The organism is Azospirillum oryzae (assembly GCF_900177515.1).
Classification (GTDB): Bacteria; Pseudomonadota; Alphaproteobacteria; order Azospirillales; family Azospirillaceae; genus Azospirillum; species Azospirillum oryzae_A.
The window spans coordinates 337,018-394,201 of record NZ_FXAK01000007.1 but is presented as its reverse complement, the minus strand read 5'-3'; the positions used below and the strand labels follow the sequence as shown (position 1 = coordinate 394,201).

Below are 57,184 nucleotides of genomic sequence, written 5' to 3'. Positions count from 1 at the left end.
ACAAGATCTTCGGCGGCGCCTTCGGCCTCGGCATCGACAAGAAGATCAAGGACGGCTACCGCTTTCTCGCCGAGCATTACAATGACGGCGACCATGTCTTCATCCTGGGCTTCTCGCGCGGCGCCTACACCGCCCGCAGCCTCGTCGGCCTGATCCGCAATGCCGGGCTGCTGCCGGCCGACAAGCTGGACCAGACCGACAACGCCTATGCACTCTACCGCAAGCGGGACGACGGCCCCGACGTGGGCGAGGCGAAGCAGTTCCGCGAGGCGCATGGATCGGCGCTGATCCCGATCCATTTCCTCGGCGTCTGGGACACGGTGGGCGCGCTCGGCGTGCCGCTCGGCATCTGCCAGCATCTGGACGAGGAGCTTTACGGTTTCCACGACACCGAACTCAGCAGCCTCGTCCGCAACGCCTTCCAGGCGCTGGCGATCGACGAGCACCGCAAGACCTTCGCCGCGAACCTCTGGGATCCGAAGGCCAAGCCGGCGCAGCGGATGGAACAGCGCTGGTTCGCCGGCTGCCATTCGAACGTCGGCGGCGGCTATCAGGACGACAAGCTGTCGGACATCACGCTGAAATGGATGATGGAGCACGCCGAGTCCTGCGGCTTGGCCATCGACCCCATCTGGGTGCCGGAGGTGACGGCGGACAACGCGCTGGGCACCATCGTCGATTCCTACGCCCGTTTCCTGGACGGCCTCGGCAAACTGGCGGAGCCGCGCCATTACCGCCCGGTCTGCGTCCTGCCCTACAGCGAGGAGAACCTGCACGCATCGGTGCCGCAGCGCGCCGCCGGCGATGCCGGCTATGCGCCGCCCAACATCGGCTACCGCAAGGCGCTGGTGCAGTTCGGGACCTTGCGGGAAGAGGAACCGGCCCCGGCCGGCTGACCAGGGGCCCAACGAAAAACGGGGCGGAGCCGTCCGCCGGCGCCCGCCCCGTTGTCCGTTACCCTGAACCGATCCTTACTTGGTGCCGAACATGCGGTCGCCGGCGTCGCCCAGGCCGGGGACGATGTAGGCGTCCTCGTTCAGGTGGCTGTCCAGCGCCGCGGTAAAGACCTTCACATCCGGGTGCGACTCGTGGAAGCGGCGCACGCCTTCGGGCGCAGCGACCAGCGCCATGAAGCGGATGTTGTCGTCGTCGACGCCATGGCGGTTCAGCACGTCGCAGGCATGGGCGGCGGAGTTGCCGGTCGCCAGCATCGGGTCGACGACGATGAACAGGCGGCCTTCGGCCGGCGGCAGCTTCACCAGATATTCGTGCGGCTGCTTGGTGTCATGGTCGCGGTAGAGGCCGATATGACCCTCGCGCGCCGACGGCACCAGTTCCAGCAGCCCGGCCGACATGCCGAGCCCGGCGCGCAGCACCGGCACCACCGCCAGCTTCTTGCCCAGGATCACCGGCGCGTCCATCGGCTGCAGCGGCGTCTCGATCCGCTCGGTGGTCAGCGGGATGTCGCGCGTCAGCTCATAGCCCATCAGCAGCGAGATCTCGCGCAGCAGGGTACGGAACCCGCCGGTCGACCGCTCCTTGTTCCGCATATGGGTCAGCTTGTGCTGGATCAGCGGATGGTCGAGGACGAACAGGTTGGGAAATTCAGGCAGGGTGCGCATGGAATCCGGATCGCGGCTGACGGTAAGGTTATCGCGATCCTAGCGCGTCAGGGGGGCCGGGGCCAAGGGGGCTGACCGGAGGGGCGCCGAACCGGACCACCATTGACCGAATCGCCGACTTTGCCTTTCAGCCTTGCCGCCGCATGAATTCGGCGAAAAGCGGCACGCTGAAATCCAGATAGCCATGGTCGGAACTGAAGACCATGCCTTTTGAAATGATGCTTGCCCGGGCCGGTCCCAAGGATTTTTGGGAACGTCCCATCGACTTGGCGATGTCCGCCATCGCGTAGGGACCATCGCCGAGTTGCGCCATCGCCTTGACGAACTGAACCTCAGCCTTCGTCAGGCGATCGATCCGAACCTTGAAGAAGCCCTCGTCCAGCCGCGCGAGTGTCTCCACATAGGAACGCTCGACATCGGCGGCGGTGATCTCCGGTCCCTCCGAATTGTCCCATACGACCGAGGCCAATTCCTGGATGAAGAAGGGATAGCCCTTCGTGCGCTCATAGATGGCCCGCAGTGCTTCCGGCGTGATCGAGGCGTCCTCATCGAGAACCGGTTTTTCGACGGCTTGACCAGCGGAGACCGGATCAAGCGCACCCACGGACGGGTATTGAAACAGCCGTTCCGCGTACGACTTGGCCTCTCCCGCCAAACGGGCGATTTGCGGAAGACCGGCACCGACCATCAGAACGGGCAGGCCATCCTGCGACGTGCGATGCAACGCGACGATAAGCGCCGACAGATCGGCGTCGGACAGGTATTGGACCTCGTCGATCAAAAGCAGCCAGCCACGCCCCGCGGCTTGGGCAGCCTTCCCGATCAAGGTGAACAGGTCCGGCAGATCGTACTGAAGGTCGCCTGTCTCGGCCAGCCCAGGCTCAGGCTCCACTCCCACCTCGATACCGGCCATCTCGATCTTGAAGATCGACGCGAAGTTCCGCAGGCCTTTGAGACCGCGTGTTGCCAGGTGCTTTGCCGCTTCCACGCCCGACAGCGATCTCATGACTTTCCGCATTTCCGGGAAAATCAGGCGGGCGAGGCTTTCCCCTTCCGGAGACTCGGCCCGGGAGACAAGCAATCCCTCCCGCTCGGCAATCCGGCCGATCTCGTTGAGCAGCACGGTCTTTCCAACGCCGCGTAGCCCCAGCAGCATGATCGGGCGCGCATTTCGTCCATTCAAGGCCCGGCCGCAGGAGATCCTCGCCATATCGAGGATGGCGGATCGGCCGGCCAGTTCCGGAGGGCGGCTGCCCGCACCCGGTGCGAATGGATTGCGATAGGGATCCACTGGGCCTCGGCAAAGCATGCGATAGCCAGCGGTTTATAGCGAAGTCTAGCGCTAGAAGCTAGACTTTCCTAGTCATCCCTAGATGTGTCCAGAGCGTCAAAGCTGAAGCCCCGGTGACCGGCGAACCGGACCTGCGGAAATGGGGCGAGCTACCCCCGCACCGCCTTCGCCGCCGACGGCTTCGGCTCCGGGCGGTCGATGCCGTAGCGGATCACGCGGTTGCGGCCGGAATTCTTGGCCTGATAGAGCGCGCGGTCGGCGCAGACCACCAGATCGTCGACGGTCAGGTCGGACACCGCCTCCACCAGCCCGAAGGACGCGGTGACCGGAATCACCCGGCCATCGGGCAGCACCACCGGCGAGCGCATCAAATCCACGCGCAGCCGTTCGATCACCTCATAACCCTCGTCCAGCCGGGTCTCCTTCAGGCAGACCAGGAACTCCTCGCCGCCCATGCGGAAGGCCTCGTCGAAGCTGCGGACGCCGCGGCTGATGACGGCGGCGGTGGCGGCCAGCACCCGGTCGCCGATGTCGTGGCCGTAGCTGTCGTTGATGCCCTTGAACTTGTCGATGTCGCACAACGCCACGCAGAAGGGCTGGCCGGTGCGGCGGTAGCGGTTGTGCTCGCGCTCCAGCGCCTCGCCCATGCCGCGCCGCGTGCGCAGGCCGGTCAGCGGGTCCAAGCCGGACGCGGCGGCGGCGAAGGCGCGCTCCATCCGGCGCAGATGCAGCATGAACTCCTCGAAGCGGCCGACCACCCCCTCGAACTCGGCTTCGGTCGGCAGCTCGCCGCCGGACGCCTTCAGCAGGATCAGCCGGGCCTGCCGGTGCATCTGCTCGTGCAGGGTCGCCAGCTTCTGCACCGCCGGCTGCTGCAGCAGGTCGTCGCGGCTGGCGGCTTGGCACCAGGCTTGGAAGGAGGCCGGGGCCGACGACCGCTCCCCGCCGCGCCCCTCGCGGTAGAACACAGCGCGCTGCCACTGGCCGATCCAGCGCAGATGCTCGTCGAGCACGGCGCCGAGCGCCTCGGTTGTGGACGGAGTGGTCGAATCGCTCATGGGCGCATCCTACCCGACGGCGCAAGGTCCCGCCATGCGACGAAGATAAGCCGAAGCATTCGTCTAAAACAGGGCGCTTTCGCCGGAAACCAGCCTAAAGAGAACCGACCGCCGCCAGGAAGGCGCGGACCAGCGCCGGGTCCTTGTGGCCGGGGCGGTCCTCCACGCCGGACGACACGTCGACCTCGGTAGCGCCGGTGACCCGCACCGCCTCGGCGACATTGTCCACCGTCAGCCCGCCCGACAGCATCCAGGGGCGCGGCCAACGGCGGCCGGCCAGGATCGTCCAGTCGAAGGCGATGCCGTTGCCGCCGGGCAGCGCCGACACCTTGGCCGGCGGCTTGGCGTCGAACAGCAGCCGGTCGGCGACCTCCGCCGCCTCCATCGCCGCGGTCAGGTCTTCCGGCCCGCCGATCTTCACCGCCTTCATCACCGGCAGGGCATAGCGGGCCTTGATCTCGGCGATGCGGCGCGGCGTCTCGGCGCCATGCAGTTGGATCAGGTCGAGCGGGACCTGCCCGGTGACATGCTCCAGGAACTCGTCGTCGGGATCGACGAACAGCCCGACGGAGCGCACGCCGGTCGGCAGCAGCCGCGCCAGTTCCGCCGCCATCGGCGGGGCGATGGCGCGCGGGCTGCGCGGGTAGAAGACGAAACCGACATAGCGTGCCCCGCCGGCGACGGCGGCGCGCAGGCTTTCGGGCTCGCTCAGCCCGCAGATCTTGGCGGCGACGGTCATGCGGTCCCTCCGGAACTGGCCTCGATCTCGGCGACGATGCGGCGGGCGGCGGCGGCCGGGTCGGCATCGGCGGTGATCGGACGGCCGATGACCAGATGGTCGGCGCCGGCGGCCAGCGCCTCGGCCGGGGTCATGATGCGCTTCTGGTCGTTGGTGGCGGCCCAGGCCGGGCGGATGCCGGGCACCATCAGGATGAAGTCGGGACCGCAGGCCGCGCGCACCAGCGCCACCTCGGCCGGGGAGCAGACGACGCCGTCCACCCCCGACGCCTTGGCCAGCTTGGCCAGCCGCACCACCTGCTCCGCCACCGGCACCGACTGCCCGACGGCGCCGAGGTCGCCCTCGTCCAGGCTGGTCAGAACGGTGACGGCCAGGATCTTCGGCCGGTCGGCCCCGGCGGTGGCGGCCGTTTCCGCCGCCGCGCGCATCATCGCCGGCCCGCCAGCGCTGTGGATGGTCATGAAGGCCGGCTTCAGCGGCAGCGCCGCGCGCACGCCGCCCGCCACCGTGTTGGGAATGTCGTGCAGCTTGAGGTCGAGGAACAGCGGCGGCCCATCCTCCCCCACCACCGCCCGCACGCCGGCCGGCCCCTGGGCGATGAAGAACTCCAGCCCCAGCTTGATGCCGCCGACGGCCCCGGCCACCTGCCCGGCGATGCGGCGGGCGGCGTCGATCTCGGTGGTGTCGACGGAGCAATAGATGCGCGAGGCTGGCGCGGTCATGGGAAGGCGGTCTCCAGAACCCGAATGCGAATGGTCCGGCACCCTAGCAAGGGATGGGGGCATGCGCCAGCCCCGGCGGCACCTGTATTGCCATTGAGCATACAGAACCGTATATTCACTGAGCATACAAACCCGGAGTCCGCAAGATGAAAGAGCACCCCCTCGGCCGCACGGGCTCGGAACATCCAGACGACCGCTCAACCGTCATCAACTTCCGCGCGCCCAAGCGGCAGCGGGACCTTGTCGACCGCGCCGCACAGGTCGCCGGCAAGACGCGGACGGAGTTCATCCTGGAAGCCTCCTGCCGCGCCGCGGAGGAGGTGCTGCTCAACCAGCGGCTCTTCACTCTGGGCGATGACCGTTATCAGGCTTTCGTCGACCTGCTGGATGCCCCGGTCCAGCCCAACCCGAAGCTCCAGGCGCTGATGAAAAGACCGGCGCGATGGAAGTGACGGATCCGGCGGCGCCGTCCGCGCCGGTGCCGCTGTCGGGACATCACGACACTGCCCGGTTCGATTGCGGTGTCGAGCAACTCACCGCCTGGCTGCGCAGGCGGGCCATGGCCAACCAGCTTTCCGGCGCCTCGCGCACTTATGTGGTGTGCCAGGGGAACGAGGTCGTCGGCTATTACGCGCTCGCCACCGGATCGGTCGAGCGGCGGTCCGCCCCATCCGCCGTCGCCCGCCAGATGCCGGAGCAGATCCCGGTGATCCTGCTGGCGCGGCTCGCCCTCGACGCATCGCTGCATGGGCAGGGCTTCGGTGCCGACCTGTTGCGGGATGCCGTCGGGCGCTGCCTCCAGATCGCCGACATCGCCGGCGTGCGGGCCATGCTGGTCCACGCCATCGACGACAGGGCTGCGAGCTTCTACCGGCGGCACGGCTTCAGGCCCTGCCCGGTCAGCGACCTGACGATGATCGCCACCATCAAGGAGCTGCGGGCGAGCCTGTAGCCCCGCTCGTCAGGCGTGTTCCGCCGGCCGGTTGTCCAGGGTCCACCGCTCCAGTGCCGCGAACAGCGCGGCGGCGGTGGCGCAGGCGGCGGCGAGCGCGGCCGGGTCGGCAAGTTCCTCCTCCAGCCGGATCATCAGCGCCTTCCAGGCCCCGGCCATGTCCAGACCGTCCGACGCCAGGAAACGGGCGCCGCGCCGGGCATCGTATCCCAGCGCGCGGGTGATCCCCGGCAGCATCGCCCGCCCGCCATGGGCGGAGCCGTCCAGCACATAGCGGGCCGCCAGCCGCGCCGGTGCATTGTCCAGCGGCGGCAGGTCGGTCATCTCCGGCAGACCGTCCGGATCGGTGCCGAGCACCCGCAGATCCGCGCGCAGCAACGCCAGCCGCGCCACGCCCCGCTCGTCCCCCAGCGCCCGCTCCACCGGCGCGTTGAAGCCGTAGAGCACGGCCAGAGCGCGGGCATACTGGCCGGCGGTGATGTCCGGCCGGACCAGCGGCTGCAGCACCGCGGCCTTGTCCAGCCGGTCGTGACTCTCCCGCGTCGCGTCGCGCAGCGCCTGCCTTGCCGGTCCCATGATCGTGCTCTCCGGTTCCGGTCAGGTCGAGGCCAGCACGCCGGACAGCGGCGCGGGTCCACCGGTGGCCGCCCCATTGGCCCCCTGGCTGGCTTCCTGCTGCCGCGTCCACAGGGCGGCATAGGCGCCGCGGGCGGCCAGCAGCTCGGCATGGTGGCCGCGCTCGATCACCCGGCCGGCCTCCAGCACCAGGATCTCGTCGGCGTCGATGACGGTGGACAGCCGGTGCGCGATCACCAACGTGGTCCGGCCTCGGCTGACCTCGCGCAGGTTGGCCTGGATTTCCCGCTCGGTGTGGGTGTCGAGCGCGCTGGTCGCCTCGTCGAACAGCAGGATCGCCGGGTCCTTCAGGATGGTGCGGGCGATGGCGACGCGCTGCTTCTCGCCGCCGGACAGCTTCAACCCGCGCTCGCCCACCGTGGTCTGGTAGCCGTCGGGCAGCGCCATGATGAAGTCGTGGATGTGGGCCAGCCGCGCCGCCCGCTCCACCTCCGCCGGGCTGGCGCCGGGACGGCCATAGGCGATGTTGTAGAAGACGGTGTCGTTGAACAGCACGGTGTCCTGCGGGACGATGCCGATGGAGGCCCGCAGCGAGGACTGGGTGACGTCGCGGATGTCCTGCCCGTCGATCATCACCCGGCCGCCATTGACGTCGTAGAAGCGGAACAGCAGCCGGCTGATGGTCGACTTGCCGGCGCCCGACGGGCCGACGATGGCGACCGTCTTGCCGGCTGGCACGGTGAAGCTGACATCCTTCAGGATCGGCCGGCGCGGGTCATAGCCGAACTCCACCCCCTCGAAGCGCAGTTCCGCCCCGTCGACCGCCAGCGGCTTCGCGTCGGGGCCGTCGGCCACCTCGCGGTCGACCGCCAGCAGGGTCACCATCGATTCGATGTCGATCAGCGACTGCTTGATCTCGCGATAGACGACGCCGAAGAAGTTCAGCGGCTGGTAGAGCTGCAGCAGGTAGGTGTTCACCAGGACGAAGTCGCCCAGCGACATGCTGCCGTTGACGATGCCGTTGGCGGCCATCCCCATCACCACCGCCAGCCCCAGCGAGATGATCGCCGACTGGCCGACATTCAGCAGCGACAGGCTCTGCTGGCTGCGCACCGCCGCCTTCTCGTAGCTCTGCAGGGCGCCGTCGTAGCGGCGGGCCTCATGCTCCTCATTGCCGAAATACTTGACCGTCTCGTAGTTCAGCAGGCTGTCGATCGCCTTGGTGTTGGCCTTGCTGTCGGTGTCGTTCATCAGGCGGCGGAACTTGATGCGCCATTCCGACACGAAGAAGGTATAGAGGATGTAGCCCATCACCGTGACGAAGGTCGCCAGCGCGAACCAGACGCTGAACAGCTTCCACAGGATGGCGCAGACCAGCGCGATCTCCACCAGCGTCGGCACGATGGAGAACAGGGTGTAGCGCAGCAGCGATTCGATGGCGCGGGTGCCGCGCTCCAGCGATCGGGTCAGGCCGCCGGTCTGGCGTTCCAGATGGAAGCGCAGCGACAGCGCGTGCAGGTGCCGGAACACCGACAGCGCCACCTTGCGGATGGTCCGCTGCGCCACCGTGGCGAAGACGGCGTCGCGCAGCTCGGCGAAGATCAGCGAGGTCACGCGGGCAAGGCCGTATGCGACGATCAGTCCCAGGGGGATGGCCATCACCGCGCCCGGCCCGGCCGTACCGCCGGCGGAGGCGGGCGTCAGCGCGTCCACCGCATGCTTGTAGAAGATCGGCACATAGACGTTGGCGACCTTGGCGCCGATCAGCAGCAGCATCGCCAGCACCACCCGAACCCGCGTCTCCACGGAATCGCGGGGCCAGATATAGGGCGCCAGCGAGCGCATCGCGGCGCGCAGGTCGCCGGACGGGCGGGTGAAGGCATTGCCGTCGGAGGTGGGCGGAAGGCTGCGGCGCATCGGAGTCTTCAAGTGGCCTTTACGGGATTTCTGCCGATCTGGGAAAACCGGCCGGCAGGGACCGTTTCCCGAAAAGCTGTTCAGGCGACCTAACCTAGGGACCGCCACGGCATCGTCAAAGCCCCGCGTCACGGCTTTGCCACGATTTTGGCGCGGCCCAGGGACGCTTTCGCTGCATTTCCTAGTGCCATGGCAACGGACTGGAAACCATCTTCCTCTACCCTGCCGGGCGTATCGCGTTCGATCCGCACCGCAGACCAAGGCATTTGACCATGCAGAACGCCAGCTTCGCCGGCCGATTCAAGGTGGGCACCCGCATCCAGGTGGGATTCCTTCTGATCCTCGCCCTCCTCGCCCTGGTGGCAGCACTCGGCGTGCGGTCGCTGTCGACGGTGGAGAGCGGCTTCACCCGCTACGCGTCGATCTCCGACAGTTCGCTACGGATTTCGGACGTGGACGGCTCGGTCTCCGACATGCGCCGCAACGTGGTCAACTACTCCTTCTCCGGCAACAACACCCTGATCGCGCCGACCCAGGCGCAGCAGAAGAAGCTGGGCGAGATACTGCGCGCCATCCGTGAGGCGACGCAGGATCCCGGCCGCCGCGCCAACCTCGACCGCATGATCCAGCAGTTCGACGGCTATGCCGCCAATTTCGACAAGCTGGTGAAGCTGCGCGAACAGCGCGACCGGCTGGTGGCGGAAGAGCTGATGCCGCTGGGCACCAAGGCACGGGAGGGGCTGAGCCAAGTGATGGCCGGCGGGATCGCCACCGGCGATTTCGAATCCGCCGCCCATGCCGGCCAAGCCCAGGAATCGCTGATCCTCGCCCGGCTCAGCGCCCAGCGCTTCCTGACGGAACCTTCGGCGAAGGCGTCTGACGAGGTCCGCGCCCGGATGGACGGCTTCATCAAGGCGGCCACCGCACTGGCCGCCCGCCTGACCGACCCGGCGCAGAAGCGCGCGGCGGAGGATGCGGCGCAGATCGCCGGACGCTATCTGGAAAGCTTCAACCGTGTCGTCACCGCCGTGAACGACGCCCAGACGCTGGCCTTCGACATCATGGCCAAGGAGGCGGAGGAGTTCGCCGATCTGGTCGCCAAGACCATCGCCTCCCAGGCGGAGGTGCGCGACACGGTGCTGACCGGCGCGCGGACCGACATGGAGAACACCACCACGCTGCTGATCGGCATGGCGGTGGGCGCCTTCGTTCTCGGCATCCTGATCGCCCTGATCACCGCGCGCTCGATCGTCCGCCCCGTGGTGCAGATGACCGGAACGATGACGGAGCTGGCCGCCGGCAACCTCACGGTCGACGTGCCCGCCCTGGAGAACCGCGACGAGATCGGCCGCATGGCCAAGGCGGTCCTGGTGTTCAAGGAGAACGCCGTCGAGAAGAAGCGGATGGACGAGGCCGAGCGCGAGCGGCTGGAGGCCGAACGCCGCGCCGCCGAGGCCCAGCGCGCCCGCGAGCAGGCCATCGGCGAGGAGATCGCCGGGCTGATCGACGCCGTGTCGAAGGGCGATCTTGAGCGCCGCATTGATCTGGCCGGCAAGGACGGTTTCTACAAGACCATGTCGGAGGGCATCAACCGCCTGACCGACACGGTGGAGGCGGTCATCGCCGACCTGGGCGAGGTGCTGAGCGCGCTGGCCCAGGGCGATCTGAACCGCCGCGTTACCCGCGACTACCAGGGTGCCTTCGAGCAGGTGAAGACCGACGTCAACGCCACCTCCACCCGGTTGGCCGAGATCGTCGGCCAGATCACCCAGGCCGCCGAGACCATCGCCGCCGCCGCCGCCGAGGTGTCGCTGGGCTCCTCCGACCTCGCCGACCGCACCGAGCAGCAGGCCTCCTCGCTGGAGGAGACCGCGGCCAGCATGGAGGAGCTGGGCGCCACCGTCCGCTCCAACGCCGAGAACGCCCAGCGCGCCAACGTGATGGCCGCCCAGGCCCGTGGTTCCGCCGAATCCGGCGGCGGCGTCGCCGGCTCCGCCATCGAGGCGATGCGCAAGATCGAGGAATCCAGCCGCAAGATCACCGACATCATCGGGGTGATCGACGAGATCGCCTTCCAGACCAACCTCCTGGCGCTGAACGCGGCGGTGGAGGCGGCGCGGGCCGGCGACGCCGGGCGCGGCTTCGCCGTGGTGGCGCAGGAGGTGCGGCAACTCGCCCAGCGCTCCGCCCAGGCCTCGAAGGAGATCAAGGGCCTGATCCTGGACAGCGACGCCCAGGTCAAGGACGGCGTCGATCTGGTCAGCAAGGCCGGCGACGCGCTACAGGGCATCGTGTCCGGCGTGCAGCAGGTGGCGACCCTGATCGCCGAGATGGCGTCGGCCTCGGCCGAGCAGGCGACGGCGCTGGACGAGATCAACTCGACCGTCGCCAACATGGACGAGATGACGCAGAAGAACGCCGCCCTGGTGGAGGAGACCACCGCCGCCGCCCAGGCGATGAGCGGTCAGGCCGGCGACCTGAAGTCGCTGGTCGGCTTCTTCAAGTTCGAACAGGCGGCCGGCTTCGGTTACGCCGCGGCGCCGCGCGCCCCGGTTGCCGTCCATGCCGCTCCGGCGGTCGCCACCACCCGCCGCGCCGCCGCGGCCCCCACCCGCACCGCCGCCAAGCCTGCGGCGAAGCCCGCCGCCCGCGGCAACGGCACGGCCCATGCGGTCGCGACGACCAAGCCGTCCGCCCGCACCGACTCCCCCGCGCGCGGCACCGCCGCGGTCCCGGTCCTGAAGCACAGCACCAGCGACGACGACGACTGGAAGGAGTTCTGAGCGGAGGCCGAGGGCACCCATCGAACCAACGCAAGAAAGGCGTCGGGCCATCGGCCCGGCGCCTTTTTCATTCCGGCGGCGTTCCGCCTATTGCATGAACCAGCCATGGCTGACGACCAGGGACTGGCCGGTCAGCGCGTTCGATCCGAAAGACGCGAAGAACAGGGCGGCCTGGGCGACGTCCTCGACCGTGGTGAACTCGCCGTCGACGGTCTCCTTCAGCATCACCTTCTTCACCACGTCCTCTTCCGAAATGCCAAGCTCCCTGGCCTGCTCGGGGATCTGCTTCTCGACCAGCGGGGTACGGACGAAGCCGGGGCAGATCACGTTGGCGCGCACGCCATGCGCCGCCCCTTCCTTGGCGACCACCTTGGCGAGGCCGATCAGCCCGTGCTTGGCGGTGACATAGGGCGCCTTCAGCGGCGACGCCTCCTTGGAGTGGACCGACCCCATATAGATGATGCTGCCGCTTTTCTGCTCGTACATGGTGCGCAGGGCGGCGCGCGTGGTCAGGAAGGCGCCGTCCAGATGGATGGACAGAAGCTGCTTCCACTTGGCGAACTCGAACTGCTCGACCGGCGCCACGGTCTGGATGCCGGCGTTGCTGACCAGGATGTCGATGCGGCCGAAGGCGGCGACCGCGCGGGCCATGCCGGCATCGACCTGGGCCTCGTCGGTCACGTCCATGGCGACGCCCAGCGCCCGCTTGCCGGTGGGATCGAGGCTGGCCGCCGCCGCATCGGCGCCGGCCTGGTTGAGGTCGGCGATGACGACCAGCGCGCCCTCGCCGGCGAAGGTCCGGGCGATTTCCAGCCCGATTCCGCTCGCCGCCCCGGTGATGACGGCGACTTTGTCCTGCAAACGCATGGGTCCGCTCCTTCGTTCAAGCTGCATTGCTTGGCGTTCAAGCTGCATCGGTTGGGATCTCGGTTGGGGCCGGACGCCGTAGGTCGTGCGTGACGGGACCGTCCAGCCGCGACGGCATCGCCAGCCATTCCGGGTGGGCGAGCGTGGCGAGCGTGTCGGCAAGGCCGCTCTCCCAATGCTCGCGCATGCCGGCGTTGGAGAATTCGTAGTCCTTGCTGTCGCGCTCGTAGCTTTTGCGGCGGTAGATCAGGTGGATGATGTTGATCGCCGCCCCGCAGGCGGCGCGCCGCAGCGCCCTGGCCTCCGGCGTGTCGCGAAGCTCCTCGGGCAGCCGGTCGAGCAGCGTGACCAGCTGGTTGCGCAGGGTCTGTTCGTAGGTGACCTTGTCGGTGTTGAAGCGGGTGCGGCTGGAATAGGTGATGTCCTTCTGCCGCTCCAGCACCTCCGACATGCCGCGCGGCACCTGACCGCTGGCGCTCCACAGATCGACCTGGAAGACCAGCGTGTCGCGGCGCGGCTGGTCCTCCAGCACATGGTCGAGCGGCGTGTTGGAGACCAGCCCGCCGTCCCAATAGAACTCGCCGTCGATCTCCACGGGGGCGAAGCCGGGCGGCAGGGCGCCGCTGGCCATCACATGCTCCGGGCCGATCCGGTGGGTCTCGGTGTCGAAATAGATGGAGTTGCCGGTCCGCACATTGACGGCGCCCAGCGACAACCGGACATCGCCCCGGTTGATCCTGTCGAAGTCGATCAGGTCCTCCAGCGTGCTTTTCAGCGGCGCGGTGTCATAGACGCTGGTCGGCCCGGCGAAGGGGCCGGCCGCCGCCCATTCCACCGCCGGCCGCGGCCGGAAGAAGCCGGGTTGTCCCGACAAAGCCGTCCGCCAGGCGCTCCATTGGTTGAGGATGGAAATCGACGGGCCGTCGGGATCCAGCCGCCGCCACAGCGCCTCCGCATGTTCCCAGGGCGAGGGCGGGGCGACGCGGGCCCAGAACTCCGCCAGCGCGGCGCAGCGCCGCTCCGGCGGGTTGCCGGCGATCAGCGCCGCATTGACGGCGCCGATCGACACGCCGGCCACCCAGGTCGGATGGATGTCGTGCTTGAACAGCCCCTCGACGACGCCCGCCTGATAGGCCCCCAGCGCTCCGCCGCCTTGCAGGACGAGAGCCACCCGGTCGTAGGGGGCGGTGAGATCGGCAAAGGATCCGTCGCGCATCGGTGTCTTCCCTGACCAGTCAATCGCTCGCAGACGTCGTTCTTCGGTCGGCAGGCCTGATATGGGGCTGGAAATGAATGCGGCCATGCAGAAACACTCCCCACAATCAGAGGAATACTCATGGCAGCTATACCGATTTCTTTTAATCCATCCCAATCCTCGTAGAAACCTACATCAAGGTATTACACCACCATTAATTACTTGTAATACTCAGCGTCGGCGAAGTCCTCTTCGCAGGATGGCGAAATCCACGGCTGTTGTGCCAAATGCCCGAATTAACCTTTCGGTGGGGATTGCGTGCTGCAATCGCCCTCGGTTTCGTTCCAGCCCCTTGGTTTTCTGGAGGACAGCATGTCCCGCCGCCCCGCTTCCCGCCGCCGTCTCCCGCTCGCCGCCCTGTTGCTGCTGGGCGCTTCGCTGAGCGGCTGCGGCGCCGTCACCGGCGTGGCCAGCGGTGCGGCCAGCATCGCCGGCACCGCCGTGGATGTCGTCGGCACCGTGGCGGAAACCTCCGTCGATGTGGTGACCGCTCCGCTGCGGTAAGGGCTTCGCCTAGCCCACCACCATCGCCGCCAGCGTTTCCAGCCGGTCGGCCTCGTGCGCCGGCTTGTCCCAGCGGATGCGGTGGATGCGGGGGAAGCGCATGGCCAGCCCGCTCTTGTGCCGGGTCGACGGGTGCACGCTGTCGAAGGCGACCTCCAGCACCAGCCCGGCCTCCACCTCGCGCACCGGGCCGTAGCGGCGGGTGGTGTGGTTGCGCACCCAGCGGTCCAGCTCGACCAGCTCGGCATCGGTGAACCCCGAATAGGCCTTGCCGACCGGAACCAGCTCTTCCCCCCGCCAGACGCCGAAGGTGTAGTCGGAATAATAGCTCGACCGTTTGCCGTGGCCGCGCTGGGCGTACATCATCACGGTGTCGAGCGTCAGCGCCCCGCGCTTCCACTTGAACCATGGCCCCTTCGGCCGCCCGGCCAGATAGGCGCTGTCGCGCCGTTTCAGCATCAGCCCCTCGATGCCGTTCTCGCGCGCGCCCTCGCGCAGGGCCACCAGTTCGTCCCAGGCGGTGAAGGGCACCATCGGCGACAGATCCATCCGCCGCGGCTGCACCGCCTCATACCAGCGCTCCAGCCGGGCGCGCCGCTCGACGAAGGACAGGCCGCGCAGGTCCTCCTCGCCGTCGAACAGGATGTCGTAGAGCCGCACCCAGGCCGGCCCGTCGCGCAGCATCTGCGCCGTCACCGTCTTGCGGTTCAGCCGCTGCTGCAGGTCGTTGAAGGGCGCCACCACCCCGTCGCGCGCCACCAGCAGCTCGCCGTCCAGCACGGCGTCGAAGCTCATATGGTCGACGATGTCCGGAAAGGCGCCCGACACGTCGTCGCCGGTGCGGCTGTAGAGCCGCCGCTCCCCGCCGCGCGCCACCATCTGCACGCGGATGCCGTCCCATTTCCATTCGGCGGCATAGGCGGCGGGATCGAGCGCGGCGCGGTCCTCCTCCTCCAGCGGATGGGACAGCATCATCGGACGGAACCCGGCGCCGGCCCCGGCTTCCGGCCGCTCGGCCCGCCCCTCCAGCCAGGCGAACAACTCCGCATAGGGGGCGGTCAGCCCGTGCCAGACCTCCTCCACGTCATCGACGCTCACCTCCGGCCGGGCGATCCTGCCCCACTCCGCCAGCGCCGTCTTGGCCAGCCGGGCCGAGACGCCGATGCGCAACGCCCCGGTGATGAGCTTCAGCAACGCGAACCGCCCCGACGAGTCGAGCGTGTCGAGCCAGCCCTCCACCAGCCCGATCACTTGCCCGCGCTTGGCGGCCCGCAGCCCCTCCACCACCTCGTCCAGGCTGGGCGGCAAGCTGTTCGCGCGTTCGGGCCGCTCCGGCCAGATCAGCGCCACCGTCTCCGCCAGATCGCCGACATAGTCGTAGGACAGCGCCAGCAGCTCCGGATCGACCCGCGTCGCCGCCAGTTCGCGGATCGCCGCCGGCTTGGCCTCGCGGAAGCTCAGCGCCCCGGTCAGCGCCGCCAGCGCCCAGCCGCGCTCGGGGTCGGGCGCGGTGGCGAAATGCTCGACCAGCAGGCGGATCTTGCCGTTGCGAGACGGCATGAAGACCAGCGCGTCGATCAGCGCGGCAAAGCGGTTCACGGCGCCTCCCCTTTCCCGGCCTTCTCCGGAATCCCTTCCGAATCCTCGTCCTCGAAGCCGATCAGCGCCAGCGCGCGGGCGCGGATGCCGCGGCTGGTCGCGTAATGGACCAGCGCCTCCTCCCGGCCATGGGTGACCCAGACCTCCGGCGCGCCGACATCCTCCAGCGTCTGGCACAGCTCGTCCCAGTCGGCATGGTCGGAGATGACCAGCGGCAGTTCCACCCCGCGCTGGCGGGCGCGCTGGCGCACCCGCATCCATCCCGACGCCACCGCCACCACCGGATCGGCCAGCCGCCGCGCCCAGCGGTCGGCCACTGCCGCCGGCGGGGCCAGCACCAGCGCCCCCTTCAGATCCTCCTTCGCCGCCACCGTCGCCGGCCGCAACTCCCCCAACTCCACCCCCAGACTGCTGTAGAGCCGGCACAAGGGTTCCAGCGCGCCGTGCAGCCAGATCGGCCGGTCATAGCCCGCCGCCCGCAGCAGGGTGATCAGCCGCTGGCATTTGCCCAGCGCATAGACGCCGACCACATGGCTGCGCTCCGGGAACAGCGCCATCGAATGCAGCAGCTTTCCCACTTCCCCCAGGTCTGGCGGATGGCGGAACACCGGCAGGCCGAAGGTCGCCTCGGTCACGAAAACGTCGCAGGGCACCGGCTCGAAGGCTGCGCAGGTGCGGTCGAGCCGGCGCTTATAGTCGCCCGACACCACCACGCGCGACCCGGCATGCTCCATCACCACCTGGGCGCTGCCCAGCACATGGCCGGCCGGCACCAGCCGCACCCTGACGTCGCCGATGGTCAGCCCCTCGCCATACTCCAGCGCTTGCAGGCTTCCCCCCACCCCCTCGCCCATCCGCTGGCGCATGATGGCGAGCGTGCCGGGCGTCGCCAGCACATGGCGGTTGCCGGGCCTTGCATGGTCGGAATGGCCGTGGGTGACGACCGCGCGCTCCACCGGGCGCACCGGGTCGATGAAGAAGCCCCCCGGCTCGACATACAGTCCTTCGGGAAGGACCTTGATCCATTTGTCGGGGTGCGGGCGGCCCGGATTGGACCCAGCCTGATTGGATTGGTGTGCAGCGGACATGCGTCCTAATATAGGGCGTTCCAAGCGGAGACCCAGCGCATGCACCCGATCCTGCTGCCCACCCCCGAGATCGCCGACGCGCTTGCCGGGAGCCGCCCGGTGGTGGCGCTGGAATCGACCGTGATCTCCCACGGCATGCCCTATCCGCAGAATCTGGAGACCGCCCGCGCGCTGGAGGCGGAGGTGCGGGCCGCCGGCGCCATCCCCGCCACCATCGCGGTGATGGACGGCCGCATCCGCGTCGGGCTGGACGACGAGGCATTGGAGCGGCTGGCGACCGCCGGCCACAAGGCGCGCAAGCTGAGCCGCCGCGACCTGCCGATCGCGCTCGCCGGCGGCGGCATCGGCGCCACCACGGTGGCGGCGACGATGATCGGGGCGCGGCTGGCCGGCATCTCCGTCTTCGCCACCGGCGGCATCGGCGGCGTCCATCGCGGGGCGGAGACCAGCTTCGACATCTCCGCCGACCTCGACGAGCTGGCCCGCACCTCCGTCTGCGTCGTCTGCGCCGGCGCCAAGTCGATTCTCGACCTTCCCAAGACCCTGGAGGTGCTGGAAACCCGCGGCGTCCCGGTGCTGGGCTTCCGCACGGACGAATTTCCCGCCTTCTACAGCCGCCGCAGCGGCCTTCCCGTCGACCAACGCTGTGACAACGTGATCGAGGTGGCGGACATCCTGCGGGCGAAATGGCAGCTTGGCCTGGAAGGCGGCGTGCTGCTCGCCAACCCGATCCCGCCCGCCGACGAACTGGACGCCGAGGCGATGGAAAGCGCGGTGACCCAGGCGCTGGCCGATGCGAACGCCAATGGAATCAAGGGCAAGGACATCACCCCGCACCTGCTGGCGGCGCTGGAGCGCATCACCGGCGGGCGCAGCCTGACCGCCAACATCGCGCTGATCCGCAACAATGCGCGGGTCGCGGCAGGGGTCGCCGCCGCCCTCGCCACCCCCTAGAACCGAACGGATAGGCCTACTCCTGCGGGGGTAAGGCTTTAGCCCCGGTACCGGCTTAAGACCCCGTTAACCGCCTGCGCGCAAATCTGTCGTCATCGAACGAGCGGAGGCTTCAATGCGCGCACCCAGCAGCACCTCGACCCTGGTTTCCCGGATGATCGCGATGGCCGGCCAAGGCGACGAGGCGCCGGGCGTCGCAGAGATGAAGGAGCCGGCGCACGTCAAGCGCATCGTCTGGGCCTCCCAGGCGGCCAAGCTGCGCGTGTCGCTGTCGGCCCGCTCCATCCACGAGATCGAAGCCGCCGTCACCGCCGACCTGGACAGCATGGAACTGCCGGAAGTGTTCTTCACCTCCGTCGAAGTCGGCGGCCATGTGGTCACCTGCGACCTCGACGCCTCCGGCACCGCCTCCATCTTCGGGCTGATCGAAGCCCGCGAATACGACGATCTGGTGGAAGAGGCCGGCGACGACGCGCTGTTCGGCGTCGATTGGGACGGCGTCTACATCACCCCGGCCCGCACGCGGCACTGAGCGCGACTCCTCCGGTCCCGTCAGCCCAGCCTCCGAGAACGCCCCGCAGCCCGCCTGCGGGGCGTTTTGCGTATGCGGCCTTTCCCCAACTCACGACACCGGCGGCGACGACCGGGTCGCCGCGGCGGACGGCATGCCGACCACCACATCGTCGCGGGCGACCGGCAGTCCGGCCCGCCGTTCCTCCCAGGCCGCCAGGAAGGCGTCGATGCGGTCGGCGGGCAGCGGACGGCTGACGAAATAGCCCTGGACCAGGTCGCAGCCCATCAGCGACAACGCCTCCCATTGGGCAAGCTCCTCCACCCCTTCGGCCACCACGCTGCGGTTCAGGTCGTGGGCGATGCGCGAGATGGACGACACCATGCTGCGCGCGTCGGGGCGGCGGTGGACGTCGTTGATGAAGGCCTTGTCCAGCTTCAGCGTGTTGATCGGCAGCGTCCGCAGATAGGTCAGCGACGAATAGCCGGTGCCGAAATCGTCCAGCGCAATGTGGATGCCGGCCTGCCGCAGCGCGTTCAGCTTGCCGATGGCGGCGTCGAGCGAGCCGATCATCTGCGACTCGGTGATCTCCAGCTCCAGCCGGTGCGGCGGCAATCCGGTGCGGGCCAGGATCTCCAGCACCCGCGGCACGAAATCATGCTGGGCCAGCTGGACCGCCGACATGTTGACGCTCATCGTCACGTCGCCGGCCCCGCGGCAGCCCAGCCCCACCGCCTCGACGCAGGCGGTCTCCAGCACCCACAGCCCGAGCGGGACGATCAGGCCCGAATCCTCGCACACCGGAATGAAGCGGTCAGGCGACACCGGCCCCAACTCCGAGTCGGTCCAGCGGACCAGCGCCTCGAAGCCGCGGACGCGGCCGTCGGCCGTGGCGACCTGGGGCTGGTATTGCAGGCTGAAGGACTGGCGGTCGAAGGCCAGCCGGGCGCGGCTGAGCAGCTGCATGCGCTCCACCACGTTCAGGTTCATGTCGGCGGTGAAGCTGCAGATGCTTCCGCGCCCATTGTCCTTGGCCCGGTACATGGCGGTGTCGGCATTCTGCAGCAGATCGTCGAAACAGCGGCCGTCCCAGGGATAGCGGGCGATGCCGATGCTGCAGGAGACGTAAAAATGCTGCCCTTCGACCAGGAAGGGCGCGGCCAGCGCCTGCTCCACCCGCCGCGCCACCTCCGCCGCGGCGCAGGCGTCGCCGCCTTGGACGACCACCACGAACTCGTCGCCGCCCAGCCGCGCGACGAACAGCCCCTCGCCCGCCCCCGTGCTGATGCGCCGGCCCATCATCGCCAGCAGCTCGTCGCCGGCCTTGTGGCCGAACCCGTCGTTGATGAACTTGAAATTGTCCATGTCGAGGAACAGCAGCGCCAGCGACCCGCCTTGGCCGCGCAGCCTGTTCCCGGCGATCAGCCGGTCGACATGCCGTTCCAGCATCAGCCGGTTGGGCAGCCCGGTCAGCGAATCATAGTGGGCCAGATGGTCCAGCCGCGCCTGCTGCTGTTTCTGGGCGGTGATGTCGGTGTAGGAGCCGCACATGATCGTCGGATGCCCCTGCTCGTCGAACAGGGCCTTGCCGGTGGCGTACAGCCACAGGTAACTGCCGTCGCGGTGGCGGACGCGGTATTCCACCCGGTATTCCGGCCTTTTGCCCGACAGGTGGGCGCACAGCTCCTCCTCCGCATGCGCACGGTCGTCGGGGTGGACGCGGTCGAACCAGGCCGCCAGCGAATCGATGCTGAGGGCATCCACACCCAGCAGCTCCTCGACCCGGCCGGACAGCACCCGGCGGTCCTTGACGATGTCCCAGGTCCAGATGATGTCGCGCGACGCCTCGGCGATCAGCCGCATCCACCGTTCGCGCTCACGCAGCGCCTCCTTGCTGGCGGTCAGCTCCTCCACCTTGGCCTGCAACTGGCGGCGCGAGTCGCTGAGCGCATCGTTGCTCACCCGCAGCGCCGACTCGGCCATCCGGCGTTCGCGCAGCGCGAAGGACAGCACCAGCACCATGCCGAACAGCAGCAGCAGCACGCCGCCGACCGTCACCACAAGCCAGCGATAGGTCTCCAGGAAGGAGAAGGGCTTGTTGATCAGCCGGTCGATCGGTCCGACCCGCGTGACGTCGATGCCATACCGCTCCGCCTGCCGGTAATCCACCGCGCGGGAAACGGAGCGGTTCGCCTCCGCCGGCAGGTCGGCCACCCCGTTGCCGCTCAACAATCTGGCGGCCAGCCTTCCCACCGCACGGCCATGCTGCTGAGCGCTCAGCAGGTTGCCGCCGACGATGCCATGGCCGAGCAGGAAGTCCTGCAGGCCATAGATCGGCGCGCTGCTCCTTTCACTCATCAGTTCCAGGAACTGCTCGGGCGGCAGACCCATTCCGTCGGCATCGGAGGCATAGGTCCCGAGCAGCACGGCGCTGTCGGGCGGAAGGGTCGCCAACGTCTCCTCCAGCCGGGCGAGGGGCAGGTCGGGCAGCACCTGCGGCATCAGCCCGGCGGGAAGACGGCCGGCCGCCGCCAGCGCCTCGACCTCGACATCCAGGGCAAGTCCCGATTCGGTCTGGTCGCGCAGCAGGTACAGGCGGCGCAGCTTCGGGTTGGCCGCAACGGCCATGCGCACGGTTCCTTCGATATCCTTGCCCTCGTCCACCCCGGCCACATTGGACTCGCCCGCCGTCAGCCGGCGTGCCGTGGCCGCGATCACGCCGCCATGAACCAGCGGCACCGGCCCATACAGTTCCCGCCGCAGGTCGAGCGCGAATTCCAATGCCGCGTCGTCGGTGGTGATCAGGGCATCGACGGTGCCCTGGGGATGGCGGAAGGCGATCAATGCCCGCAGATGCTCCAGACCGCTCCGGTCCGGAAAGCGCTTCCAGTCCAGGTAGTAGGGAATCGCGGTCGCGGTCGGCGCCTCCTCCTCCAGCACCTTGGCGATGCCGTCGGCCTGACCACGGGTCCACTCGTATCCCTGGTGGTAGGAGTGCAGGACCAGCACCGTCCGGTTCGGCGCCGCCGCCGCCCCTCCGGCGGCGGACGGCGCCACCGCCGCCAGCAGAAGCCCCAGCAGCAGGACACAGCCGCGCATCCACCCGATGGGACGTATCGCAGGCCAGCTGGTCATTGGGCACCCGTCGGTCGCCGATCCGGCCGGACGCTTCGAACACCGCAAGATGATCGAAGTGTTCCGACCCTTCCATCTTGAAGGATAAGCAGGCGGCACACCTCAGCGCCACAGACTTCTGATAGGGGATTTTCCGGATATCATGGTTAATTTCCATAGAAGATTGGAAATTACCAAAGAAACACGCGCACGGGTCGTGCTTGAGTATTTGCAAGCGTGACTCTTCTTTTGCACTGCAAACAGAAGAGACGAACCCCATGCCTTGGCCATAACCTCCACCGGCTCCGGCGGATCGTTGCGGAACGGACGACACAATCCGTCTGTTGTCCCGGCTGCACCCCGCCCTTTCACCGATCCGGAGCCCCGCTCGTGTCCGCTGCCTCTGCCCGGCCCAATGCCCAGCCCAGTGCAAAGCCCCTGCCCTACACGCCGTCGGTCGAAAGCCCCGGTCCCGATGAAGCGCAAGTCTTCGAAGACCTCGCGGAGACGCTGCTGTCGATCAGCGCCAAGACCTTCGAAGACAGCGGCCACGCCAACCGCAGCGTCCATGCCAAGAGCCACGGGCTGCTGCTCGGCCGGCTGGACGTGCTGGACGATCTGCCGGCGGAACTGGCCCAGGGCCTGTTCGCGCGGGCGGAGAGCTATCCGGCGATCCTGCGGCTGTCGACCACGCCGGGCGACGTCCTGCCCGACAGCGTGTCGACCCCGCGCGGTCTGGCGGTGAAGGTGCTGGGCGTGTCCGGCGACCGGATACCGGGATCGGAGGACGAGGCCACGCAGGATTTCGTCATGGCCAACGCCCCCGTCTTCTCGGCCCCCGACGCCAGGCAGTTCCTGAAGACGCTGAAGCTGCTGGCCGCCACCACCGACCGGGCGGAAACGGCGAAGAAGGCGCTGTCGGCCGGCCTGCGTGCCGCCGAACGTCTGGTGGAGGCCTTCGGCGGCGAGAGCGCGACGCTGAAGACGCTGGGCGGCCACCCGGAAACCCACATCCTGGGCGAAACCTTCTACAGCCAGGCGGCCCTGCGCTTCGGCGACCATATCGCCAAGCTGCAGATCGTTCCGGTGTCTCCGGACCTGACCGCGCTGGCCGGCGCGCCGCTGACCGTCAACGGCAAGCCGAACGGCCTGCGCGAGGCGGTGGTGGAGTTCTTCCGCGATCACGAGGCCGTCTGGGAGCTGCGCGCCCAGCTGCGCACCGACGAGGATCGCATGCCGGTGGAGGATGCCAGCGTGCTGTGGCCGGAGGAGCTGAGCCCCTACCGCACCGTCGCCCGCCTCACCGTCCCGGCGCAGACGGCGTGGAGCGAGGAACGGTCGCGCGCCGGCGACGACCGTCTGTCCTTCAGCCCCTGGCACGGGCTGGCGGCGCACCGGCCGCTCGGCTCGATCATGCGCGCCCGCCGCCTCGCCTACGACCGCTCCGCCGAATTCCGCATGCAACGCAACGGCTGCCCGATGCATGAACCGGCGGCGGGCTACCGGTTGCCGGGGTAAGGCCGCACTCCCCCTAAAATCCCCTCTCCCCCCCGGGGAGAGGATTAGGGTGAGGGGGAAGCGCGGCGAGGATTCTCGGAAAATTCAGCATGTGCATCCCGCTCACTGCAGGCTGCGCTGCATCTCCTCGAAGGTGCGGGAAAACCCGTTCAGCGGAAAGTCGATGTCGCGCTTGCCGATGCGGGGGGAGCTGACGCGGACCAGGATGGACGAGCCGTTGCGGAACTGGTCGGCGACGCGGCCGGACACGAAGTTCGGGAACATGCACATGTTCAGCGTCGCCACATGCGATTCGATGCGCGGCTGGCGGTCGACGCGGATGGCGCAGCGGTCGATCAGCCCCTGGCTGGTGGTCAGGAACAGGTGGAAGTCATTGCCGGTCGGAATGATGCTGAGCGCGATGAAGCCGACATCCTTCCCGTCGTCGAACAGGCGGTAGATCATCAGCCGGCAGGTCTTGCTGTCGGTCATCCGGTCGATGTCGCACTGGTTGGTCCAGGCGCCCTCCGGCCCGAAATCGGCGGCGGCCTTGGAGTAATCCACCGCGGCGGCCGGCTTGGCGGCGAAAAGCCCCCCGGCAAGCGTCAGAGCCAGCAGTGCCGCAGCCGCAGCCGCCCTGAAGCCACCCATCAGACCTTTTGCGCGCATCGCTCCGGCTCCCCACCATCGTTCGTGTTAACATGGATGCGCCATGATAACCGGGGACGGCGGGGGTGCAAGGCACGAGATGCCGCGCGTCGAGCCATGAACGGCCCTCCGCGCGGCATCCGGCGGTCAGATGCGCCCTTCCTCGAAGTCGCGGAAGGCCTGCATGACCTCTTCCCGCGTGTTCATGACGAAGGGACCGCCCCAGGCGATGGGTTCGCCGATCGGCTCGCCGGCCAGCAGCAGGAAGCGGGCACCCTCGGGGCCGGCGACCGCCTCCACCCGCTCGCCGTCGCCCAGCACGATCACCCGCGGTCCCGACAGCGCGCCCTCGCCGCCGACGTCCAGCGTGCCTTCGAACAGCACCAGGAAGGCGGTGTGGCCGGCCGGCAGCGGCTCGGCGAAGGACACCGACGGCGGAAGCGAGACGTCGAAATAGCGGGCGTCGGTCGCCTCGGCCCGCACCGGCCCCGCGGTGCCGCGGGCGGTGTCGCCGGCGATCACGGTGACGGTCGACCCGTCCTCGCGCGTCTCCACCGGGATGGCGGCGGCCGGGAACTCCTGATAGCGCGGGTCGGTCATCTTCAGCCGGGCCGGCAGGTTGATCCACAACTGGAAGCCGCGCATCAGCCCTTCGGTCTGCTCCGGCATCTCCGAATGGATCAGGCCGCGGCCGGCGGTCATCCACTGTACGCCGCCGGTCTCGATCACGCCCTCATGCCCGTGGTTGTCGGCATGGCGCATGCGGCCGGCCAGCATGTAGGTCACCGTCTCGAAGCCGCGGTGGGGATGGTCGGGGAAGCCCGCCAGATAGTCGGTCGGCTGGTCGGAGCCGAACAGGTCGAGCATCAGGAAGGGGTCGAGCGTGCGCAGGCGGGGCGTGCCCAGCATGCGGGTCATGCTGACCCCGGCCCCATCGGAGGTGGCCATGCCCTCCACGGCGGCGAGCACCGGACGGACACCGGGGGTGGCGGGCTTGGTGGACATGGCGGCAACTCCTGAACAAACGAATGACGTTGCACCAGAGGTAGTCCGCCGCGGCCCCGCCGTGAAGCCGGGCCGCCCGCGTCACAGCGTTTCCGCCCATGCAACAATCCAAACGGGAAAGGCCGCCGGAGAACCGGCGGCCTTCTCGCAAGAGACCCGTGGGAAAGGGATTTGTCTTAGTGGATGCTCTCGCCGTGCAGGGCGAGGTCGAGACCGTCGCGCTCCACATCCTCTTCGACGCGCAGGCCCATCACCACGTCGACGACCTTCAGCAGGACGAAGGTGGCGACGGCGCACCACACCATGGTGTAGAGCACGCCCTGGATCTGGATCCACACGGCGGCGGCGTTGCCTTCCAGCAGGCCCAGCGTGGCCGACGGGTCGGCCTGCAGGACGGCGGCGAAGCCGCCTTCGCTGTTGGACACCGACATCTTGGCGAACACGCCGGTCAGGATGGCGCCGACCAGACCGCCGACACCGTGCACGCCGAAGGCGTCCAGGCTGTCGTCATAGCCCAGCATGTGCTTCAGGCTGGTGGCCGACCAGAAGCAGACCACGCCGGCGATGATGCCGATGATGATGGCGCCCGTCGGGTCGACGAAGCCGGCGGCCGGGGTCACGGCGACCAGACCGGCGACGGCGCCGGAGATGATGCCGAGGATCGACGGCTTGCCCTTGACGATCCACTCCGCGAACAGCCAGCCCATGGCGGCACCGGCGGTGGCGATGTGCGTGGCGGCCAGCGCCATGCCGGCGCGCGGACCGGCGGTCAGCGCCGAACCGGCGTTGAAGCCGAACCAGCCCACCCACAGCAGCGAGGCGCCGATCAGCGACAGCACCAGGTTGTGCGGCATGAAGGCTTCCTTCGGGTAGCCCTTGCGCTTGCCGATCACCAGCGCGGCGACCAGGCCGGCCACACCCGCGTTGATGTGCACGACCGTGCCGCCGGCGAAGTCCAGCACGCCCAGGCCGAACAGGAAGCCCGACGGATACCAGACCCAGTGGGCGATCGGCGCATAGACCACGATCGACCACAGGGCGGTGAAGACCAGCAGCGAGGAGAACTTCATGCGGTCGGCGAAGGCGCCGGTGATCAGGGCCGGGGTGATGATCGCGAAGGTCATCTGGAACATCATGAAGACCGGCTCGGGGATCGTCGTCGCGACGCCCGAACCCGTCGCCTCGCCCAGCACGAAGGCCTTCGAGAAGTCGAGCCCGTTCAGGAACAGCCGGTCGAGACCGCCGACATAGGCGCCGGTGCCGGTGAAGGCCAGGCTGTAGCCGATCACGTACCACAGGACGCTGATAAGGCAGGTGATGGCGAAGCTCTGCATCACCGTCGCCAGCACGTTCATCTTGCGGACCATGCCGCCGTAGAACAGCGCCAGGCCGGGGATGGTCATCATCAGCACCAGCGCCGTGGAGACCAGCATCCAGGCGGTGTCGCCGCCATTCAGCGCCGGAGCCGCCGGCGCGGCAGCAGCGGCCGCAGCCGCGTCCTGGGCAAGGGCTGCGGCCGGCATGCCGACCGCGCCCAGAGCAACCGCCATCATCGGTGCGGCCAGAAGGAACAGACGGTTCATCGAGGCTCCTCTTTCTCCAAAATCGCTCCCGCCCCGATACGGCCGGCGCGGCACCGGAGGTTTCCGCGCACTGGGCACCGCACTGGGGCGACCCCGTCCCGGTCGCCCCGTCCCCGGCAAAGACGGGGCGGCGGACGGGACCAAGGACGCCTCCAGCGTTACAAGAAGCGTGCCAGTCGAAAATGGCTTGGAATCGTCAGGGTTGTCCCAGGACAGGACCCCCGAACGGGCAGCCCCGTACGAGTCGCACCCGGTGTCTGCACAGAAAAAGGGCAGCTTTCCGAGCCGGCATTCGCCCGCAATTTTCGGGCTTTCGACCGATCGGCAGGGACGGACGCCTCGATTTGGCCCGGCATTCTGGCTGCCATTCCGGCAGATGATGAAAATTTGGGCAGAGTTTGGCCCACGCGGCGGTCACCGGCGCGGCATCGGGCAGCCCTCTACCCCTTCCATCCAGTCCGTTCGGCTTGCCCCGTATTCTCCACCGCTTTCCTCCTAGGACCGCGGGTTGAAGATCCGGCGGGTAAGCCGAGGCGAACCCGACGCCGGGCCTATTGGACATGGCGGCGAGATGTGGCACCGTCAACGCCTCCAATTGGATTGGCCGCCCACCCGCGGCCGCAAGAATAAGGCAAAGGGGGTAACGGCCATGCTCGACAAGCGAGATCTGCGCCTTGCACCGCGACGTGCGGTGGCGCTGGTGCTGGCCGGGGGACGCGGAAGCCGTCTGAAGCAGCTGACCGACCGCCGGGCAAAGCCGGCGACCTATTTCGGCGGCAAGTACCGCATCATCGACTTCGCGCTGTCTAACTGCGTCAATTCCGGCTTCCGCCGGATCGGCGTGCTGACGCAGTACAAGTCGCACAGCCTTCTGCGCCATCTCCAGCGCGGCTGGAACGTCTTCCGCGGCGAGATGAACGAGTTCTGCGACCTGCTGCCCGCCCAGCAGCGCGTCAGCGAGACGGAGTGGTACCAAGGCACCGCCGACGCCGTATTCCAGAACCTGGACATCCTGCGCGACCACGAGCCGGAATATGTCCTGATCCTGGCCGGCGACCACATCTACAAGATGGATTACGGCGCGCTGCTGCTCGACCACATCGACCGCAAGGCCGACGTTACCGTCCCCTGCATCGCGGTTCCGCGCGAACAGGCGAGCGGCTTCGGCGTGATGCACATCGACAATGACCGCCGCATCATCGATTTCGTGGAAAAGCCGGCCGACCCGCCGCCGATGCCCGGCCGCCCCGACATGGCGCTCGCCAGCATGGGCATCTACGTCTTCAACGCCCAGTTCCTCTACGACCAGCTGGAGCGCGACGTCGCCACCCCCGGCTCCAGCCGCGATTTCGGCAAGGACATCATCCCGCATCTGGTGAAGTCCGGGGCGCGGATCATCGCCCACGACTATGCCGACAGCGCCATCATCGACGCGCCGGACGACGCCCCCTACTGGCGCGACGTCGGCACCATCGACGCCTATTGGGAAGCCAACCTGGACCTCTGCCACGTCACGCCGCAGCTGAACCTGTACAACCGCGACTGGCCGATCTTCACCTATCAGGAACAGCTTCCGCCGGCGAAGTTCGTCTTCGACGACGAGAACCGCCGCGGCATGGCGGTGGACAGCCTGGTGTCGGGCGGCTGCATCATCTCCGGCTCCACCGTGCGGCGGTCGCTGCTGTTCAGCTCGGTGCGCGTCAACTCCTACAGCGAGTTGCACGAGGCGGTGGTCCTGCCGGAATGCGACATCGGCCGCCATTGCCGCCTGAAGAAGGTGGTGATCGACCGCGGCGTCAGCATCCCCAACGGCCTGATCGTCGGCGAGGATGCGGAGCTGGACGCCAGGCGCTTCTACCGCTCGGAAGGCGGCGTCGTCCTCATCACCCGCGAGATGATCGAGAAGCTGCCGAAGGAGTAGAGCGGCATTTCGCCGCCCTCCCTTCCACCATGGCCTGCGTCGATGCGGCCCGGCTCCCCACCGGCCCCGCATCGGCGCTATAAGCTGCCTGCCCCCTCCCGCCTTCCGCCCCTCCCGCCTTTCATCCGAGTGCCTTCCCGATGCGCGTCCTCTACGTCACGTCCGAATGCTACCCGATGGTCAAGACGGGGGGGCTGGCGGACGTGTCCGCCGCCCTGCCGCCGGCCCTGAACGCCGCCGGCGCCGATGTCCGCCTGCTGCTGCCGGGCTATCCCGCCGTCCTCAACAGCCTGCAGAACCTGCACGAGGTCGGCGACCTCATCACCGACCTGCCCGGCTGCGACCGCGCCCAGCTGTGCATCGGCCGCACCGCCGACGGCGTCCTCGCCTATGCGCTGAACGCGCCGTCGCTGTACGACCGTCCCGGCAACCCCTATCTCGGGCCGGACGGCAAGGATTGGGCCGACAACGCCCTCCGTTTCGCCGCGCTCGCCTGGGTCGCCGCCGGCTTCGCGGCGGAGGTTTCCTACGATCCCTGGTGGCGGCCCGACATCCTGCACGGCCATGACTGGCAGGCCGGTCTGATCCCCGCCTATCTGGCGCTGCGCCCCGACCGTTTCGCCGGCCCCTTCCGCCCGGGCACGGTGCTGACCATCCACAACATCGCCTATCAGGGCATCTTCGGCCCCTGGATGATGGGCGACATCGGCCTGCCCTCCTCCAGCTTCCGCATCGACGGCGTCGAGTATTACGGCAACATCAGTTTCCTGAAGGCGGGTTGCTTCTACGCCGACCGCCTGACCACGGTCAGCCCGACCTACGCCAACGAGATCCAGACGGCGGAGCACGGCACCGGCCTGCAGGGCCTGCTCGCCACCCGGTCCGACGTGCTGACCGGCATCCTGAACGGCGTCGATTACGCGGTGTGGGACCCGGCGACCGACCCGCACCTGCCCGCCCGCTACACCCCCGACGATCTGGGCGGCAAGGACGCCTGCAAGTCCGACCTGCAATCCGCCTTCGGCCTGGACCGCCGCCCCGACGCGCCCTTGGCGGCCGTGGTGAGCCGCCTGACCTGGCACAAGGGCCTGGACCTCGTGCTGGAGGCCGCCGGCCAATGGGTGTCCTGGGGCGGCCAACTGGTGGTTCTCGGCAGCGGCGACGCCTCCAGCGAGGCCGGTTTCCGCCAGCTCGCCCAGTGGCACCCGCAGTCGATCGGCGTCCGCGTCGGCTATGACGAGCCGCTGTCCCACCGCATCCAGGCCGGTTCCGACCTGTTCCTGGTCCCGTCCCGCTCGGAGCCCTGCGGTCTGACCCAGCTCTACGCCCTGAAATACGGCACCCTGCCGCTGGTCCGCCGCACCGGCGGTCTCGCCGACACGGTGATCGACGCCAACCCCGCTGCCAGTGCCGACGGCAGCGCCACCGGCTTCCAGTTCGTCAACGCTACGGGGCAGGAACTGGTCTGGGCGTTGCGCCGCGCGATGGGCGTCTACCGCAAGCCGGAGCGCTGGCACGCGATGCAGCGCCGCGCCATGACGCGGGACTTCGGCTGGCACGGGCCGGCGGAGGAGTATATGGAGCTGTATCGGGGGATTGGGGGGCGTTAGGGGGCGGGCGCCTCCGGGGACGGTGGCGGCAGGGAGGCGATGAATTCGCGGACGGCATTGGATGCGTCAGGCCAGCGGATTTGGGTGAAGAGGGCGAGTGACTGTTCGGCCAACTCACGAGCTTTCTCATATCCCCCTATTCTTGCTAACACCCGCGCCAAGTCGAGGCCGACTGCCGCTATTCCGTCCACTCGGCCGGTTTGCTTCAAGATACGGTATGCAATCGCCAGATCATCGAAGGCGGCATTAAACTCATCCCCTCCAATACTGGGTTTGCGTAAGTGCAGCATCGCCCTGGACCACCGGCAATTCGCCTGACCATCCAAATCTCCCAGCTTTTCGCAGATCGCCAGCAGTTCCTGGTAAAGAGCCAGCGCCTCGTCCACAAAGCCACGCCCGGCCTTCAGACGCGCGATGTCGCCCAACGTAACCGCTCGCTCCCGCACATCGCCAAGATCACTGAAGATCGCAAGCTGCTCCTCGTGCAGGGCCAGTGCCTCGTCCACCAAACCACGCCCGGCCTTCAGACGTGCAATGTCGCCCAGCGTGACCGCTCGCGACCGCACCTCGCCAAGATCGCCGAAGATCTCAAGCCTCTCCTCGTGCAGGGCCAGCGCCTCATCCACAAAGCCGCGCCCGGCCTTCAGACGCGCGATGTCGCCTAACGTAACTGCTCGCTCCCGCACATCGCCAAGATCACCGAAGATCGCAAGCCTTTCCTCGTGCAGGGCCAGCGCCTCGTCTACAAAGCCACGGTCTGCCTTCAGACACGCGATGTCGCCCAGCGTGACCGCTCTCGAACGCACCTCGCCAAGATCGCCGAAGATCGCAAGCCTTTCCTCGTGCAGGGCCAGCGCCTCGTCCACAAAGCCACGGTCGGCCTTCAAACGCGCAATGTCGCCTAGCAAGACCGCTCGCGACCGCACATCGCCAAGATCACCGAAGATCGCAAGCATCTCCTCGTGCAGGGCCAGGGCCTCGTCCACCAAGCCACGCCCGGCCTTCAGACGCGCGATGTCGCCCAGCGTAACCGCTCGCGACCGCACATCGCCAAGCTCCTGGTAAAGCTTTAGAGTGTCAGTGAAAATCTCCAACGCCTGATCCGGCTTGCCGTCCTGGACCAGCAGACGCGCATATTCGGTGCGGATGCTCCCCACATCCTTGGGATCGGCATCGGGAGCAGCCGCCAGCATATCCACCGCTTGACCCAGGCATTTCCGAGCGAACCTGACATCGCCTGTCAGTGCAGCAGCCTGTGCCGTACGGCGCAGCAATTGAAGCGGTGGTGAAAAACCGGAACTCTCGATCATGGCTACCGCGCGGCGGCCCAGTTCGACTGCCCGCCGGTATCGGTGCGTCCGAAGCAGATGATACACAGCGTCAAGCGCTGTCACCCGCAGCACCATCGCGTCTTCGGCGCGAACCGCCAATTCCGTCAGCATCACATCGGCCTCATAGGGCCGCTTCCGGTGATCGTCCTCTCCCCATTCGACGAATAGCGCCGGCAGCAGTGCCCGTGCAAAGTCGCTCGCGTCGGCCTCGCTCAACGCCCCCAGCGCCGCAATGCGGGGTGCCAGCAGATGGCAAGGGGCGGCGGCAGGCCGGTCCTGCTCCACCACATCGCTAAACAAGTCGAAAACCGACAGCGACAGCAGTCGGTCGAGCGCCGTATCCGACATCCCGATGTGACGGGCCAGGGCAGACAAGGCGGGCAGCGGCAACGGCAGTTCGAAAGTATCGGCGACACGCAGCAGCCGCTGGCCCTCCGCATCGACGCAATCCCACAGCGTGTCCAGCATCAGGTGGTCGAGTTGCGCCGCACTCTTCGCATCGTCCGGCCGTTCGATGCCCATCAGCCAGCTGTCGAGGGCAGCCACCGCCCGTTCCGCCTTGTCCGGTGCGCTCAGCGCCAGCGTGATCAGTAGCTCCTGAAGTCCGGGGTTGCCTCGCCCCGCCTCCAGGCACCGTTCCAACAAATCGTCGCCGACCTCCCCCGCCTTTTGGTCGCGCAGCCGGGTCAGCGCCTGTTTCAGACGGGTCCCGGCGTCGAAGGGATGCAGCGGAATATCGTCTAACGCCCCTTTCAGCCGATCCGCCAGAGCAAAACGATAACGGCAGGTCACCAGCAGTGCACTGCCGCCGGACGAATCGGCGAAGGCGCGCAGCAGTTCCTGGAGCACCGGCAGCACCTCCACCTTCACCGTCGGCCGTCCGGTGGCGGACAGGTCCAGGCATTGTTCGAAATCGTCCAGCACCAGCAGGACCGGTCGATCCCGCAATGAATCGTCCAGCACGCGGCGCATGGCGGCATAGATCTGGTCCGGCCGGCCACGCAAAGCCGCCGGGTCCAAAGCCAGCCTGTCGTCGAAGCCGGGACGGGCGACGGCCAGCGCCGAAAGAACCGAATCGATGTCGCAGGCACCATAGACCACCGCCGGCTCATGTTCCGTCATCCGGTCGGCGATACGAGCGGCAAGGCTGGATTTTCCTAGATGCCCGGCGCCATGCAGCAGCAGCCCGGCGCAGCCCGCCGGCCGGTCGCGCAGGACACGCAGGGCGCGCTGCAACTCCCGCCGCCGGCCAACGAAGCCGGTGCGCCCGACCACCGATACCTGCCGATTGCCGCCGAGGAACCGGCTTTCCACCTGCTTGAACTCGCGCTGCCGCTGCCTTGCCTTCGGTTGGCACAGCGCCCCGCCTCCATCCCCGCACAGGAACAGGCGGGCGAGATGCCAGTGGGGCAGGCGCTCCTGTCCGTCTGGCGGTGCCAGCAGAGCGCGGCGGGCGACGGCAACCGCCGATTCCAGCGTTTCGCCACGGGCGATCCGGTTGTAGAGCGCCGATGCGAAGGCGCTGGCATTGCTGTCATAGACCGATCCGGCCCAGCCGATGGCCGCTGGCTGTCCAGCCGCCATCATCGGCAGGATGAAGGGATCGACACCGCCGGCCTGTGCTGCGGTTTCACAGGCGGACAGGAACAGCAGGCGCGGACGGCGGTCATAGCCCAGCGCATCCAGAAGCGCTGTCGGCGCGACCTCCGCGCAGTGGCCCAACTCGTTCTCAAGCGCCAGCATCGGCGGGCGGCCGTCCCGTCCGGCAAGGCCATGGCAGGACAGGTGCAGCACCTCGACCGGCCATTCCAGGCTCAGGCGCTCGCACAGATCGTCCAGCGTTCCGCCATCCTCGACCACCAGATCCAGCGGCAAGCGTCCGGCGCTGTTCAGGATCGCCGCCTCTTCCGCCTCCACCCAAAGCTCGCTTTCCCCCTCCGGCGATGCCGACAGGAACAGGATGGTCAGGGCGTGATCGTCGGAGGGCGGACGAGGAGCCTGTGCAACCCCGACGCGGCGGATCGGACAGAAGCCAAGCGTCGGGTCGGCGGCCAGGAAACCTTTGGCGGTCGCCAAGATTTCCCAGGGCAGGGACAGAAAGTCGGACGCGCCGTCCTGCTCCAGGCTCTCGGCAACGAATTCAACTTCCAGCGGTCTCGCCGCAATGGAGTGCAGCAGGCTGGACAGCCAGCGCTCCGGCCCGTCCAACCAGTCGGCGATCTCCCGCCCCAGCGCCAGCAGCTCGGCCTCGCCGTGGTCCTTCGCCGCGTCCTTTTCCAGGATATCGGAATAGCGGGTCAGCCAATCGCCGATCCGCGACCGGTCCCCGGCGACCAAAGACCGTGGCGCCGTGCGGCGCCCGTTCGCCTCTTCATGGACGATGGCATCGGGATAGTGGAGGAAACGAACGCGCATCGCCGAACCTTTGTCTTTTTTTCGTGCCCCCCTACTGTCTCATTTCTACCATTTGGAGATCAAGATGGGCATTTTGCCACGTCCGGCCTATAGTTCCCGGAGGGCGACCGTCCATCCCCCAAAGCGCCCCATGCCATAGGATGGAACAGTGAACACACCCGCGAAAACCGTTCCAAACTGTTCCAAACGTTCCACCCACCGCCTACCGCCAGGGCGAACCGCACCGGATGGAACACTGAACACCCCCGGAAAAACGTTCCACGCTGTTCCAACCACCCCACCGCCCGGCCCGCTACGCTCCCCCGCCCCACCACACCATCATTGCGCCCATCCCCCGTCCGCCCTATGTTCCCGGCAAACTCTCGCTTGTTTGGGCCCCGATGACTGACCTCTCGCATATCCGCAATTTCTCGATCATCGCCCACATCGATCATGGCAAGTCGACCCTTGCCGACCGGTTGATCCAGCAGTGCGGCGGCCTCGACGCGCGCGAGATGCGCGAACAGGTGCTCGACAGCATGGACATCGAGCGCGAGCGCGGCATCACCATCAAGGCCCAGACCGTCCGCCTGCTCTACAAGGCCGAGGACGGCAAGCAGTACACGCTGAACCTGATGGACACCCCCGGCCACGTCGACTTCGCCTATGAGGTCAGCCGGTCCTTGGCCGCCTGCGAGGGCTCGATCCTGGTGGTCGACGCCTCCCAGGGCGTCGAGGCGCAGACGCTCGCCAACGTCTATCAGGCGATCGACAACAATCACGAGATCATCCCGGTCCTCAACAAGATCGACCTGCCCGCCGCCGAGCCGGAGCGGATCAAGCAGCAGATCGAGGACGTGATCGGCCTCGACGCCTCCGACGCGGTGGAGATCTCGGCCAAGTCCGGCCTCAACATCGGTGCCGTGCTGGAGGCGGTGGTCAAGCGCCTGCCGCCGCCCAAGGGCGATGCCGACGCTCCGCTGAAGGCCCTGCTGGTCGACAGCTGGTACGACCCCTATCTCGGCGTCGTCATTCTGGTGCGCATCGTCGACGGCGTGCTGAAGGTCGGGCAGAAGGTGCGCTTCATGGCCGCCGGCTCCGCCCACGACGTGGACCGCGTCGGCGTGTTCACGCCGAAGGCGCTGCTGACCGGCGAGCTGCGGCCGGGCGAGATGGGCTTCATCACCGCCGCGATCAAGGACATCACCCAGACCAAGGTCGGCGACACCATCACCGACGAGCGCAAGCCGGCGGCCGAAGCGCTGGCCGGCTTCAAGCCGTCCATCCCAGTGGTGTGGTGCGGCCTGTTCCCGGTCGACGCCGCCGATTTCGAGCGGCTGCGCGATTCCTTGGGCAAGCTGAAGCTGAACGACGCCAGCTTCCATTACGAGGCGGAGACGTCGGCGGCGCTGGGCTTCGGCTTCCGCTGCGGCTTCCTCGGCCTGCTGCATCTGGAGATCATCCAGGAGCGGCTGGAGCGCGAGTTCAACCTCGACCTGATCACCACCGCCCCTTCGGTGGTCTACAAGCTGACGATGACCGACGGGACGGTGCGGGACCTGCACAACCCGGCCGACATGCCCGACGTGATGCGGATCGACCACATCGACGAGCCGTGGATCAAGGCCACCATCATGCTGCCCGACGAGTATCTCGGCGGCGTCCTCCAGCTCTGCACCGAACGGCGCGGCCAGCAGATCGAGCTGACCTATGCCGGCGCCCGCGCCATGCTGGTCTACCGCCTGCCGCTGAACGAGGTGGTGTTCGACTTCTACGACCGGCTGAAGTCGATCAGCCGCGGCTATGCCAGCTTCGACTACCAGATGGACAGCTACGAGGAAGGCGACCTCGTCAAGCTGTCGATCCTGGTGAATGCCGAGCCGGTCGACGCCCTGTCGATGATCGTCCACCGCAGCCAGTCCGAACGCCGCGGCCGTCAGCTCTGCGAACGCCTGAAGGAGCTGATCCCGCGCCAGCTCTTCAAGATCGCTGTCCAGGCCGCCATCGGCGGCAAGATCATCGCCCGCGAGAGCATCAGCGCCATGCGCAAGGACGTGACCGCCAAGTGCTATGGCGGCGACATCAGCCGCAAGCGCAAGCTGCTGGACAAGCAGAAGGAAGGCAAGAAGCGCATGCGCCAGTTCGGCCAGGTCGAAATCCCGCAAAGCGCCTTCATCGCCGCGCTCAAGATGGGCGACGAGTAAGGATACGGAAAGGCGGGCTTCGGCCCGCCTTTTGTTTATCGGATCCGCTGCCTCGGGGTGAGCCGTTGACGGACTTGGCTATACACCTCGTTCACGCCGGGCATCGACAGAGTGACTGCCAAGCCATAGGGAACCGGATCGTCAATTGGGGTTCCCTGGTCGAGTTCCCGTTGAACGACCAAGCGGATGGTCATGTTTTCGGTAACCGCCGGAGCGCGGTTGCCCTCCCATCGGCGCGACAGAACCGTACCCCGCCGCACCTGGTTGCTGTCCGGTTGGCCCTGCGCCGGCTTCATTGCCAGTGTCGCCAGATGGTCAGGGTCAAGGAGGTTCAGCCGCACTGACCGATAGCTGCGCCGGCCCGGCTGAACCGGAGTGAACCACGCCAGAGTTGCCCACAGGCCATGCGGGCGGGCTTGGCCGCCGATGCAGGTCGGAATGGGGACCTCCACGACCGCAGACTGTTCACTTGGCAACATCCCGACTGCCCAGAAAGTGGCGCGATCGGCTGCGCAAGCAACCGCATCATCGGCATCCAGAACGCCATAACCAAGGAAGCGCCGAATGTTGTCCTTCTGCCGCACATGCTGTTTCGGATCTCTCGGCCCCAAGGTTTCCCGAATAAGCAACGCGGTGTTTTCCGGCCAGCGGGCGGGATGCACCATCAGCGCCTTCAGCAGCACAGCGCGTCGGTGCCGCGGCAAAGTCGTGAATGATTCGCCATAGGCATCCTCCAAAGCATCATGGATGCGGTGACACGTCCGGGAGGCGAGCGCCGTTGCCGCGCTGGTGCCGTTGGTGTAACGCTCGGTGCCTTCATTGCCATCGACTGGTGGGGCTGCAACCTTCAGCCCGAACGCTCTCGCAACGCCTGCCGGCGCAACGGACATACTCCCGCCACTTGCCCGGATCCGCAGATGTTCACGCGATCCAGGCATCAGAAAATCAGGCTTGATCGACCGGGCGAAGCCTGGACCGACCCGGCTGGACGGATTGGACATCCGATGTTCGGGGTAGGGTTCGACGTTGATCGCGACCGTACGCCGCTCGCGTGCGGGTACCGCATCGACATTTGCCGCTCCAACCGTCAGCCCGTTGAGGGTTTCCGCGGGCGAAATCAAGCGCCGCTCCGCGATTTCCTCGTTCAACGCGGACAACACGCCACGAGCGCGCACGGTCCCATCCGCTCCTTCAAACTCCATGGAACTGGCAAAGGCCGGCACAGTGAACGCATCCGTGGCGTTCCCTGCACTTACCAGAAACAGCACGCCAAATCGCCACGACAAACGGTCCAAAAGGCGACCCCATGGCGACATCTGGCCGTGGAATGGGCGTTTCCTGTTCCCCAAGGACATGTTCACGATGAGAACGCTTGGCACAATGGCTTCAGGGCCATGGAGTGCGTACAATGCCCGATATATCACATCGATGATCAAGCGATCCTGGGGCAACCCCTCGTCCCTTCCATCCCACCCCATCACGGGAAGGGCCAGGATGCGGCGTGGCAGCGGCGCTTCCTGGCGGTTCCGGTCACCATGGACGATCAGCGACGCCATGGCCGTTCCGTGCACACGGTTGGCAACCGGCGTGTCCGGTTCCAATTCGAACAGGTCCAGCACGTCTAGGCGGTCGGCGAGCAGAGGATGGCGTGCGATGGGAACACCATCGAGCAGCGCAAGAATCGGTGGCTTTTGCGGTGCCGGAGCTGGGCGCAGTGGTTCGGTTACCGGATCGGCGACCTCGATGGACGGCGCCAAGCTCTGCGGCCGGATGTGCCACACTGCATCAAGGCCGAGGATCGATTCCCGTGACCGCTCAACAATGGACCGGACGACCACAACCGGAACGGACACCAGCAGGGCATGATAGGCAATGTCTTCAATGTAAGTTCGATGGACAATTCGACCGGCGTTAGCAAAGATATTACTGAGAATGGCTTCCAAAACCGCGCCTTCATACCTGCCGGCACGCTCGGGATTCGTTGAAAACACCACCTCAATTTCCAGCAAGATCAGGTCGCTATCCGGACGCCCTTCAATCTCTTCCTCAAGGAACGTCTGCTCCTCCTCGCTCAAGCGGTCGTCTGGCCCCCATGTCCGCAGATCGCGCAACAAACCGAACACTTTAGCCCAAGGTTTCGAAGCATCCAGACGACCTGCGCTCCATCGCTTCCACAAGGACAGGATCTGTTCCATCGCCTGCGCATCAGGAACCAGCAGGTACGCGACCGGAGCACTATCCTCTTCGTCGCCTTCGAGTTCCTCCTCATCGATGAAGTCCAGTCCGGCGACCTCATTGACCGCTTTGACGAAGTCTTGGATCGAGCCGCGAACCTCGAACACCAGCAACCGCTCCGGTGCCAGCGCGGTCGGATCGGACATCAGTTCCAACGCGCCCGGACGGGCCATGACCTCCGCCAAACGCGCGAACTTCCGTCCAAGCTTCCGAAGTTGGTCGGCACGCGGAAACGCCTCAGGAGGTGGTAGAAATATCTTCCGTGCTTTTTGGCGGTCGCCGTTTGCTTTGGGGGTCAGGCGCAGCAGTGGCTTGGTCGGATCGCTCGGCATCGCTCTCGGTCGGCTTGATACGCGACACCCAAAGGTCGGATTCCACCTTCACGGCGTCATCGATCTTAATTTCTCCTAAACCGAGTATATAGCGGCGCCTGACGTTTTGACAGTATTCACGCGCTTCGGCGAAGCTGATCTTTCCAAGTGTACGAACGATCCCTTTTGCACCCACCTTCGGCTTCTCAGGCCACTGATCGATCAACCGCTCCACATAAGCTGTCAACATGCTCTGGTCTGGTGCAGGAAATCCTAACCGCAGTTGGAATCGCCGCCATACGGCCCGATCCAGCAGTTCCGCATGGTTGGTCGCAGCCACGACGATGACGTAGCTCGGCAGTTGGTCCAGTTGCATCAGCAGGAAGGAGACGACGCGCTTGATCTCACCGGTCTCGTGGGTATCTCCGCGTTCTTTACCGATGGCGTCGAACTCATCGAAGAACAGCACGCAAGGCTGGGTACGGATGTAATCGAAAAGCTTGCGCAGCCTAGTGTTGGTTTCTCCCAGATAACTGCCGATCAACGAGTCGTAACGCACCACAAAGAAGGGCATTCCCAGCGACTCGGCAATCGCTTCGGCGAATGACGTCTTGCCGTTTCCAGGCGGGCCGGAGAGGAGAACCCGGTGACGGGGTTCCAGACCATGGGCACGCAGTACGCCAGCGCGGAAATGTTCTTCGATCAGTTGGTCCGCATTTCGGCGAACAGGAAGAGGAAGGATCAGCTCGTCGAGCCGGATGGTCGGCGTGACCTCAAGAATGGCATCCCGCCCTCCACTCGTCGGTATGGACGACGACGTCAAAGGCGGTGGCGTGACGGCAACCGTGCTCAGCGCGCGTTGAAGACGGTCGGCCAAAATATGATGGCTTTTGGCGCGCTCGTCGGCAACGATCGCCTCGACCGTCGACTTCAATGTTTCCCGCTCACCGGCTATGCCGGCGCGGACAAGGGATACAAGCAGGTCACTTCGAGCCATTGAGACACGCCACGCGAAGAACGATAAGTTGGATACACGCCGAGGGCCACTTTAGCAGGAATGAGATAGGGCGTCTCTCTAACCGCACCATTGGGCGCTGCGGGTGTAGCTCTTCGGAAAGCCGGTCGAGCGAAAGCCGGCAAATTCACCACAAGCATACGCAACAAACGCGCCGCTGACGTGTCATCTCCTGCGAAGAGGGTATCGCCTGCTGCGGCCCCTCTGAATTCGGTTCAATTCCGGGAGGATGACATGCGCAAGTTTCTCGCCGCCGCGGTTCCGGCCCTGATGCTGATGGCCGCCGCCGCGCCGGGCCATGCCCAGAGCGGGTCCCAGGGCAGCTACAACCGGTCGGGCGCTGCGGACGGCACCATGGACAGCGGCGCCCGTGACGTCCAGGCCAGCCGCGCCATGATCGGCAAGCGGGTGGTCCACCGCCATGGCGGGCCGGTCGCCGGCACCATCCAGAATGTCACCACCGATGCCCAGGGCCAGACGATGGTGGAGCTGAAGCTCGCCAAGTCCGACCAGACCATCATGCTGCCGCCGGCCTCCTTCGAACGGCGCGGCAACCAGGTCATCGTCATGCAGGATGCCCGCGAACTGCAGCAACTCGCCCAGTACAGCAGCCAGTCCAACACCGGCTACGGCAGCTCGACCGGCGGAACCATGGGCGGCCAGATGGGCGGCTCCATGGGCAATATGGGCTCCGGCGCCATGAACCGTGGGACCATGGACAGCGATTCGATGAACCGGGGCTCCATGAACCAGGGTTCGATGAATCAGGGTTCGATGAATCAGGGCACCATGGGCAACGGCACGATGAACCGCGGCACCATGTCGCCGAACCGGCCCGGCATGGGCCAGTAACCGTCTGCCGGAGGCGGAGGGTCCAACCGACGCCCCCGCCTCCGGACAGCCACTCTCAATCCCCGATCACCGTCAGCTCGCCGGCCTGCGGCACCGGCATCGCCGCCTTGACCGCCGCGGCGTCAAGCCCGCCGGCCAGCAGGCAGACCAGCTTGGCGTAGCTCGCTTCCGGCGTCATGTCATAGGCGCCGACCGCCCCGACGGCGCCCAGCCCGGTGGCATAGGCGCCGGGCAGCACCGCGCCGCGCTGCACCTGGGTGTTGTCCATCAGCACGACCCCGGCCTTCACCGCCGCCGACAGCGTGTCGAGGAATTCCGGATCGGTCGGGCCGTTGCCCTCGCCGAAGGCCAGCAGCACCGCCCCCTTCGCCGCCGGGCTGGTGCCGGTCAGCATCGCCGACACCGTGCTGGCGCGGATGCCGGGATAGAGCCACAGCATGACGACGGAAAATCCCGCCAGCGCCGCCGGCAGGGCATCCAGCGCCGCCAGCCGCCTGGACCGGTTGTCCGGCTCGGCCAGCGAAACCGCGGCATCCGGCATCGGCAGCCAATAGGGCTCGTTGCGGGCGACCACGCTGCCGACGGTGGCGAGCGGCGGGAAGTTCGGCGAATCGAAACCGGCGAAGCGGTTGGCGTCGACCTTCGACGACCGGTTGCCGCGCAGCAGCCTGGTGTCGAAATAGACGCAGACCTCCGGCACCGGCAGGGTCCCCGCCGCCACGATGGCGCCGACCAGATTGGCCGGCGCGTCGCTCAGCGTGAAGGACAGCGGCACCTGCGACCCGCTGAACACCACCGGCTTCGACAGGCCGGGCAGCAGGAAGGACAAAGCCGACGCGCTATAGGCCATGCTGTCCGTCCCGTGCAGCACGACGAAACCGTCATACTGGTCATAGACCGACAGCAGCCGCCGGGCGATGGCGACCCAGTCCGCCGGCGTCATGTTGGAGCTGTCGAGCGTGCGGTCGAACCAGTCCATGGTCCAGCTCAGGTCCTGGTAATCCCGCACCCGATGATCCGACAGGCCGGGCACCGCCAGCACCAGCGTCTCGAACTCCGCCCCCGGCACCGGGGCCAGCGCCCCGTCGGGATTGGTCACGCACCCGATGGTGCCCCCGGTATACAGCACATAGACCCGCGGCATCGCCCGTTCCTCCCGGCTTTCTTGTCGGCGGCAGGATAGGCCGCGCCCCGCCTATTTCTCAAGCCACAGCCGGTCCCGCACCGACGCCGGCGCAGGCTCCGCCGCCAGGGGACGGCCAAAGCCCCCAACGGCGGCCGGCACCGGATTGTAGGCGAGGCGGAAGCGCCGCGGCTCCGGCACCGCCGGCGCAGGCATGACGGGCAACTCCATCCGGGCGGCTCCCAGAACCGCACCGGTCCAGGCGGCGAACAGCGACATGATCGGACACTCCAAAGGGTTCGGAGACCGACAATGGGGTGCCCGCCATTCCCTTGGAAACGAATAGGCATTATGCCGTCATCACGATTCGTAATGACCGCACCGTTGCGGAGGACCGGCCGCTCTGTTTGAATGGGCGGCAACTTCCGGTTCCCCGCCATGCCCGCCAATCTCGACACCGACCTGCTGCGCGCCTTCGTCGCCGTCGCCGACAGCGCCAGCTTCACCCGTGCCGGCGAAAGGCTGGGCCGCACCCAGGCGGCGGTCAGCCAGCAGGTGCGCCGGCTGGAGGACACGGTGGGCAAGCGCGTGTTCGAACGCGACACCCACGGCGTGCGCATGACCCGCGACGGCGAGGTGCTGCTGGCCTATGCCCGCCGCATGCTGACCCTGAACGACGAGGTGCTGGCGCTGATGCACCGCAGCCCGACGGTGGCCAGCGTCCGCATCGGCACGCCCGACGATTACGCCACCATGCTGCTGCCGGAAATCCTGGCCCGCTTCAACGCCGCCTATCCCGAGGTGATGGTCGAGGTCATCTGCGACAACAGCCCCGATCTGGTGGCGGAGATCGATAAGGGCCGCTACGACCTCGCCCTCGTCACCCGCCATGCCGGCGAGGCCGGCGGCGAGCTGGTGCGGCGGGAGCCGGTGGCCTGGGTCGCCCCGCCGCTCGACCCTGTTCCGCCGGCGGGGCCCCCTCCGGGACATCGCCCGGTGGAAAGCCTCGATCCTCTGCCGCTGGCCCTGTTCCCCAAGGGCTGCGTCGTGCGCGACCTCGCCGTCGCCGCGCTCGACGGCATCGGCCGCGATTGGCGCGTCGCCTTCACCAGCAAGAGCGTCGTCGCCGTCCATGGCGCGGTGATGGGCGGGCTGGGGGTGACGGCGATGGAGGCCTGCACCGTCCCGCCCAGCCTGCGCCGCATCGGCGCGGCGGAGGGGTTTCCCGACCTGCCGGACGTCGACATCGCCCTGCACCGCGCCCGCGGCACGGCGCCCAAGCCGGTGCGGCTGCTGGCCGACGCCATCCACGACCTCGTCGGCCGTCAGTTGCTGGGTCGTCGGAAGCCGGACCCGGTGTCCGCGAAGGAAGCCGCCCAATGACCGCCGCGTCCCCACTCCGCCCGCTGCTTCCGGTGCTCGCCGTCCTCCTCGCCTGTGCCGGGATCGGGGCGGCCCCTTCTCCGGCGCGGGCGCAGAGCCCGGTCGCTATCGGCGCTCCCCTGACCGGAGAGGTGGTGCTGAACCGCGACATCGAGGTGCGGATCGGCCCCAGCGAGGACGCGCGCATCGTCATGACTCTGAAGAAGGGCAAGGCGCTGAACGCGCTGGGCACCCCGCGCGGCACCTATTGGACGGAGGTCGCCATCGGCGGCCAGCCCATCGGCTATGTCCCCGCCGATTCGCTGGACCCGGCGCTGATGGTCACCGGCCGCCCGGCCATCGGCGGTGAAGGGCCACCGGCGCACAAGCCCGGCACCAAGCCCGAATCGGCCAAACCGCCGGCGGACGCTCCCCCGCCCCACCGCAGCGCCGCCGTCGTGCCGCGAGCGGCGTGGGACAAGGCGGCGCAGACCCCGGCGGAGGGCTATGTCGTCGCCGCCGGCCCGATCTCCGCCACCGAGATCCTGAGCAACCGCAAGCGGCGTCCTTTCACCCTGCGCCAGGGCGACGTGGTGGCGCTGATCGGCGCCGCGAACGGCGAGGCGACGCTGGCCCTGCCCGCCGGCACCCGCGCGCTGGCGCCGGTGCAGGGGCTGGTCGGGGTGGTGGCGCCCTATCCGCTGCCGGGCATGCCGCCGGTGGAGCCGGGCATGCTCTACGGCATCAAGCTCGGCGAATATGTCAGCTATTCCGAAGGCCTGCGCGCCTGGAGGGAGTTCACCGCCGGGCCGGGCAGCGCCTATCGCGACCTGCCGCCGATGGTCTGGCCGGTGTTCCGCAAGGGCCGCCTACTGTACGAGGTCGGGGTGGCTCCCTTCACCCGGCTGCAGGTCGACACCGCCTGCGGCACGTTGGCGCAACGCGGACTCGATTGTACGGTGATCGAGCTGGATACATTCTGATAGCCTTGCACCCTACGGGCCGGCCGCGCCCTTCCTCATGACCCTTTCACGATCGAAGAGCCATGACCGACGCCGACCCGACCGGACCAGAGGACCACGCCCGCACCGATCCGGCACCGGAAAGCGGTGACGAGGATCTGGTGTTCCTCGACGACAGCGCTCCGGACGGGGCCGCCCCGGACGGGGAACAGGGTGCGGAGGAGCCGCCCGGCAGCCGCTGGACCATGCTGATCGTCGACGACGAGCCGGAGGTCCATGCGATCACCAAGCTCGTCCTGTCCGATTTCGCCTACAAGGGCCGCAAGGCGCGCTTCCTCTCCGCCCATTCGGCGGCGGAGGCGCGGCGCATCCTGGCGCGGGAAAGCGACATCGCCCTCATCCTGCTGGACGTGGTGATGGAGACGGAGGATGCCGGCCTGCGGCTGGTCCACCACATCCGCGAGGAGCTGCGCAACCGCAACGTCCGCATCATCCTGCGCACCGGCCAGCCGGGGCAGGCGCCGGAACGGGCGGTGATCCTCGATTACGACATCAACGACTACAAGGCGAAGACCCAGCTGACCGCCCAGCAGCTGTTCACCACCACGGTCGCGGCCCTGCGCTCCTACGAGGACATCGTCACCATCGACGCCAACCGCCGCGGGCTGGAGAAGATCATCGAGGCGTCGTCGTCGCTGTTCCGCGCCCGCTCGATGAAGCTGTTCGCGGCGGGCGTTCTGACCCAGTTGTCGGGCCTGCTGGGGGTGGGGCCGGACGCCATCCTCTGCATGCAGCGCGGCGGCGCCGGCGCGGCCGGCTGCACGCCGTCGGGAGGCGCCCCGTCGGGAGGCGGAAACGGTCTCTATGTGCTGGCGGGATCGGGGCGGTTCGAGGCGCTCATCAACGAGCCCGCCGCCGGCCATGTCGACCCGGCGGTGCTGGATGCGGTGACCGCCTGCCTGGAAAAACAGGCGCATGCCTATGCCGGCGACCATTGCACGCTCTACATCCGCACGCCGAACGACCGCGAGACGGTGGTCTATCTGCGCTCCAACCGGCCGCTGTCGGAACTCGACCGCAAGCTGATCGAGGTGTTCTGCGGCAAGATCTCCGTCGGTTTCGACAACCTGCACCATTACGAACAGCTCTACCGCGCCCAGCAGGGCACGCTGGCCGCCCTGGCCGATCTGACCGAACGCGGCCGCGGTGCGCTGGGCACGGACGGCCCGGCAGCGGAAAGGACGGCGGAAGGGGAGCGCTTCAGCCGCTCGCTGCGCATCGCCGCGATCACCGAACGGATTGCCCGGCGCCTGCATGCCGACGGCCTGTTCCCCGAGTCGCTGGACGAATCGACGCTGGAGACCATCGGGCTTGCCGCCATCCTGCACGACATCGGCAACGCCGCGGTCGATCCGGAGATCCTGGCGAAGCCCGGCCCGCTCGACCCGGCGGAACGCAGCGCCATGCAGACCCACACGCTGGCCGGCGCCGCCCTGCTGCACCAGGCCAGCCATCTGGCCGACGGCCCGACCCATCTGCATCTGGGGGCGGCGGTGGCCCGCTGGCATCACGAGAATTGGGATGGCACCGGCTATCCCGACGGCCGCACCGGGGCGGCGATCCCGCTGTGTGCCCGCATCGTCGCCGTCGCCGACGCCTATGACGCGATGACGCGCGACCGGCCCTATCGTCCGGCCCTGGACCGCGCTCATGCCGTGGAGGAAATCCGCCGGCTGGCCGGCCTGCGCTTCGATCCGGCGGTGGTCGATGCCTTTCTCGCCGTACTGCCGGAGATCGACCGGTCCGACGCCGGGACAGGCCCGGCGGCCTGACGGGCGGCCTGACGGGCGGGTTGCTGCAACCCTAGCTCCGCCGCCCTACCGGCTGCAAAGCGCCTCGACCGCTTCGCGCAGCGGCCCGACCTGCACCGGCTTCAGCAGCAGCTGGCAGCCCAGAAGCTCGGCCTCGTCGCGCCGTTCGGGCGTGCTGTCGCCGGTCAGGATGATCGCCGGGATCTGCTGCCCGGTTTCGGCACGGACGCGCTCCACCACCTCCCGCCCGGTGCGGCCGGCCGGCAGGTAATGGTCGGCGATGATCAGGTTCGGCGTCCGGTCCAGACCGCCGAGCTGAGCCTCCAGCGCGGCGGCGCTCAGCGCCTTCACCACCTCGTACCCCCAGCCGTCCAACAGGATCGCCAGCCCCTCGACAATCGAGCGGTCGTCGTCGACCACCAGGATCAGCGGCCTGACGGACTCCGGTTTGGTTGCCTGACTGTCTGTAGGGTCAGCCATTGATTTCTCCCGCTCCGTCTCTTGCGCCAAATTGGACATCGGGCATGCCAAGGCAATGCAAGCGCCGCCTGTGGCCTAACCGTGACATCGAAAACGTCTCATGGGCTTACCCGGAACAAACAATCTCAAGGCCCAACCTTCCCACAAAACATTGCGCCATCGTCAAACATTGAATTGCAACATTCGGTGTCAGGGTTTTCCCTTAGCGAATGCACTCGAGACTCTTCAATCAGCGATTCATCATATGATTGCGCAATCGGCTGATCGGAAAGACTCTTTCGTGACTCCTTCGGCGAGGACAAAAAAAGAGCCTCCGCCGAAACGGAGGCCCATTTATTGGATGGAAAGAATTTCTACTTTCGCGGGATTTTCTCAGGCGCGGAGATTTCCACCGGTCGCCTTGACCACCGCCGCGACGATTTTCTGGCCGACCGCTTCGATCGCCTCATCGGTCAAGGTTGCGGTGGTCGGCTGGTAGGTGACCGACACGGCGATCGACTTGCGCCCCTCGCCCACGCCCGGTCCCTCATAGACGTCGAACACCGCGACATCCTTGACCAGCGCCTTGTCGGCGCCCTTTACGGCGCGGAGGATCTTGTCGGCCTCCACCTTACGGTCGACGACGAAGGCGAAATCGCGCTCCACCGGCTGGAATGCGGAGAGCTGGACCATCGGCTTGGCGGTGCCGCCCTTCTTCTTGGGCAGCGGCACGGCGTCCAGCATCACCTCGAAGCCGACGACCGGCCCCTTGACGCCCAGGGTCTCCAGCACCGACGGGTGGATCTCGCCGAAGCGGGCCATCACCGTGGGGCCGAGTCGCAGCACGCCCGAGCGGCCGGGATGGTACCAGCCCGGCGCGTCGGTGGTGACCTGCAGGTTGCCGGCCGGGGCGCCGACCGCCTCCAGCACCGCCAGCGCGTCGGCCTTGGCGTCGAACACGTCGACGCCGCGCGCCTTCTCCGCCCAATGGCGCGGCACCGCCGCCCCGGCCCGGATGCCGGCGGCGACCGTATCCTGTCCGTCCGGCGCCGGGCTGCGGAAGGCGGCGCCGACCTCGAACAGCCGCACGTCGGCGAAACCGCGGTCGGCATTCCGGCCGGCGGCCTGGATCAGGTTGGGCAGGATCGACGGACGCATGACGTCCAGGTCGCTGCTGATCGGGTTGACCAGCCGCAGGCCGGGCTCGACGCCGCCGAACAGCTCGGCGACCTGACCGGACAGGAAGGACCAGGTGACGGCCTCCGACAGGCCGCGGGCGGCCAGCGTCCGCTTGGCCAGCGCGACGCGGCGCTGCTTCAGCGTCAGGGCCGGGCGGGTCAGCACCGTCTCGCGCGGCAGCGGCGTCGCCGGGATGGCATCGAAGCCATGGACGCGCAGCACCTCCTCGACCAGATCGGCCTCGCCATGGACGTCGGCGCGCCAGGACGGAACGCCGACGACCAGACGGCCCTCGGCATCCTCACCCTCCAGGGTGAAGCCCAGATCCGTCAGGATCCGCTCCTGACGGTCGCGCGGCAGGTCGACGCCGCCGAGCGCGGCGACGCGGCCCGGACGCAGGGTCAGGCTGCGCTTCCACTCCGGCTCGGCCCCCGCCGTCACGATCTCCGATGCCTCGCCGCCGCACAGATCGAGGATGAGGCGGGTCGCCCGTTCGATCCCCTCGACCACCGCGGCGGGATCGACGCCACGCTCCAGCCGGTAGCGGGCGTCCGATTCCACCCCCAGCCGTCGGCCGGTCTGCGCGGTGCGGACGGTGTCGAAAATCGCCGCCTCCAGGAAGACGTTGGTCGTTTCCTCGGTGCAGCCGGATGCCTCGCCACCGATGATGCCGCCCAGCGCCTCGGCCCGCTCATGGTCGGCGATCACCGTCATCGCCGGGTCGAGCTGGTATTCCTTGCCGTTCAGCGCCGGCAGGGTCTCGCCCTCGCGCGCCAGCCTGACCACGATGCCGCCCTTCACCTTGTCGGCGTCGAACGCGTGCAGCGGGCGGGACACGTCGAAGGTGATGTAGTTGGTGATGTCGACCAGGATGGAGATCGGACGCAGGCCGATGGCGGTCAGCTTGTCCTGGAGCCACTGCGGCGACGGGCCGTTCTTCACGCCACGGAAATAGCGGCCGACATAGTAGGGGCAGGCGTCCAGCGACTCGATCTCGACCCCGATCGGGCTCTTGAAGGAACCGGGAACCGGCGTGGCGTTCAGCCGCCCCTCGGTCAGCGGCTTCAGCGTGCCCATGCCGGCGGCGGCGAGGTCGCGGGCGATGCCGCGCACGCCGGCGCAGTCGGCACGGTCGGGCGTCAGGTTGATGTCGATGACCGGATCGTTCAGCCCGGCATAGTCGGCGAAGGCGGCACCGACGGGGGCGTCGTCCGGCAGCTCGATGATGCCCTCATGCTCGTCGGACAGCTTCAGCTCGCGCTTGGAGCACATCATGCCGTTCGACTCGACGCCGCGGATGACGCCCTTCTTCAGCGTGATGTCGGAGCCGGGCACATAGGTCCCCTCCGGCGCGAAGACGCCCTTCATGCCGGCGCGCGCGTTCGGCGCGCCGCAGACGACCTGCAGGGTGCCGGCGCCGGTATCGACCATCAGCACGCGCAGCTTGTCGGCGTCCGGATGCTTCTCGGCGGAGACGACATGGGCGACGCGGAAGGGCGCCAGCTCCTTCGACCGGTCATGGACGCCTTCCACCTCGAGCCCGAGGGCGGTCAGCTTCTCCGTGATCTGGTCGAGCGAGGCGTCGGTCTCCAGATGGTCCTTCAGCCAGGACAGCGTGAACTTCATGGGAGCGGGTCCGTGGTGCGATGATTGTCTGGCGGGCAGAGAGGGGCGACCGGAAAAGGGCGAGGTTCACTCGGCCGCGGCGGATTGGGCGAAGGGGTTGTCGGTCGGGTGGGCCTCGAACCACAGGGCGTCGGCATCCAGGTCCAGTTCACCCGGCCAAGCCAGAGACCGGCCGCGCGGGCCTACCGTGACGGCGGCGAACAGGGCCGGGTCGGACAGCGCCGCGAACACGCCACCGCGGGCGATCAGGGGGGCCATGTCAACGCAGGTCTCGGCACCGCCGACCCAGCGCAACGACACCCGCCGTCCATCCGGGAGCGGAGTGGCGCTTTCAATGCGGTTCTTCAGCAAACCCGGCATGCTTCCCTCCAATCGCGGCCCGTCACAGACGGTCCTGTCATAGGCGATCCGGCGCCACATGACTGCGGCACTTGACCCAGTTCAGCGCCAGATCGGCCTGCCTTGTCCGCGCCCACTCGTTGACGCGGCGCAGGACCCGGCCCGGCACATCCCCTTCGATCAACGCCAGATCCGCAACGCGGATCAGCGCTTCGCAATCACCGTATTCGACATGGAAATGGGGCGGATCATGATCCTGATAATACATCAGGATCTTGATCCCGTCGAATTCGGCAATGGTTGGCATCGGCTCAGCGCGTCAGGCCGTGGGCGATGTTGGGAATGTCGAGGGGCACGAAGCCGTAATGCTTCAGCCAGCGCAGGTCGGCTTCGAAGAAGGTGCGCAGGTCGGGGATGCCGTATTTCAGCATGGCGACGCGCTCCACCCCCATGCCGAAGGCAAAGCCCTGGTAGCGGGTGCTGTCGATGCCGCAGGCTTCCAGCACGTTCGGGTGGACCATGCCGCAGCCGAGGATCTCCAGCCAGTCGCCGTAGTTGCCCAGCTTCAGCTCGCCGCCCTTGCGCGAGCAGCCGATATCGACCTCCGCCGACGGTTCGGTGAAGGGGAAGAAGCTGGGGCGGAAGCGCAGCGGCAGGTCGTCCACATCGAAGAAGGCGCGGCAGAACTCCACGAGGCAGCCCTTCAGGTGCCCCATGTTGGTCGCCTCGTCGATGACCAGCCCCTCGATCTGGTGGAACATCGGGGTGTGGGTCATGTCGTAGTCGGAGCGGTAGGTCCGCCCCGGCGCGATGATGCGGATCGGCGGCTTGTTGTTCAGCATGGTGCGAACCTGCACCGGGCTGGTGTGGGTGCGCAGCAGCATCTTCTTATCTCCCGAATCCGGCAGATAGAAGGTGTCGTGCATGTCGCGCGCCGGGTGGCCGGGCGGGAAGTTCAGGGCGGTGAAGTTGTGGAAATCATCCTCGATGTCCGGACCTTCGGCGACCGAGAAGCCCATCTCGGCGAAGATGGCGACCATCTCGTCCATCGTCTGGCTGATGGGGTGGATGCGCCCCTCGGTCTCCGGGCGGACCGGCAGGGTCACGTCGACCCGCTCGGCCTCCAGCCGCGCCTTCAGATGGGCGGCGGCGAGGTCGGCCTTGCGCGCGTCGATGGCGGCGGCGATCTCGTCCTTCAGCGCGTTCAGCGCCTGACCGCGCTCCTTGCGCTCGTCGGGGGTGAGGTTCCCCAGCTCCTTCATGAAGCCGGTGATACGCCCCTTCTTGCCGAGCGCGGAGACCCGCACCTCGTCCAGCGCCGAAAGGTCGGCGGCGGCGTTGACCTGCGACAGAAGTTCGTCTTTCAGCGCGTCGAGCATGGCGGTTCCCGGCAAGCGTGGGGAAAAATCGGTGCAAACAGAAAAAGGGAGCCGGCCCAGCGGCCCGGCTCCCTTCTCTTACAACTGACGCCGTGACGGCAAGCGTTCCCTGGAACGGGAAGAGCTGGGCGTTACGCGGCGGCCTTGGAGGCGAGCGCGGCCTGGGCCTTGTCCACCAGGGTCTTAAAGGCCTCCGGCTCGCGCGCGGCCAGATCGGACAGGACCTTGCGGTCGATCTCGATGCCGGCCAGCTTGATGCCGTTGATGAAGCGCGAGTAGGTCAGGCCGTACTGACGGACACCGGCGTTGATGCGCTGGATCCACAGGCCGCGGAAATCGCGCTTCTTATTGCGACGGTCGCGATAGGCGTAACGAAGCGCCTTTTCGACCTTCTCGATCGCAATGCGGAAATTCTTGGAATTGCGACCCCGGTAGCCCTTGGCGAGCTTCAGGATCTTGCGGTGACGGGCGTGCGTCGTGACGCCGCGCTTAACACGAGCCATGGTTCAGTCCTTCCGAATTCTATGATGTGCCGAGATCAGGCGTTGCGCAGCCAGTTCTTCAGCACCGTGCGGGCGTTGGAGTCGCACAGGGTCATCATGCCGCGCGCGTTGCGCTTCATGTTCGGGGACTTCTGTTCCAGGCAGTGGCGCTTGTAGGCGGCCTGAGCGCGGACCTTACCCGTGGCGGTCACCTTGAAGCGCTTCTTGGCGCCGCTCTTCGTCTTCAGCTTGGGCATTTTCGTTTCCTAGATGGAAATGAGGCGGAATTCCAACGGACGGGTGGGCATGCCCTGAGCCTTACGGCCCAGCCTCGCCGCCCGTGGAAGGATGCGCTTATACGCGCGGGGACGGCGGGATGCAAGGGGGATGTGGGGTGGAGCCGCCGGGTGAGAGGTAAGGCAAGGATCGGGAACCTCATGGTTTTCCGGCTCCCCTCCTCACCGCCTCGTCCTTATGCTAGGATTTTGCGCCTAACCGCTTGAGAGGAAGCGCCAGATGGAACATCACCGGAAAAGTGTTTCACCCTGTTCCATCACCCGGGAAACCGCTGACCTACCGCCGAACCGCACCCCATGGAACAGTTTCCGAAACCTGTTCCACGATGTTCCATCCTCCGCCTCCCCCACAACCGCCCCCATCCGCCCTACACCATTCGCCGCAGCGCCTTCCGCATTGCACGCCCCCGCTGGCGCATGGCCCCTGCCCGCGCTATCTTCCCGGCCATGAGCGACCGCACCCCCCCATCCTCCGCCGACCCGCAAAAGCCTGTCTCCGGTGCCGAAGGCAACTGGTTCGGCTTCACCCCCGTCGATCCGTCCGCCAAGTCCGGGCTGGTCCGCGCCGTCTTCGACAGCGTGGCGACCAACTACGACCTGATGAACGACCTGATGTCGGGCGGCATCCATCGGCTGTGGAAGGACACGCTGATGGAGATGGTGGCGCCCAAGCCGGACATGACCCTGCTGGACGTGGCCGGCGGCACCGGCGACATCGCCTTCCGCTTCCTGAAGAAGGGCGGCGGGGCCGCGGTGGTCTGCGACATCACCGAGGCGATGGTCCGGGTCGGCCGCGACCGCGCCATCGACCGCAACATCCTGTCCGGCGTGCAATGGACGGTCGGCGATGCGGAAAAGCTGCCCATCGCCTCGCGCTCGGTCGACGCCTACACCATCGCCTTCGGCCTGCGCAACGTCACCCGCATCGACGAGGCGATCAAGGAGGCCCACCGCGTCCTGAAGCCGGGCGGCAAGTTCTATTGCCTGGAATTCAGCCACGTCGTCCTGCCGGTGCTGCGCGAGCTGTACGACGTCTATTCCTTCCAGGTGCTGCCCTTCATGGGCCGCGTCGTGGCGAAGGACGAGGCGAGCTACCGCTATCTGGCCGAGAGCATCCGCCGCTTCCCGCAGCAGGCCGATCTGGCCAAACGGATCGAGGCCGCCGGCTTCGGCGCCGTGCGCGTGCGCAACCTGTCGGGCGGGATCGCCGCCATCCATTCCGGCTGGCGGATCTAAGACCCCGTGTTCCGCATTCTGCGCAACCTGATCCGGATGGCCGTGATCGGCCGAACGATCGCCCGTCACGATGCCCTGCCCACCAGCCTGCTCGGCACCGCCCCCGGCCTGCTGTGGCTGTGGCGCCGCATCGCCCGCAAGGACGTTCCCGGCCGCGAGGGCGAGCGGCTGGCCCGGGCGCTGGCCGAACTCGGCCCCACCTACATCAAGCTGGGGCAACTGCTGTCCACCCGCTCCGATCTGGTCGGCGAGCGGATGGCCGTCGATTTGGCCGAGCTGCAGGACAAGCTGCCGCCCTTCCCCGCCCATCAGGCCCGCGCCATCATCGAGGCGGAGTTCGGCCAGCCGGTCCACGCCCTGTTCCAGAGCTTCGACGACAAGCCGGTCGCCGCCGCCTCCATCGCGCAGGTCCATTTCGCCGTCACCGCCGACGGGCAGGAGGTGGCGGTCAAGGTGCTGCGTCCGGGGATCGAGCAGGCCTTCGAACGCGACATCGACCTGTTCTATCGGCTGGCCGGCCTTGCCGAATGGGTGCTGCCCCGGCTGAAGCGGCTGCGGCTGGTCGAGGTGGTCGATACCTTCGCCCGCACCTCCCGCCTGGAGATGGATTTGCGGATGGAGGCGGCCGCCGCGTCGGAGCTGGCGTCGAACTTCAAGGACGATGACACCTTCAACGTGCCGAAGGTCGATTGGGAGCGCACCGGCGGCCGGGTGCTGACGCTGGAGCGCATCCGCGGCTTCAAGGTGGACGAGCCCGCCCGCATCTCTGCCGCCGGCTTCGACCGCGACGAGATCCTGGCGATGGCCTCGGCCAGCTTCTTCAACCAGGTCTTCCGCGACGGCTTCTTCCACGCCGACCTGCATCCCGGCAACCTGTTCATCAACGAACAGGGCACCATAACCGCCGTCGATTTCGGCATCATGGGCCGGCTGGACCGCGAGACGCGCTATTACCTCGCGGATATGCTGATCGGCTTCCTGACCGGCGACTACCGCCGCGTCGCCATCGTGCATTTCGAGGCCGGCTACGTGCCGCGCCACCAGTCGATCGAGATCTTCACCCAGGCCTGCCGCGCCATCGGCGAGCCGTTGCAGAACAAGCCGCTGGCCGACATCTCGGTCGGCCGGCTGCTGGCCCAGCTGTTCGCGGTCACCGAACAGTTCGAGATGGAAACCCAGCCGCAGCTGCTTCTGCTCCAGAAGAGCATGCTGACGGCGGAAGGCGTCGGCCGGCTGCTGAACCCCAACATCAACATGTGGGAGCTGGCCCGCCCACTGATCGAGGAGTGGATGCGCGAGAACCGCGGGCCGGAGGCGCAGTTCATCAACGATGCCGGCGCCATCCTATCCACCGTCCGCCGCATCCCCGCCCTGGTCAGCGAGGCGGAACGGGTGACCCGCGACATCGCTGAGGGTGGTGTGCGCCTGCACCCGCAGACCGTCCGCCAGATGCTGAACGGTTGGGAGACCCGCCGCCGCTCGGACCGCGCCGCCCTGTGGGTGATCGCGGCCCTGCTGGCGGTGATCGCGGTGCAGATGCTGTAAAGCTCAGTATCCTCGGCTGCGGTCCACCAGATTGGGCAGCGGCCGGCCGTCGCGCAGGGCCTTCACCGCATCGGCCACCTGCACGGCGCAGCGCGACGGGTGGGTGATCCCCGCGACATGCGGGGTGATGCGGACCTGCGGATGACGCCAGAGCGGATGGTCGGCCGGCAACGGCTCCGCCGCGAAGACGTCCAGGCTGGCGCCGCGCAGATGCCCGCTCTCCAGCGCGTCGAGCAGGTCCCGCTCGACCAGATGCCCGCCGCGGGCGGCGTTGATGACCACCGCGCCCTCGGGCAAGGCGGCGAACAGCGACGCATCCATGATGCCGCGGGTCTCGTCGGTCAGCGGCAGCAGGCAAACGAGGACATCGCACTGCGGCAACATCGCCGCCAGCCCGTCGGGACCGGAGAAGCTCTCCACCCCCTCGATGCTCTTCGGGCTGCGGCTCCAGCCCATCAGCCGGTACTCCAGGGTCCGCAGCGTGCGGGCCGACGCCGCCCCCAGCTCGCCCAATCCGAGGAATCCGACGGTCACCTCGGAGGCCGGGCGATGGTCCCTCTGCTCCCACCGCGCCTCGGCCTGGAGGGCGGCATAGCCGTCCATCAGCCGGTGCCAATAGAGAACCTGGAAGGCCACATAGCCGGCCATGTCGACGGTCAGCCCGTCCGCCACCATGCGGACCAGCGGCACGTCGGGCAGGGTCGGGTCCTGCAGGATCGGCTCCACCCCGGCGCCCAGCGAGACGATCAGCTTCAGGTTGGGCAGCGTCGCCAGCATGCCGGCCGGCGGCTTCCACACCACCGCGACCTCGATGTCGGCGACGTCGCCGGTCTCGGGCCAGACGCGCATCTCCACGCCGGGAAGATGGCGGGCGATTTCCCGGCGCCAATCCTCGGCGCTGTCGCTGGCGGAGCAGAACAGAAGCGTCACGGCCGAACCCCTGCTATCAAGAGATCATGTTGGGGTGCGAACGATAGCGCCTTTCCCGAACCGCGCAAGGAAGCAAGCCCGTGCCGCGCCTGATCCTGCTGAACAAGCCCTATGGCGTGCTGCCGCAATTCACCGACGACCAGGGCCGCCCGACCCTGGCGGAGCTGGTGCCGGTGAAGGGCGTCTATGCCGCCGGCCGGCTCGACCGCGACAGCGAGGGGTTGCTGGCGCTGAGCGACGACGGCCCGCTGATCGCCCGAATCGCCTCGCCGGCCAACAAGATGCCCAAGACCTACTGGGTGCAGGTGGAAGGCGTGCCGACCGACGAGGCGCTGGAGGCTCTGCGCCGCGGCGTCACGCTGAAGGACGGCCCCACCCTGCCGGCCGAGGTGCGGCGGATGGCGGAGCCGGAGTCGCTGTGGCCGCGCGATCCGCCGGTGCGCTACCGCGCCGCCATCCCCACCAGTTGGATCGCGCTCACCATACGCGAAGGACGCAACCGGCAGGTCCGCCGCATGACCGCGGCGGTCGGCTTCCCCACCCTGCGGCTGATCCGCTGGGCCATCGGCGACTGGACTTTGGATGGGCTGGCGCCGGGGCAGTGGCGGGAGGTCCCCCAACCGCCCGCGACACCCGGCAAAGGGCCAAAGGCCCCGGCACCAACCGGTAAGCGCGGCCCCGTCAAGCCGCGCCGAACAGCTGCTCCTCGCTCAGCGCCATCACGCTCGCGGAGCCGTTGACCACGGTCGCCCGCATCGCCGCCGTCTTCGGCAGCACATGGGTGGCGTAGAAGCGGGCGGTCAGCGGCTTGGCCGACAGGAAGGCGGTGTCGGCATCGCCCTCCGCCAGCCGCTCCGCCGCCACCTTGGCGGCGCGGGCCAGCTGCCAGCCGCCGGCGACCACGCCCATCAGCTCCAGCAGGGTCACCGACGCGGCGGCCGGCAGGCGCGGGTCCTGCTTCGCCGTGGCCAGCACCCAGGCCACCGCCTGCTTGGCCTCATGCACCGCGGCGACCAGCTCGGCACCGGTGACGCGCAACGCTTCATCGGCATGGCCGGACAGCTCGCCGCCCAGCGCCGCGATCTCGTCGAGCAGCCCGTTGGCGGTCGCCCCGCCGTCGCGCAGGATCTTGCGGTTGATCAGGTCGTTGGCCTGGATGGCGGTCGTGCCCTCATAGATCGTGGTGATGCGGGCGTCGCGCAGATGCTGGGCGGCGCCGGTCTCCTCGATGAAGCCCATGCCGCCATGGACCTGCACGCCGTCCGACGCCAGCTGCTGCCCGGTCTCGGTGCACCAGCCCTTGGCGATCGGCGTCAGCAAATCGACCAGCAGGGCGGCCCGGCCGCGCGCCGCCTCGTCGGCATGATGGTGCGCCACGTCCACCGCGGCGGCGGCGGTGTAGAGGATGCCGCGCATCGCCTCGATCCGCGCCTTCATGCCCATCAGCAGGCGGCGGACGTCGGGATGGTTGACGATGCCCTTCGATTGGCCCTCGCTCCAGCCCAGCGGCTTGCCCTGCACGCGGTCGCGGGCATAGGCCAAAGCCTGCTGATAAGCGCGCTCGGCGATCGACAGGCCCTGCATGGCGACGTTCAGCCGGGCGTGGTTCATCATGGTGAACATGTATTCCAGGCCGCGGTTCGGCTCGCCCACCAGGAAGCCGGTCGCCCCGCCCTCGTCGCCGAAGGACAGCACGGCGGTCGGGCTGCCGTGGATGCCCAGCTTGTGCTCCAGCGACACGCACTTCACCTGATTGCGGGCGCCCAGGCTGCCGTCGGCATTGACCAGGACCTTCGGCACGACGAATAGGCTGATGCCCTTCACGCCCGGAGGCGCATCGGGCAGGCGGGCCAGCACCAGATGGATGATGTTCTCCGTCAGGTCATGGTCGCCGTAGGTGATGAAGATCTTCTGTCCGCTGACGAGGTAATGGTCGCCGTTCGGCACCGCCCGCGACCGCGTGGCGGCAAGGTCCGATCCCGCCTGCGGCTCGGTGATGTTCATGGTGCCGGTCCACTCGCCCGAGATCATCTTGGGCAAATAGAGGTCCTTCAGCGCGTCCGAGCCATAGAGCTGCACCGCGTTCACCGCCCCCTGGGTCAGCATCGGGCAGAGCGCGAAGGCCATGTTGGCGGAATGCCACATCTCCTGCACCGCGGTGTTCAGCAGGTTGGGCAGCCCCATGCCGCCGCGCGCCGGATCGAAGGGCAGCCCGTTCCAGCCGCCCTCCACCAGCGCCTGCCAAGCCGCCCCCCAGCCTTCCGCCGTGCGGGCGATGCCGTCGGCGTCGAGCCTGG

47 protein-coding genes (2 of these 47 running past the window's edge) are annotated in these 57,184 nt (G+C 67.7%); 18 read left to right on the top strand and 29 right to left on the bottom strand.

The window, feature by feature from the left end; all coding sequences use genetic code 11:
• Nucleotides 1–896: the 3' portion of a DUF2235 domain-containing protein gene (locus B9N97_RS14290; RefSeq protein WP_085087596.1), read on the top strand. 211 nt of this gene lie to the left of the window's left edge; only the last 896 of its 1,107 coding nucleotides appear in the window; the start codon falls outside the window, past its left edge; it ends in the stop codon at nucleotides 894–896.
• 75 nt (nucleotides 897–971) lie between these two features.
• On the opposite strand, the gene upp is transcribed toward B9N97_RS14290, so the two are convergent.
• From upp to pyrF, 5 genes are all read right to left on the bottom strand, one after another.
• On the bottom strand, nucleotides 972–1,622 hold the full coding sequence (upp, locus tag B9N97_RS14285; RefSeq protein WP_085087593.1) for a uracil phosphoribosyltransferase: 651 nt from the start codon (nucleotides 1,620–1,622) through the stop codon (nucleotides 972–974).
• 127 nt (nucleotides 1,623–1,749) lie between these two features.
• Nucleotides 1,750–2,913 carry an ATP-binding protein gene (locus tag B9N97_RS14280; RefSeq protein ID WP_085087590.1) on the bottom strand — a complete coding sequence of 388 codons (1,164 nt, stop codon included), beginning with the start codon at nucleotides 2,911–2,913 and terminating at the stop codon, nucleotides 1,750–1,752.
• A 149-nt stretch (nucleotides 2,914–3,062) separates the two neighbouring features.
• Nucleotides 3,063–3,971 carry a diguanylate cyclase gene (locus B9N97_RS14275; RefSeq protein WP_085087587.1) on the bottom strand — a complete coding sequence of 303 codons (909 nt, stop codon included), beginning with the start codon at nucleotides 3,969–3,971 and terminating at the stop codon, nucleotides 3,063–3,065.
• A gap of 94 nt (nucleotides 3,972–4,065) precedes the next feature.
• Nucleotides 4,066–4,710: a phosphoribosylanthranilate isomerase gene (locus tag B9N97_RS14270; RefSeq protein ID WP_085087584.1), complete on the bottom strand. Its 645-nt coding sequence runs from the start codon at nucleotides 4,708–4,710 to the stop codon at nucleotides 4,066–4,068.
• A complete protein-coding gene (pyrF, locus tag B9N97_RS14265; protein ID WP_085087581.1) occupies nucleotides 4,707–5,432 on the bottom strand; it encodes an orotidine-5'-phosphate decarboxylase in 726 nt (241 codons plus the stop codon). Before pyrF ends, B9N97_RS14270 begins: the two co-directional genes overlap by 4 nt.
• 146 nt (nucleotides 5,433–5,578) lie before the next feature.
• Between pyrF and B9N97_RS14260 the strand changes: the two genes are divergently transcribed.
• Both B9N97_RS14260 and B9N97_RS14255 read left to right on the top strand, forming a co-directional pair.
• Nucleotides 5,579–5,884 (top strand): type II toxin-antitoxin system TacA family antitoxin, encoded by a 306-nt coding sequence (locus tag B9N97_RS14260; protein WP_085087579.1) that lies wholly within the window; start codon nucleotides 5,579–5,581, stop codon nucleotides 5,882–5,884.
• Nucleotides 5,875–6,384 (top strand): GNAT family N-acetyltransferase, encoded by a 510-nt coding sequence (locus tag B9N97_RS14255; RefSeq protein WP_085087577.1) that lies wholly within the window; start codon nucleotides 5,875–5,877, stop codon nucleotides 6,382–6,384. Before B9N97_RS14260 ends, B9N97_RS14255 begins: the two co-directional genes overlap by 10 nt.
• 9 nt (nucleotides 6,385–6,393) lie before the next feature.
• Here the strand turns inward: B9N97_RS14255 and B9N97_RS14250 are convergent, their stop codons facing one another.
• Nucleotides 6,394–6,960 carry a biliverdin-producing heme oxygenase gene (locus tag B9N97_RS14250; RefSeq protein ID WP_085087574.1) on the bottom strand — a complete coding sequence of 189 codons (567 nt, stop codon included), beginning with the start codon at nucleotides 6,958–6,960 and terminating at the stop codon, nucleotides 6,394–6,396.
• A gap of 21 nt (nucleotides 6,961–6,981) precedes the next feature.
• Nucleotides 6,982–8,877, bottom strand: coding sequence for an ABCB family ABC transporter ATP-binding protein/permease (locus B9N97_RS14245; protein WP_085087571.1), 1,896 nt, complete (start codon nucleotides 8,875–8,877; stop codon nucleotides 6,982–6,984).
• A gap of 272 nt (nucleotides 8,878–9,149) precedes the next feature.
• Between B9N97_RS14245 and B9N97_RS14240 the strand changes: the two genes are divergently transcribed.
• Complete coding sequence (locus B9N97_RS14240) at nucleotides 9,150–11,660, top strand: methyl-accepting chemotaxis protein (RefSeq protein ID WP_085087569.1); 2,511 nt, start codon at nucleotides 9,150–9,152, stop codon at nucleotides 11,658–11,660.
• A gap of 87 nt (nucleotides 11,661–11,747) precedes the next feature.
• On the opposite strand, the gene B9N97_RS14235 is transcribed toward B9N97_RS14240, so the two are convergent.
• Nucleotides 11,748–12,527, bottom strand: coding sequence for a 3-hydroxybutyrate dehydrogenase (locus B9N97_RS14235; RefSeq protein WP_085087566.1), 780 nt, complete (start codon nucleotides 12,525–12,527; stop codon nucleotides 11,748–11,750).
• Nucleotides 12,528–12,564: 37 nt separating this feature from the next.
• Nucleotides 12,565–13,743, bottom strand: coding sequence for a DUF3734 domain-containing protein (locus tag B9N97_RS14230; RefSeq protein WP_167393306.1), 1,179 nt, complete (start codon nucleotides 13,741–13,743; stop codon nucleotides 12,565–12,567).
• A gap of 351 nt (nucleotides 13,744–14,094) precedes the next feature.
• Between B9N97_RS14230 and B9N97_RS14225 the strand changes: the two genes are divergently transcribed.
• Entirely contained in the window at nucleotides 14,095–14,286 is a 192-nt protein-coding gene (locus B9N97_RS14225; RefSeq protein WP_085087561.1) for a hypothetical protein, read from the top strand.
• A 9-nt stretch (nucleotides 14,287–14,295) separates the two neighbouring features.
• Here the strand turns inward: B9N97_RS14225 and B9N97_RS14220 are convergent, their stop codons facing one another.
• A complete protein-coding gene (locus B9N97_RS14220; RefSeq protein WP_085087558.1) occupies nucleotides 14,296–15,885 on the bottom strand; it encodes a cisplatin damage response ATP-dependent DNA ligase in 1,590 nt (529 codons plus the stop codon).
• A complete protein-coding gene (locus B9N97_RS14215; protein WP_085087556.1) occupies nucleotides 15,882–16,973 on the bottom strand; it encodes a ligase-associated DNA damage response exonuclease in 1,092 nt (363 codons plus the stop codon). Before B9N97_RS14215 ends, B9N97_RS14220 begins: the two co-directional genes overlap by 4 nt.
• A gap of 39 nt (nucleotides 16,974–17,012) precedes the next feature.
• Here B9N97_RS14215 and B9N97_RS14210 point away from each other — a divergent pair, with 39 nt between their 5' ends.
• Nucleotides 17,013–17,927 (top strand): pseudouridine-5'-phosphate glycosidase, encoded by a 915-nt coding sequence (locus tag B9N97_RS14210; protein WP_085087554.1) that lies wholly within the window; start codon nucleotides 17,013–17,015, stop codon nucleotides 17,925–17,927.
• A 115-nt stretch (nucleotides 17,928–18,042) separates the two neighbouring features.
• Nucleotides 18,043–18,459: a hypothetical protein gene (locus B9N97_RS14205; protein ID WP_085087551.1), complete on the top strand. Its 417-nt coding sequence runs from the start codon at nucleotides 18,043–18,045 to the stop codon at nucleotides 18,457–18,459.
• Between the two features lie 90 nt (nucleotides 18,460–18,549).
• On the opposite strand, the gene B9N97_RS14200 is transcribed toward B9N97_RS14205, so the two are convergent.
• The gene (locus B9N97_RS14200; RefSeq protein ID WP_085087548.1) at nucleotides 18,550–21,573 is read right to left on the bottom strand and encodes a GGDEF and EAL domain-containing protein; all 3,024 of its coding nucleotides are present in this window, start codon (nucleotides 21,571–21,573) and stop codon (nucleotides 18,550–18,552) included.
• A 369-nt stretch (nucleotides 21,574–21,942) separates the two neighbouring features.
• Here B9N97_RS14200 and B9N97_RS14195 point away from each other — a divergent pair, with 369 nt between their 5' ends.
• Entirely contained in the window at nucleotides 21,943–23,070 is a 1,128-nt protein-coding gene (locus B9N97_RS14195; RefSeq protein ID WP_085087544.1) for a catalase family protein, read from the top strand.
• A 102-nt stretch (nucleotides 23,071–23,172) separates the two neighbouring features.
• On the opposite strand, the gene B9N97_RS14190 is transcribed toward B9N97_RS14195, so the two are convergent.
• The 3 genes from B9N97_RS14190 to B9N97_RS14180 form a co-directional block, all read right to left on the bottom strand.
• A complete protein-coding gene (locus tag B9N97_RS14190) occupies nucleotides 23,173–23,718 on the bottom strand; it encodes an invasion associated locus B family protein (RefSeq protein ID WP_085087541.1) in 546 nt (181 codons plus the stop codon).
• A gap of 126 nt (nucleotides 23,719–23,844) precedes the next feature.
• On the bottom strand, nucleotides 23,845–24,702 hold the full coding sequence (locus B9N97_RS14185) for a pirin family protein (RefSeq protein ID WP_085087538.1): 858 nt from the start codon (nucleotides 24,700–24,702) through the stop codon (nucleotides 23,845–23,847).
• A gap of 176 nt (nucleotides 24,703–24,878) precedes the next feature.
• Nucleotides 24,879–26,285 carry an ammonium transporter gene (locus tag B9N97_RS14180; RefSeq protein ID WP_085087535.1) on the bottom strand — a complete coding sequence of 469 codons (1,407 nt, stop codon included), beginning with the start codon at nucleotides 26,283–26,285 and terminating at the stop codon, nucleotides 24,879–24,881.
• Between the two features lie 649 nt (nucleotides 26,286–26,934).
• Between B9N97_RS14180 and glgC the strand changes: the two genes are divergently transcribed.
• Entirely contained in the window at nucleotides 26,935–28,206 is a 1,272-nt protein-coding gene (glgC, locus tag B9N97_RS14175) for a glucose-1-phosphate adenylyltransferase (protein ID WP_085087532.1), read from the top strand.
• 140 nt (nucleotides 28,207–28,346) lie between these two features.
• On the top strand, nucleotides 28,347–29,816 hold the full coding sequence (glgA, locus tag B9N97_RS14170; RefSeq protein ID WP_085087529.1) for a glycogen synthase GlgA: 1,470 nt from the start codon (nucleotides 28,347–28,349) through the stop codon (nucleotides 29,814–29,816).
• Here glgA and B9N97_RS14165 read toward each other — a convergent pair.
• Nucleotides 29,813–33,562 carry a tetratricopeptide repeat protein gene (locus B9N97_RS14165; RefSeq protein WP_085087526.1) on the bottom strand — a complete coding sequence of 1,250 codons (3,750 nt, stop codon included), beginning with the start codon at nucleotides 33,560–33,562 and terminating at the stop codon, nucleotides 29,813–29,815. The genes glgA and B9N97_RS14165 overlap by 4 nt on opposite strands.
• Nucleotides 33,563–33,942: 380 nt before the next feature.
• Between B9N97_RS14165 and lepA the strand changes: the two genes are divergently transcribed.
• Entirely contained in the window at nucleotides 33,943–35,745 is a 1,803-nt protein-coding gene (gene lepA / locus B9N97_RS14160; RefSeq protein WP_085087523.1) for a translation elongation factor 4, read from the top strand.
• Between the two features lie 35 nt (nucleotides 35,746–35,780).
• Here lepA and B9N97_RS14155 read toward each other — a convergent pair whose 3' ends face one another.
• Together B9N97_RS14155 and B9N97_RS14150 are read right to left on the bottom strand one after the other, a co-directional pair.
• A complete protein-coding gene (locus B9N97_RS14155) occupies nucleotides 35,781–38,312 on the bottom strand; it encodes a S8 family peptidase (protein ID WP_208621222.1) in 2,532 nt (843 codons plus the stop codon).
• Nucleotides 38,218–39,288, bottom strand: a complete 1,071-nt coding sequence (locus tag B9N97_RS14150) for an AAA family ATPase (protein ID WP_085087520.1) — start codon at nucleotides 39,286–39,288, stop codon at nucleotides 38,218–38,220. Before B9N97_RS14150 ends, B9N97_RS14155 begins: the two co-directional genes overlap by 95 nt.
• Before the next feature lie 252 nt (nucleotides 39,289–39,540).
• Here B9N97_RS14150 and B9N97_RS14145 point away from each other — a divergent pair, with 252 nt between their 5' ends.
• Entirely contained in the window at nucleotides 39,541–40,158 is a 618-nt protein-coding gene (locus B9N97_RS14145; RefSeq protein WP_085087517.1) for a hypothetical protein, read from the top strand.
• A 55-nt stretch (nucleotides 40,159–40,213) separates the two neighbouring features.
• On the opposite strand, the gene B9N97_RS14140 is transcribed toward B9N97_RS14145, so the two are convergent.
• Both B9N97_RS14140 and B9N97_RS14135 read right to left on the bottom strand, forming a co-directional pair.
• Nucleotides 40,214–41,302, bottom strand: a complete 1,089-nt coding sequence (locus tag B9N97_RS14140) for an asparaginase (protein ID WP_085087515.1) — start codon at nucleotides 41,300–41,302, stop codon at nucleotides 40,214–40,216.
• A 51-nt stretch (nucleotides 41,303–41,353) separates the two neighbouring features.
• Nucleotides 41,354–41,560 (bottom strand): hypothetical protein, encoded by a 207-nt coding sequence (locus B9N97_RS14135; protein WP_085087512.1) that lies wholly within the window; start codon nucleotides 41,558–41,560, stop codon nucleotides 41,354–41,356.
• A 159-nt stretch (nucleotides 41,561–41,719) separates the two neighbouring features.
• On the opposite strand from B9N97_RS14135, the gene B9N97_RS14130 reads away from it, so the two are divergent.
• From B9N97_RS14130 to B9N97_RS14120, 3 genes are all read left to right on the top strand, one after another.
• Nucleotides 41,720–42,664 (top strand): LysR substrate-binding domain-containing protein, encoded by a 945-nt coding sequence (locus B9N97_RS14130; RefSeq protein WP_085090573.1) that lies wholly within the window; start codon nucleotides 41,720–41,722, stop codon nucleotides 42,662–42,664.
• Nucleotides 42,661–43,626: an SH3 domain-containing protein gene (locus tag B9N97_RS14125; RefSeq protein WP_085087509.1), complete on the top strand. Its 966-nt coding sequence runs from the start codon at nucleotides 42,661–42,663 to the stop codon at nucleotides 43,624–43,626. The genes B9N97_RS14130 and B9N97_RS14125 overlap by 4 nt, the downstream gene beginning before the upstream one ends.
• A gap of 62 nt (nucleotides 43,627–43,688) precedes the next feature.
• A complete protein-coding gene (locus B9N97_RS14120; protein WP_085087506.1) occupies nucleotides 43,689–45,437 on the top strand; it encodes a DUF3369 domain-containing protein in 1,749 nt (582 codons plus the stop codon).
• A 45-nt stretch (nucleotides 45,438–45,482) separates the two neighbouring features.
• On the opposite strand, the gene B9N97_RS14115 is transcribed toward B9N97_RS14120, so the two are convergent.
• From B9N97_RS14115 to rpmI, 7 genes are all read right to left on the bottom strand, one after another.
• Nucleotides 45,483–45,896: a response regulator gene (locus tag B9N97_RS14115; protein ID WP_085087504.1), complete on the bottom strand. Its 414-nt coding sequence runs from the start codon at nucleotides 45,894–45,896 to the stop codon at nucleotides 45,483–45,485.
• A gap of 372 nt (nucleotides 45,897–46,268) precedes the next feature.
• On the bottom strand, nucleotides 46,269–48,680 hold the full coding sequence (pheT, locus tag B9N97_RS14110; RefSeq protein ID WP_085087501.1) for a phenylalanine--tRNA ligase subunit beta: 2,412 nt from the start codon (nucleotides 48,678–48,680) through the stop codon (nucleotides 46,269–46,271).
• A gap of 66 nt (nucleotides 48,681–48,746) precedes the next feature.
• Nucleotides 48,747–49,040, bottom strand: coding sequence for a DUF2442 domain-containing protein (locus B9N97_RS14105; protein ID WP_143266713.1), 294 nt, complete (start codon nucleotides 49,038–49,040; stop codon nucleotides 48,747–48,749).
• 37 nt (nucleotides 49,041–49,077) lie between these two features.
• The gene (locus B9N97_RS14100) at nucleotides 49,078–49,326 is read right to left on the bottom strand and encodes a DUF4160 domain-containing protein (RefSeq protein WP_085087495.1); all 249 of its coding nucleotides are present in this window, start codon (nucleotides 49,324–49,326) and stop codon (nucleotides 49,078–49,080) included.
• A 4-nt stretch (nucleotides 49,327–49,330) separates the two neighbouring features.
• Entirely contained in the window at nucleotides 49,331–50,398 is a 1,068-nt protein-coding gene (gene pheS / locus B9N97_RS14095; RefSeq protein ID WP_085087493.1) for a phenylalanine--tRNA ligase subunit alpha, read from the bottom strand.
• Nucleotides 50,399–50,529: 131 nt separating this feature from the next.
• Nucleotides 50,530–50,901, bottom strand: a complete 372-nt coding sequence (rplT, locus tag B9N97_RS14090) for a 50S ribosomal protein L20 (RefSeq protein ID WP_012975157.1) — start codon at nucleotides 50,899–50,901, stop codon at nucleotides 50,530–50,532.
• Between the two features lie 35 nt (nucleotides 50,902–50,936).
• Entirely contained in the window at nucleotides 50,937–51,137 is a 201-nt protein-coding gene (gene rpmI, locus B9N97_RS14085; protein WP_012975158.1) for a 50S ribosomal protein L35, read from the bottom strand.
• 486 nt (nucleotides 51,138–51,623) lie between these two features.
• Between rpmI and B9N97_RS14080 the strand changes: the two genes are divergently transcribed.
• Together B9N97_RS14080 and ubiB are read left to right on the top strand one after the other, a co-directional pair.
• Nucleotides 51,624–52,412 (top strand): class I SAM-dependent methyltransferase, encoded by a 789-nt coding sequence (locus B9N97_RS14080; RefSeq protein ID WP_085087490.1) that lies wholly within the window; start codon nucleotides 51,624–51,626, stop codon nucleotides 52,410–52,412.
• Between the two features lie 6 nt (nucleotides 52,413–52,418).
• Nucleotides 52,419–53,957 carry a 2-polyprenylphenol 6-hydroxylase gene (gene ubiB / locus B9N97_RS14075; RefSeq protein ID WP_085087488.1) on the top strand — a complete coding sequence of 513 codons (1,539 nt, stop codon included), beginning with the start codon at nucleotides 52,419–52,421 and terminating at the stop codon, nucleotides 53,955–53,957.
• A gap of 3 nt (nucleotides 53,958–53,960) precedes the next feature.
• On the opposite strand, the gene B9N97_RS14070 is transcribed toward ubiB, so the two are convergent.
• Entirely contained in the window at nucleotides 53,961–54,887 is a 927-nt protein-coding gene (locus tag B9N97_RS14070) for a 2-hydroxyacid dehydrogenase (RefSeq protein WP_085087485.1), read from the bottom strand.
• Between the two features lie 80 nt (nucleotides 54,888–54,967).
• Here B9N97_RS14070 and B9N97_RS14065 point away from each other — a divergent pair, with 80 nt between their 5' ends.
• On the top strand, nucleotides 54,968–55,627 hold the full coding sequence (locus B9N97_RS14065) for a pseudouridine synthase (protein WP_085087482.1): 660 nt from the start codon (nucleotides 54,968–54,970) through the stop codon (nucleotides 55,625–55,627).
• Here the strand turns inward: B9N97_RS14065 and B9N97_RS14060 are convergent.
• Nucleotides 55,569–57,184 carry the 3' portion of an acyl-CoA dehydrogenase C-terminal domain-containing protein gene (locus B9N97_RS14060; RefSeq protein ID WP_085087479.1) on the bottom strand. Its footprint extends 205 nt past the window's final position, so the window shows 1,616 of its 1,821 coding nt (coding positions 206–1,821); the start codon falls outside the window, past its right edge; its stop codon occupies nucleotides 55,569–55,571. The two genes, B9N97_RS14065 and B9N97_RS14060, sit on opposite strands and share 59 nt — an antisense overlap.

What these genes read in the sequence shown, in the direction of transcription:
- upp (WP_085087593.1), bottom strand. Translation starts at nt 1,622, where the DNA reads ATGCGCACCCTGCCTGAATTTCCCAACCTGTTCGTCCTCGACCATCCG.
- B9N97_RS14275 (WP_085087587.1), bottom strand. Translation starts at nt 3,971, where the DNA reads ATGAGCGATTCGACCACTCCGTCCACAACCGAGGCGCTCGGCGCCGTG.
- B9N97_RS14270 (WP_085087584.1), bottom strand. Translation starts at nt 4,710, where the DNA reads ATGACCGTCGCCGCCAAGATCTGCGGGCTGAGCGAGCCCGAAAGCCTG.
- pyrF (WP_085087581.1), bottom strand. Translation starts at nt 5,432, where the DNA reads ATGACCGCGCCAGCCTCGCGCATCTATTGCTCCGTCGACACCACCGAG.
- B9N97_RS14260 (WP_085087579.1), top strand. Translation starts at nt 5,579, where the DNA reads ATGAAAGAGCACCCCCTCGGCCGCACGGGCTCGGAACATCCAGACGAC.
- B9N97_RS14255 (WP_085087577.1), top strand. Translation starts at nt 5,875, where the DNA reads ATGGAAGTGACGGATCCGGCGGCGCCGTCCGCGCCGGTGCCGCTGTCG.
- B9N97_RS14250 (WP_085087574.1), bottom strand. Translation starts at nt 6,960, where the DNA reads ATGGGACCGGCAAGGCAGGCGCTGCGCGACGCGACGCGGGAGAGTCAC.
- B9N97_RS14245 (WP_085087571.1), bottom strand. Translation starts at nt 8,877, where the DNA reads ATGCGCCGCAGCCTTCCGCCCACCTCCGACGGCAATGCCTTCACCCGC.
- B9N97_RS14240 (WP_085087569.1), top strand. Translation starts at nt 9,150, where the DNA reads ATGCAGAACGCCAGCTTCGCCGGCCGATTCAAGGTGGGCACCCGCATC.
- B9N97_RS14235 (WP_085087566.1), bottom strand. Translation starts at nt 12,527, where the DNA reads ATGCGTTTGCAGGACAAAGTCGCCGTCATCACCGGGGCGGCGAGCGGA.
- B9N97_RS14230 (WP_167393306.1), bottom strand. Translation starts at nt 13,743, where the DNA reads ATGCGCGACGGATCCTTTGCCGATCTCACCGCCCCCTACGACCGGGTG.
- B9N97_RS14225 (WP_085087561.1), top strand. Translation starts at nt 14,095, where the DNA reads ATGTCCCGCCGCCCCGCTTCCCGCCGCCGTCTCCCGCTCGCCGCCCTG.
- B9N97_RS14215 (WP_085087556.1), bottom strand. Translation starts at nt 16,973, where the DNA reads ATGTCCGCTGCACACCAATCCAATCAGGCTGGGTCCAATCCGGGCCGC.
- B9N97_RS14210 (WP_085087554.1), top strand. Translation starts at nt 17,013, where the DNA reads ATGCACCCGATCCTGCTGCCCACCCCCGAGATCGCCGACGCGCTTGCC.
- B9N97_RS14205 (WP_085087551.1), top strand. Translation starts at nt 18,043, where the DNA reads ATGCGCGCACCCAGCAGCACCTCGACCCTGGTTTCCCGGATGATCGCG.
- B9N97_RS14200 (WP_085087548.1), bottom strand. Translation starts at nt 21,573, where the DNA reads ATGACCAGCTGGCCTGCGATACGTCCCATCGGGTGGATGCGCGGCTGT.
- B9N97_RS14190 (WP_085087541.1), bottom strand. Translation starts at nt 23,718, where the DNA reads ATGCGCGCAAAAGGTCTGATGGGTGGCTTCAGGGCGGCTGCGGCTGCG.
- B9N97_RS14185 (WP_085087538.1), bottom strand. Translation starts at nt 24,702, where the DNA reads ATGTCCACCAAGCCCGCCACCCCCGGTGTCCGTCCGGTGCTCGCCGCC.
- B9N97_RS14180 (WP_085087535.1), bottom strand. Translation starts at nt 26,285, where the DNA reads ATGAACCGTCTGTTCCTTCTGGCCGCACCGATGATGGCGGTTGCTCTG.
- glgC (WP_085087532.1), top strand. Translation starts at nt 26,935, where the DNA reads ATGCTCGACAAGCGAGATCTGCGCCTTGCACCGCGACGTGCGGTGGCG.
- glgA (WP_085087529.1), top strand. Translation starts at nt 28,347, where the DNA reads ATGCGCGTCCTCTACGTCACGTCCGAATGCTACCCGATGGTCAAGACG.
- B9N97_RS14165 (WP_085087526.1), bottom strand. Translation starts at nt 33,562, where the DNA reads ATGCGCGTTCGTTTCCTCCACTATCCCGATGCCATCGTCCATGAAGAG.
- lepA (WP_085087523.1), top strand. Translation starts at nt 33,943, where the DNA reads ATGACTGACCTCTCGCATATCCGCAATTTCTCGATCATCGCCCACATC.
- B9N97_RS14155 (WP_208621222.1), bottom strand. Translation starts at nt 38,312, where the DNA reads ATGCCGAGCGATCCGACCAAGCCACTGCTGCGCCTGACCCCCAAAGCA.
- B9N97_RS14150 (WP_085087520.1), bottom strand. Translation starts at nt 39,288, where the DNA reads ATGGCTCGAAGTGACCTGCTTGTATCCCTTGTCCGCGCCGGCATAGCC.
- B9N97_RS14145 (WP_085087517.1), top strand. Translation starts at nt 39,541, where the DNA reads ATGCGCAAGTTTCTCGCCGCCGCGGTTCCGGCCCTGATGCTGATGGCC.
- B9N97_RS14140 (WP_085087515.1), bottom strand. Translation starts at nt 41,302, where the DNA reads ATGCCGCGGGTCTATGTGCTGTATACCGGGGGCACCATCGGGTGCGTG.
- B9N97_RS14135 (WP_085087512.1), bottom strand. Translation starts at nt 41,560, where the DNA reads ATGTCGCTGTTCGCCGCCTGGACCGGTGCGGTTCTGGGAGCCGCCCGG.
- B9N97_RS14130 (WP_085090573.1), top strand. Translation starts at nt 41,720, where the DNA reads ATGCCCGCCAATCTCGACACCGACCTGCTGCGCGCCTTCGTCGCCGTC.
- B9N97_RS14125 (WP_085087509.1), top strand. Translation starts at nt 42,661, where the DNA reads ATGACCGCCGCGTCCCCACTCCGCCCGCTGCTTCCGGTGCTCGCCGTC.
- B9N97_RS14120 (WP_085087506.1), top strand. Translation starts at nt 43,689, where the DNA reads ATGACCGACGCCGACCCGACCGGACCAGAGGACCACGCCCGCACCGAT.
- B9N97_RS14115 (WP_085087504.1), bottom strand. Translation starts at nt 45,896, where the DNA reads ATGGCTGACCCTACAGACAGTCAGGCAACCAAACCGGAGTCCGTCAGG.
- pheT (WP_085087501.1), bottom strand. Translation starts at nt 48,680, where the DNA reads ATGAAGTTCACGCTGTCCTGGCTGAAGGACCATCTGGAGACCGACGCC.
- B9N97_RS14105 (WP_143266713.1), bottom strand. Translation starts at nt 49,040, where the DNA reads ATGCCGGGTTTGCTGAAGAACCGCATTGAAAGCGCCACTCCGCTCCCG.
- B9N97_RS14100 (WP_085087495.1), bottom strand. Translation starts at nt 49,326, where the DNA reads ATGCCAACCATTGCCGAATTCGACGGGATCAAGATCCTGATGTATTAT.
- pheS (WP_085087493.1), bottom strand. Translation starts at nt 50,398, where the DNA reads ATGCTCGACGCGCTGAAAGACGAACTTCTGTCGCAGGTCAACGCCGCC.
- rplT (WP_012975157.1), bottom strand. Translation starts at nt 50,901, where the DNA reads ATGGCTCGTGTTAAGCGCGGCGTCACGACGCACGCCCGTCACCGCAAG.
- rpmI (WP_012975158.1), bottom strand. Translation starts at nt 51,137, where the DNA reads ATGCCCAAGCTGAAGACGAAGAGCGGCGCCAAGAAGCGCTTCAAGGTG.
- B9N97_RS14080 (WP_085087490.1), top strand. Translation starts at nt 51,624, where the DNA reads ATGAGCGACCGCACCCCCCCATCCTCCGCCGACCCGCAAAAGCCTGTC.